The 42,296-nt window shown below is 57.8% G+C and carries 39 protein-coding genes and 1 tRNA gene; 18 read left to right on the top strand and 22 right to left on the bottom strand.

Annotated elements, in window-relative coordinates:
• The first annotated feature begins 314 nt into the window (after nt 1-314).
• Entirely contained in the window at nt 315-1,034 is a 720-nt protein-coding gene (locus tag LAP85_25895) for a hypothetical protein (GenBank protein ID MBZ5499847.1), read from the top strand.
• Between the two features lie 281 nt (nt 1,035-1,315).
• Here LAP85_25895 and LAP85_25890 read toward each other — a convergent pair whose 3' ends face one another.
• The 3 genes from LAP85_25890 to LAP85_25880 all read right to left on the bottom strand — a co-directional run bounded on the left by LAP85_25890 (nt 1,316) and on the right by LAP85_25880 (nt 2,668).
• Nucleotides 1,316-1,657, bottom strand: coding sequence for a DUF3467 domain-containing protein (locus LAP85_25890; GenBank protein MBZ5499846.1), 342 nt, complete (start codon nt 1,655-1,657; stop codon nt 1,316-1,318).
• Nucleotides 1,621-2,091 carry a hypothetical protein gene (locus LAP85_25885; protein ID MBZ5499845.1) on the bottom strand — a complete coding sequence of 157 codons (471 nt, stop codon included), beginning with the start codon at nt 2,089-2,091 and terminating at the stop codon, nt 1,621-1,623. The genes LAP85_25890 and LAP85_25885 overlap by 37 nt, the downstream gene beginning before the upstream one ends.
• Nucleotides 2,092-2,224: 133 nt before the next feature.
• Entirely contained in the window at nt 2,225-2,668 is a 444-nt protein-coding gene (locus LAP85_25880; protein ID MBZ5499844.1) for a hypothetical protein, read from the bottom strand.
• Nucleotides 2,669-2,774: 106 nt separating this feature from the next.
• Between LAP85_25880 and LAP85_25875 the strand changes: the two genes are divergently transcribed.
• Both LAP85_25875 and LAP85_25870 read left to right on the top strand, forming a co-directional pair.
• Nucleotides 2,775-2,864 (top strand) — tRNA-Tyr (locus tag LAP85_25875).
• 86 nt (nt 2,865-2,950) lie between these two features.
• Complete coding sequence (locus tag LAP85_25870; protein ID MBZ5499843.1) at nt 2,951-3,778, top strand: IS1 family transposase; 828 nt, start codon at nt 2,951-2,953, stop codon at nt 3,776-3,778.
• Nucleotides 3,779-4,063: 285 nt separating this feature from the next.
• Here the strand turns inward: LAP85_25870 and LAP85_25865 are convergent, their stop codons facing one another.
• Nucleotides 4,064-4,375 (bottom strand): hypothetical protein, encoded by a 312-nt coding sequence (locus LAP85_25865; GenBank protein ID MBZ5499842.1) that lies wholly within the window; start codon nt 4,373-4,375, stop codon nt 4,064-4,066.
• A 143-nt stretch (nt 4,376-4,518) separates the two neighbouring features.
• Here LAP85_25865 and LAP85_25860 point away from each other — a divergent pair, with 143 nt between their 5' ends.
• The gene (locus tag LAP85_25860) at nt 4,519-6,360 is read left to right on the top strand and encodes a prolyl oligopeptidase family serine peptidase (protein MBZ5499841.1); all 1,842 of its coding nucleotides are present in this window, start codon (nt 4,519-4,521) and stop codon (nt 6,358-6,360) included.
• Nucleotides 6,361-6,423: 63 nt separating this feature from the next.
• On the opposite strand, the gene LAP85_25855 is transcribed toward LAP85_25860, so the two are convergent.
• Together LAP85_25855 and LAP85_25850 are read right to left on the bottom strand one after the other, a co-directional pair.
• The gene (locus LAP85_25855; protein ID MBZ5499840.1) at nt 6,424-6,570 is read right to left on the bottom strand and encodes a hypothetical protein; all 147 of its coding nucleotides are present in this window, start codon (nt 6,568-6,570) and stop codon (nt 6,424-6,426) included.
• Nucleotides 6,567-6,872, bottom strand: coding sequence for a hypothetical protein (locus LAP85_25850; protein MBZ5499839.1), 306 nt, complete (start codon nt 6,870-6,872; stop codon nt 6,567-6,569). Before LAP85_25850 ends, LAP85_25855 begins: the two co-directional genes overlap by 4 nt.
• A gap of 826 nt (nt 6,873-7,698) precedes the next feature.
• Between LAP85_25850 and LAP85_25845 the strand changes: the two genes are divergently transcribed.
• Nucleotides 7,699-7,992, top strand: coding sequence for an ATP-binding protein (locus LAP85_25845; GenBank protein ID MBZ5499838.1), 294 nt, complete (start codon nt 7,699-7,701; stop codon nt 7,990-7,992).
• 84 nt (nt 7,993-8,076) lie between these two features.
• Here LAP85_25845 and LAP85_25840 read toward each other — a convergent pair whose 3' ends face one another.
• On the bottom strand, nt 8,077-8,748 hold the full coding sequence (locus tag LAP85_25840) for a hemerythrin domain-containing protein (protein MBZ5499837.1): 672 nt from the start codon (nt 8,746-8,748) through the stop codon (nt 8,077-8,079).
• Between the two features lie 438 nt (nt 8,749-9,186).
• Nucleotides 9,187-11,550, bottom strand: a complete 2,364-nt coding sequence (locus LAP85_25835; GenBank protein ID MBZ5499836.1) for an ABC transporter permease — start codon at nt 11,548-11,550, stop codon at nt 9,187-9,189.
• Nucleotides 11,551-12,516: 966 nt separating this feature from the next.
• On the opposite strand from LAP85_25835, the gene LAP85_25830 reads away from it, so the two are divergent.
• Nucleotides 12,517-13,218 (top strand): DUF4838 domain-containing protein, encoded by a 702-nt coding sequence (locus tag LAP85_25830; GenBank protein MBZ5499835.1) that lies wholly within the window; start codon nt 12,517-12,519, stop codon nt 13,216-13,218.
• An 89-nt stretch (nt 13,219-13,307) separates the two neighbouring features.
• Here the strand turns inward: LAP85_25830 and LAP85_25825 are convergent, their stop codons facing one another.
• The 4 genes from LAP85_25825 to LAP85_25810 form a co-directional block, all read right to left on the bottom strand.
• Nucleotides 13,308-13,817: a DUF6125 family protein gene (locus tag LAP85_25825; GenBank protein MBZ5499834.1), complete on the bottom strand. Its 510-nt coding sequence runs from the start codon at nt 13,815-13,817 to the stop codon at nt 13,308-13,310.
• A gap of 74 nt (nt 13,818-13,891) precedes the next feature.
• Nucleotides 13,892-14,260 (bottom strand): response regulator, encoded by a 369-nt coding sequence (locus LAP85_25820; protein ID MBZ5499833.1) that lies wholly within the window; start codon nt 14,258-14,260, stop codon nt 13,892-13,894.
• 10 nt (nt 14,261-14,270) lie between these two features.
• Complete coding sequence (locus LAP85_25815; protein ID MBZ5499832.1) at nt 14,271-14,696, bottom strand: hypothetical protein; 426 nt, start codon at nt 14,694-14,696, stop codon at nt 14,271-14,273.
• 280 nt (nt 14,697-14,976) lie between these two features.
• The gene (locus tag LAP85_25810; GenBank protein MBZ5499831.1) at nt 14,977-15,264 is read right to left on the bottom strand and encodes a hypothetical protein; all 288 of its coding nucleotides are present in this window, start codon (nt 15,262-15,264) and stop codon (nt 14,977-14,979) included.
• 267 nt (nt 15,265-15,531) lie between these two features.
• Between LAP85_25810 and msrA the strand changes: the two genes are divergently transcribed.
• Nucleotides 15,532-16,092 (top strand): peptide-methionine (S)-S-oxide reductase MsrA, encoded by a 561-nt coding sequence (gene msrA / locus LAP85_25805; GenBank protein ID MBZ5499830.1) that lies wholly within the window; start codon nt 15,532-15,534, stop codon nt 16,090-16,092.
• 19 nt (nt 16,093-16,111) lie between these two features.
• Here the strand turns inward: msrA and LAP85_25800 are convergent, their stop codons facing one another.
• From LAP85_25800 to LAP85_25785, 4 genes are all read right to left on the bottom strand, one after another.
• Complete coding sequence (locus tag LAP85_25800; protein MBZ5499829.1) at nt 16,112-16,861, bottom strand: DUF481 domain-containing protein; 750 nt, start codon at nt 16,859-16,861, stop codon at nt 16,112-16,114.
• A 123-nt stretch (nt 16,862-16,984) separates the two neighbouring features.
• On the bottom strand, nt 16,985-18,712 hold the full coding sequence (locus LAP85_25795; protein ID MBZ5499828.1) for an acyl--CoA ligase: 1,728 nt from the start codon (nt 18,710-18,712) through the stop codon (nt 16,985-16,987).
• Nucleotides 18,713-18,966: 254 nt separating this feature from the next.
• Entirely contained in the window at nt 18,967-19,539 is a 573-nt protein-coding gene (locus LAP85_25790) for a nitroreductase family protein (protein MBZ5499827.1), read from the bottom strand.
• A 186-nt stretch (nt 19,540-19,725) separates the two neighbouring features.
• On the bottom strand, nt 19,726-20,259 hold the full coding sequence (locus LAP85_25785; GenBank protein ID MBZ5499826.1) for a BON domain-containing protein: 534 nt from the start codon (nt 20,257-20,259) through the stop codon (nt 19,726-19,728).
• Between the two features lie 482 nt (nt 20,260-20,741).
• On the opposite strand from LAP85_25785, the gene LAP85_25780 reads away from it, so the two are divergent.
• The 5 genes from LAP85_25780 to LAP85_25760 all read left to right on the top strand — a co-directional run bounded on the left by LAP85_25780 (nt 20,742) and on the right by LAP85_25760 (nt 26,812).
• The gene (locus LAP85_25780) at nt 20,742-23,480 is read left to right on the top strand and encodes a TonB family protein (GenBank protein ID MBZ5499825.1); all 2,739 of its coding nucleotides are present in this window, start codon (nt 20,742-20,744) and stop codon (nt 23,478-23,480) included.
• A 211-nt stretch (nt 23,481-23,691) separates the two neighbouring features.
• A complete protein-coding gene (locus tag LAP85_25775) occupies nt 23,692-23,934 on the top strand; it encodes a DUF4926 domain-containing protein (protein MBZ5499824.1) in 243 nt (80 codons plus the stop codon).
• 36 nt (nt 23,935-23,970) lie between these two features.
• The gene (locus tag LAP85_25770; protein ID MBZ5499823.1) at nt 23,971-25,290 is read left to right on the top strand and encodes a 4Fe-4S binding protein; all 1,320 of its coding nucleotides are present in this window, start codon (nt 23,971-23,973) and stop codon (nt 25,288-25,290) included.
• Nucleotides 25,291-25,293: 3 nt separating this feature from the next.
• On the top strand, nt 25,294-26,172 hold the full coding sequence (locus LAP85_25765; GenBank protein MBZ5499822.1) for a hypothetical protein: 879 nt from the start codon (nt 25,294-25,296) through the stop codon (nt 26,170-26,172).
• Between the two features lie 10 nt (nt 26,173-26,182).
• Nucleotides 26,183-26,812, top strand: a complete 630-nt coding sequence (locus tag LAP85_25760) for a sulfite exporter TauE/SafE family protein (protein ID MBZ5499821.1) — start codon at nt 26,183-26,185, stop codon at nt 26,810-26,812.
• A 94-nt stretch (nt 26,813-26,906) separates the two neighbouring features.
• Here LAP85_25760 and LAP85_25755 read toward each other — a convergent pair whose 3' ends face one another.
• The 3 genes from LAP85_25755 to LAP85_25745 form a co-directional block, all read right to left on the bottom strand.
• Entirely contained in the window at nt 26,907-28,721 is a 1,815-nt protein-coding gene (locus tag LAP85_25755; GenBank protein ID MBZ5499820.1) for a peptidase M14, read from the bottom strand.
• 153 nt (nt 28,722-28,874) lie between these two features.
• Nucleotides 28,875-30,236 (bottom strand): aminopeptidase P N-terminal domain-containing protein, encoded by a 1,362-nt coding sequence (locus LAP85_25750; GenBank protein MBZ5499819.1) that lies wholly within the window; start codon nt 30,234-30,236, stop codon nt 28,875-28,877.
• A gap of 15 nt (nt 30,237-30,251) precedes the next feature.
• Nucleotides 30,252-30,716, bottom strand: coding sequence for a PH domain-containing protein (locus LAP85_25745; GenBank protein ID MBZ5499818.1), 465 nt, complete (start codon nt 30,714-30,716; stop codon nt 30,252-30,254).
• Nucleotides 30,717-31,254: 538 nt separating this feature from the next.
• On the opposite strand from LAP85_25745, the gene LAP85_25740 reads away from it, so the two are divergent.
• The 4 genes from LAP85_25740 (at nt 31,255) to LAP85_25725 (ending at nt 37,381) form a co-directional block, all read left to right on the top strand.
• Nucleotides 31,255-32,925 carry a M28 family peptidase gene (locus LAP85_25740; protein ID MBZ5499817.1) on the top strand — a complete coding sequence of 557 codons (1,671 nt, stop codon included), beginning with the start codon at nt 31,255-31,257 and terminating at the stop codon, nt 32,923-32,925.
• A 307-nt stretch (nt 32,926-33,232) separates the two neighbouring features.
• Nucleotides 33,233-34,084 carry an HDOD domain-containing protein gene (locus LAP85_25735; protein MBZ5499816.1) on the top strand — a complete coding sequence of 284 codons (852 nt, stop codon included), beginning with the start codon at nt 33,233-33,235 and terminating at the stop codon, nt 34,082-34,084.
• Nucleotides 34,085-34,272: 188 nt separating this feature from the next.
• Nucleotides 34,273-35,091: a methyltransferase domain-containing protein gene (locus tag LAP85_25730; protein ID MBZ5499815.1), complete on the top strand. Its 819-nt coding sequence runs from the start codon at nt 34,273-34,275 to the stop codon at nt 35,089-35,091.
• A gap of 4 nt (nt 35,092-35,095) precedes the next feature.
• Nucleotides 35,096-37,381: a prolyl oligopeptidase family serine peptidase gene (locus LAP85_25725; GenBank protein ID MBZ5499814.1), complete on the top strand. Its 2,286-nt coding sequence runs from the start codon at nt 35,096-35,098 to the stop codon at nt 37,379-37,381.
• 91 nt (nt 37,382-37,472) lie between these two features.
• On the opposite strand, the gene LAP85_25720 is transcribed toward LAP85_25725, so the two are convergent.
• Nucleotides 37,473-38,252 (bottom strand): enoyl-CoA hydratase/isomerase family protein, encoded by a 780-nt coding sequence (locus LAP85_25720; GenBank protein ID MBZ5499813.1) that lies wholly within the window; start codon nt 38,250-38,252, stop codon nt 37,473-37,475.
• A 77-nt stretch (nt 38,253-38,329) separates the two neighbouring features.
• On the opposite strand from LAP85_25720, the gene LAP85_25715 reads away from it, so the two are divergent.
• Entirely contained in the window at nt 38,330-38,758 is a 429-nt protein-coding gene (locus tag LAP85_25715) for a DnaJ domain-containing protein (protein ID MBZ5499812.1), read from the top strand.
• A 99-nt stretch (nt 38,759-38,857) separates the two neighbouring features.
• Nucleotides 38,858-39,829 (top strand): sigma-70 family RNA polymerase sigma factor, encoded by a 972-nt coding sequence (locus LAP85_25710; GenBank protein ID MBZ5499811.1) that lies wholly within the window; start codon nt 38,858-38,860, stop codon nt 39,827-39,829.
• A gap of 33 nt (nt 39,830-39,862) precedes the next feature.
• On the opposite strand, the gene LAP85_25705 is transcribed toward LAP85_25710, so the two are convergent.
• The gene (locus tag LAP85_25705) at nt 39,863-40,045 is read right to left on the bottom strand and encodes a YbdD/YjiX family protein (GenBank protein ID MBZ5499810.1); all 183 of its coding nucleotides are present in this window, start codon (nt 40,043-40,045) and stop codon (nt 39,863-39,865) included.
• On the bottom strand, nt 40,042-42,126 hold the full coding sequence (locus tag LAP85_25700; GenBank protein MBZ5499809.1) for a carbon starvation protein A: 2,085 nt from the start codon (nt 42,124-42,126) through the stop codon (nt 40,042-40,044). The genes LAP85_25705 and LAP85_25700 overlap by 4 nt, the downstream gene beginning before the upstream one ends.
• Nucleotides 42,127-42,296 lie beyond the last annotated feature (170 nt).

The following is a 42,296-nucleotide window of genomic DNA, read 5'->3' as shown; positions in this document are numbered from 1 at the left end:
TGACGAAGAGCGCCGTCAACTTCGTCTGCATCCACACGATACTCTGCCAAAATGGAACTACACAATTGCGCCAAATCCCCGAGCAACAGCAATCTACTCATAGCCAAAATGTGAACTTATTTTTGCGCGGGCCCTAAGGCCCCACTGCACCCAAGCCCTCCTGAGAGCCAGTATTCGCGGGGACTTGATTTATCCCGTCCTGAACTGGATTCAACGCAGCGGTGGCGTTTTTTGGTATAGAATGCGGGCCTTCGGAAGAGTAACCAGAGTAGGCATACCGTTACTTCCTCATTTTAGGAATCAGAGGAGATCTCATGACCGGCTTCGAGCGCCTTATCCGTTCTGTTCGCACTGTCCGCCGCATGTTTGCCTTGTGTGTGACCGCAGGTCTCGCGGTCGCAGGCCTTTTGGCGAGTTATTGGAGCCTGGCGCAAGAGACAGCGACATCCAAGCCGGAGGTCATCGAGCTTCGCGACTTTCTGTTGATCGGGCGGATTACTTCTCAAGGCCGCTCAGCGGTTCATGTCGATGCCGTCGAAGCTCAGATCGTCTCCGGGCGTTGGTCCGCGCCCAAGGCCGGCGACACGGTGACATTGGCGGACGGAACCACTCGGACCTGGCAGAAAGCCGCTGCCGGCCAGGATGGCTCGCTTGATTCACAAGCGTGGACCGGAGGCTATGCCTTCACACAAGTGGAAGTGCCGGCTGCGCGGGCGATGATCCTGGAAGCGTCCGGGCATGGCATGGTCTATGTCAATGGGGAGCCTCGAATGGGAGACCTTTACTCAACCGGATACGTGCGGCTTCCCGTCTTGCTCCATCCGGGCCCCAACGATTTCCTGTTCCTCTACGGCCGGGGAAAGATGAAAGCCAGATTGGTGGCCCCGAAATCGGTGGTCGCCCTCGATGCCGGCGACGCCACGTTGCCGGACTTGATCGCCGGTGAGAAGGTGCAGACCTGGGCCGCAGTCGTGGTCTTGAATGCCACATCCCAGCCGATGGTAGTGGGTCATTTTGAAAATGGGCGCTCTTGACTTTCGCTTCCTATCTGCGACAATGGGAGCATGATCCGCTCAAGCAAATTACCTAAAGACGCCAACCAGAGAGCCGCTGAGATTGTACGGCTCTCCACTGAAGAATCCGCACCAGAAAGCAAATCTGAACAGAACCCCGTCTCCGCCTATCTCTCGCAAATCGGACGCAAAGGGGGATTAAAGGGCGGGAAGGCTAGGGCTGCGAAGCTGTCGGCTGCGAAGAGGAAAGAGATCGCTAGGAAGGCAGCTAGCGCGCGATGGAAGACGCAATCTTAGAATTTTCACTCTTTGGGTACAGATGGTTCTGGAATAGTTAAGAGTTGCATACCCGACACTGGGGGTTGCCGTATTTTTGCCTGATTTGTTGTTTCGAAGTTTTCGATAACGCTGCCGATTGCGCTGTGGAGTGCTTTCAAATGCTCCCATGACATCATTATCGTAACGTGATCCCTGATTTTTGGCGCTTCTTCTGGGCTCCCGCCCATGATCGTGCCAAATGTAATAGAAACGTCATAAAAACTAGCACCCATGAATGCAGCGTTCGAATAAATAACTTTAAAATCTTCTGAGCGTTCATGTTCGACGTTTACAAGAGAGACTGGGGAAGACAGTTTGATTTCCATTGGCGATCCTCGCGTATTTGACCTGTTAATTCCACTCGCTGATGCACATCATTTGTTCTCTGTGGCAATTTCGGATCACAAGATTCCACGTTAACTTCTATAAATTGGGCAGTGCCAACAGCAATACAAATTTTATGCAACGCTCCCGGTGATTTTGAAAGAGGAAAGGCTTCCCAGTTGGGTATGGTCCTTCCTCCGGTCTGATTTAAAGCGTGAGTGCTTACTGGAGGAATCAAAAAGTCGGCATCATCATCTAGTCTCGTTACCGCAAAATCATCTTGCGAAAAGTCATTCTCCCAGTTCAACATCTCACTGAAAGAAACAAATTTAACTAGCAACCCGACCCTTAAAACAGATGCTAACCGGACAAGAGTTTCCAAGTTAAAATTAACGGCTCCGGGCATTTCCATCACTGAAATGCGGGATTGCTTCATTCCCGCCGCTTGTGCGAGATCCGACTGATGTGGCATGTCAGATTTAAGCCGTAGAGCTCGGATTTGTGCGGGAATTAGAGTACTTAGTTTTGCTTTTATGTAGGAGGCTCTAGATGCCTTGCTATCTCTAAGTCTAGATATTATTTTCGATCTTTCGCTCACGATAACCAGCCCTCTTTTCCTTGACTAATCTGGCCCTCTCATAAGCTAATTGTGTAGCATCTGGAGGCGTATAAACTCTGCCCTTATGATAACATCCGACTAAGAAAATCGCATGTTTGCGCAACTCGGCGAAGATTCCCATCAGGCGATATTGTTTCCTGTCGGCAACAAATCCTAATTCCCAAATTCTTTCTTTTCTTGGCTTTCCAGAAAGAAAACCCCTAGATCCTTGCCAATTCATTGGCAATTCGATTTTCTGGTTCATCTTCAACAAGGCATTAAGCTGAAACGTTGCGTCTTCAGATAGTTGCTGATACCAGTCATCGATCGGGTTGGATCCATTCTCATACTGAAAATCCCAAAACGTCCAATTACGATCCGATGGACAGCATATCATTTTTTTATTATATGTCAAGAGGATTCTGTTGACATTTCCATATCATTTATTTATTATATACATTCTGAAGGAAAAGGCCAGCAATCCAAAGGCGTTGAAACCTGAACTGCTGGCCTAAATGAACGGCGGGTTGGCTGAGTGGCCTATAGCTCCGGGCCGTAACCCCGGCAACGGCTTTCACCGTTCGTCCGTCCGAATCGGACACCCGCCGCCAATTAATATACGTCCGATGCGAAAAAAAGGCACGCATTGTGTCGATTTTTCTTGACAATGCTTGAGCCGTTCAAGCATAATAGCATTATGAATAAACTAAGCATAGACGAGAAAACAAGGATCATCGGGGCTCTGGTAGAAGGCAATTCCATCCGCGCCACTTGCCGCATGACCGGACACAGCAAGGGCGCAGTCCTAAAGCTCTTGGTTGAAGTTGGAAAGGCCTGCTTGAAGTTTCAGGATGAAAAGCTTCGGAATATCCGCTCCAGGCGCGTTCAATGCGATGAGATCTGGAGTTTCGTTTATGCGAAGCAAAAGAACGTTCCCCTTCCTCTCAAAGGTCATTTTGGAATTGGTGATGTTTGGACCTGGACTGCCTTGGATGCCGATTCGAAACTTATGATCAGTTGGGCTATTGGTCCCCGTGACGGCGATACCGCTTATGAGTTCATGAGGGATCTGGCCGACCGTTTGGCAAACCGAGTGCAACTCACTACGGACGGTCACAGGGTCTATTTGGATGCCGTAGAGGGTGCCTTTGGTTCTCAGATCGATTATGCCATGCTGGTGAAGATCTACGGGGCAGTTCAGGAAGAAACGCGCTACAGTCCGGCAGAATGCATCGGATGCAAAACCGAGCGGATCATGGGAGATCCTGATCGGAAGCACATTTCCACGAGCTTTGTGGAACGGCAGAACCTAACCATGAGGATGAACATGCGCCGGTTTACGCGGCTCACAAATGCGTTCTCCAAAAAGCTTGAAAACCACGTGGCGGCTATTTCGCTGCATTACATGTATTACAACTTCGTGCGGATTCACCAAACTCTGCGCGTGACTCCTGCGATGGAAGCGAGATTGATGGAAAGTCCGATGGAGATCCGAGAGATTGCGCTTTTGACGGAGAAGTATTAGAATCGCGGAGAAACTGTAAAACCCGACGGGCATCGGGTTTCAAAAACGTGGACGCAAATCTACGATAAAGGAGATTTGTGTCTATGTCAACCGTCCACTCTGTTACCTCCGATGTTCCCTCGTTAAAACACGAAGCCATTGAAGATAGGATCGACCCTCATCAATGGAGGGTTGAATGTTTGGATTTATCAACCGGAGATGTTTACGTAGCATTATTTTGCGGTCCAATCGCCAAGGAAAGGGCACTGGAATACGCAGACTTCAAAAACCGCTCCATCGACTAACCTACACCTGTATTATGATTTGATCGATACAGGTTTGTGGTTTGCGATGCCAACCGCCAGTGCTACCAGCATGCCATGTTCCCGCCTGCAGGGAAATATGCATGAGTTTGCCTACCTCCATACATTTCCAATCTCCACCCGGAGGAAGACCTTTTGAAGTGCTACCGCCGAATTGAAAAGAAAGAACGCGCATGACCCCGTTTTTCCATCCGAGGATGTGAGGACACATCTCTCTCGGGTAATTTTCATAGACCGCCTTTATTTGCAGTCGCTCTTTTATTGCTTTGGCGATCAGTTCTTGGTTTGTGGGCATGATTCGCTCCATCGCTTGTCATTGAGGTGCGGCCCACGATATTACTCCCAAACCCCAAAATCTCAAAATGACCCACTACCCAGCCGATGGAACAATTGACAATCACCGCTTCTTATGCTCAGGCCCCGCCAACGCAGACCCCCTTGCCCAGAATCCCGCCTTTCAGCGAGCGAAAAATCGGATTCCAATTGAGGGGGCCTGCCGTCGCGGCCGTCGACAAACTCCCGGTCGAACTCAGACTGATGGTGACGGAGGCAGGCCGGACGCGGACGATGGATACGGCCGGGCTCAACCTCCGTGTGCGTCAACCCTCTCAGACCTACAAGCAGACATTCATCAGCGGCATCGACGGCAGCGTGCAGTATTACGCCGTGAACCCGGCACAGCCGGCGGTGCCCTCCTCAACGGCATCCGGCGCGAGGGCCAAGGCGGATGGCACACCGGCGCTCTTTCTCACCCTGCATGGGGCCGGTGTTGAAGCCATCGGCCAGGCTGGTGCCTACAACGGCAAATCCTGGGGCTACATTGTTGCGCCTACCAATCGCAGACCCTACGGATTCGACTGGGAAGATTGGGGGAGGCTGGACGCCCTCGAGGTGCTCGACCTCGCTCGCAAACGGTTGCAAACCGACCCTCAGCGGACCTACCTGACAGGTCACTCCATGGGCGGGCACGGGGTCTGGATCCTTGGAGCAACGTTCCCCGATCGTTTCGCCGCCATCGGCCCCAGCGCCGGATGGATCAGCTGGGCGACTTATGGCAGGGCAACACGTGATGCCCAGACGGGTGCGGTCCAGGAGATGCTGCAGCGAGCCTCGGCGCCCAGTGACACAACATCTCTCATGCGCAACTACGCCCAGCTGGGCGTGTATATTCTGCACGGCGCCGCCGACGACAACGTCCCCGTGGCGCAAGCCAGGACCATGAACCAGAACCTGAGCAGTTTCCACCGGGATTTCGTTTTCCACGAGCAACCGGGAGCCGGCCACTGGTGGAATGTCTCCGACGAGCCGGGAGCTGCCTGTGTCGATTGGCCGCCGATGTTCGACTTCTTCGCCCGGCACACGCTTCCCGGCAATTCGAGCATCCGCAAAGTGGAGTTCGTCACTGCAAATCCGGGCGTATCTGCGTGGTCCCATTGGGTGGGCATCGAGGCCCAAATCCACCCGCTCAAGCCCAGCTCGGTCAGCATTCAATATGATCCGGGGCATCGGCGTTTTGCCGGTACCACCGAAAACGTCGCCCGATTGTCCTTCCGCCTCGACCATGTTCCGCCAGGGAAACCGATTCTGGTCGAACTGGACGGCCAGAAGATCGACGGCATCGCCTGGCCCACTGGCGCGCCGCAGATCTGGTTGAAGCGGGAAAGCGATAAGTGGGCTCCGATAACTCAGCCATCCATGGCGTTGAAAGGACCGCAGCGCTACGGCCCTTTTAAGGAAGCCTTTCGCAATCGGATCATCATGGTTTACGGCACTCACGGGTCGCCGGAGGAGAACGCCTGGGCGTTCGCCAAGGCACGCTACGACGCGGAACAATTCTGGTACCGTGGGAACGGTTCGCCGGATGTGATCCCTGATGTCCGGTTCCAGGCGGCGGCAGAGCCTGACCGCGACGTGATCCTGTACGGCAACGCCCAGACCAACTCTGCCTGGAGCCAGTTGCTGGCCGACAGCCCGGTACAGGCGGGAGGAGGATCCATCCGCATCGGCCGGCGCGAGGAGAAAGGGGAAGATCTGGCGTGCCTGTTTCTGCGTCCGAGGCCGGGAAGCAATCGCGCGTCCGTCGCCGTAGTAACAGGATCGGGCATCGCTGGGATGAGGCTCACCGATCGACTGACCTACTTCAGCTCCGGCGTCTCCTACCCTGACTGGATTATTCTCGGACCGGATATCCTGACCCGGGGCAGCGCCGGCATCAGAGCGGCAGGCTTCTTCGGAGCCGACTGGAACGTGGACTCGGGCGAGTTCGCCTGGCGCCAGTAAGCAACCCGCGACGCAAGAAGGAAACCGGGGGCCTTTTCGAAATGCGACTGCTGCCGGCCGTCTTTACTCGGGGTTCTGGATCGCCGACACGTTGTCGATGACTCCCAAGCCACGGCCGTCGGTCGCGATCCCCGGCATGTTGTCGCGCGGGTGAACCCGGAGATCCCAGAAGGCTGCGTTCGGAAGCCCTGAACCTGCAATGGCAATCACGAGTCTTTCTTGGTTTCCTCCGCCCGCTTGGTGGCTTCGAGGCCTTCGAACGGATCCAATCCCAGGAGTTCCCTGATCTCGGCTTCCATCGTCCTTTCGGCTCCGGGCCCATAGCCGATGTGGCGAAAAACCATCTTGCCGTCGGCATTCAGCAGCAGGTTGGTCGGCGTGCCCGAGACGCTGTAGTTGACGCGGGCATAATCAGAGGCATCTACCACTAGCACCGGAAAAGTGTACTTGCCCTTGGCACGCCACGCGGGTATTTCCCCGTTCTGGCCCGGAGTGACGTTGATGGAAACCATGGCAAAACCCTGATAGAGATGCTGCAGGCGTTGCCCGGGATTGAGTATCAGCCAGAAGGTGCGACCAGTTGCCGGATCTTTCTTCCAGCAACGCCAGCCGGCGATTGGTTTCTTCCGGTTGGCTCCAGCCTCCTAGTGCAACGAACAAACCTGTTAAGCCCGTCCGTCACTCGTCTGCCGATGTTCAAGGTCACGCTAACTACAGCGACCGATATGCAATTTGACAGAATGCCCGCAAGCCGTCAACAATATTTTTTCAAAGAAAGTTTTCCACAAGATATCTGTCCCGACACATGAGAGATACGGTTTTGCATTTTTTTACAATAGTTTCCGCTATTGGAAACCTTAATTTTTCCGCATGACATCATGGACTGTAAGCTATTCAGATTACAGCAGATGCATCCTTACAACAGCATGCGTGTTCTCCATGGCGGCCTTTGCATTTTCGAAGCAGTCCCTCATGCGCGGGGCGCGCACCCAAGCGCATGAAAACTTGCACATGATTTTTAGAGCTCCTTTGAGATCTTTGAGCCTTGGAGGTGAGCCCACCTCGAAGGCTCAAAGTACTCGAAGAATCCCCAAGCGCCACGGCTATTTTCGGAGCAGTTGTTCATGCGCCGGGACGCATGTTAGCAGGCTTTTTAAAGGGAGCCATTTTCAGCGGAATATTTTGGGACCAGTTCTGATTCTGACACACCACCGCGGCCCTTCCTACCAGATTCGGGTTTGGGGTCGCTACCTCCAGAATCTTAAAATGCGCATTCTGTCGACTTGCACCGTCGCTCCAGCCTATGAATGCAATCAGACTTGAAAACCATGCTACAGGATCGAGGATCTGGACACACTACTAGCAATCTCTGCAGGTGTTCATGTTCAGGACTCGGTCATCGGAATCACGCCGGAGGCCCAATCGAATCTATCCGTCCCGCTCTTGAGCACGAAGGCCAATGGCCGGGAAATCGGGCTCACTATGGTAAAAGAAATCCTGAATCGGTATGGTTTCGAGTTTTCGCTCGAGAGTCGCCCCGGCGATCCCACTCGATTCACGATCCGCTTTAACGAAGTGGCCGCCGAGGCTGGAGCTAATATGCGCACACCGTTTGGCGATTCCCTGGCATGATCGCAACCTGAACGAGGTTTCGCTTGCCGAATACGCCGACAGATCCCTGCTCTGCGCGGCGCGCACATGACGCCCTCGATCAAGTCATGGCTCAAGCAGGAATGGCTTCATGGTTGCCCACTGATCCTTCCAGGCAACCGGGATAAGATGCTGGGATACCTCAGGTGGAAAATCGGCTGCCATCAGCGCTCTCTTGTCCGGCTGCAAGTTGTAAAGCATGAAAGGAAGCACAAGATACGGCGGTCCGGTATGTTTTTGGCTATGCTCCACTATCTGATTCATCAATCTCGCGTGTTCCTCGTCCGGTATCCGGAGGCTTTCGAGCCACGCAAACGTGAAGTGCTCCTCCTCGATTTGAACGTGCGGGCGCCACAGGGCAATCATTCTCTCCAGCGCCCGGTCCAGTCGCCGGAATCCCTCCGACATGCTCCCTTCATCGCACATGGCCACTGCCGCATCGATCTCCTTGAGAACAGGAACGATCTGCTGGTGCTGCATCATCAACAGATCAAAAGGCGCCTCCCGCAGCTTGTTTCGAAAACATGGGAATGCAAGCTCGTCTTCCGTGAGATGGTGGCCGTGGATGATCGAGGAAAGCGCTCGAACATAATTCAGGAAGCCTTCCCGTGTCGAAGCGTCTGATGAAGCCTCGCAGAGCGGCTTTACGCTGGTGAGTGCCACTTCCAGGCCGCGAGTCACTGCCGCATGAATGCAGAGGAGACTCGCAACCACATTTGGTTTTGATTGTCCGGTCATGTGGAAACCTCCTGTGTACGCGAAAAGCGGGCCGAAATGCGGAACTGCTCCTAATTTGTTTTACCGCACACGGGTAGGTTGGACAAGATCTGATACAGTAACGCGACGGCGACCAGCACCAATGACTGCGCAATATTGCGCTGACAATGAGGACAAGCCGGATGCTGAGTCCCCGCATTCCCGTTTCCTCTCGAGGTGGTTGTGCTGTCTGTTCCTTCGGTCACCTGCACGTATTGTCGCGATACCGGAGAAGTGAACGCAAGCGGCCGGATCCCCTGGGATGCTCCGCCAGTTCTACGAGTAGCGCGTATTTCGGGCCGGTGGCTGGTTATCCCAATCCAAATTTCCACAAGCCCGTCGGGACAACGGGGCAGCCTGCAACTGCCCGCAATCCACATAACTGCTTCCGATAGGAAGTCGCAATTCTGGACACTTCGATCACTCGCGGCGCAATGCCGCCACGGGATCGCTACTCGCCACCCGCCGAGCCGGTATATAACTGGCTCCACTCGCCACAACGGCCAGCAGCATTGCGGCCGTCAGGATGGATGCCGGATCCGTGGTGCTCACTCCATAGAGCCGGCTGGCGGTCAGGCGCGCAAGCGCCAGGGCCGCTGCGGCACCAATGCCAATCCCGGCAAACGTCAAGGTCAGACCCATTCCCAGAACCAGCTTCAGGATGTCGCGCGATTCCGCTCCCAAGGCCATTCGGACGCCGATTTCACGCGTGCGCTGACCGACCGCTTGGGAAATGACACCGTAAAGCCCGATGGACGCCAGGAACATTGCGGCCGCCGCAAAGACGCTAACCAGCGTGGCTATGATGCGCTGGTCAAGGAGTTCGGCGTCCAGATGTTCGGCGAAAGTGCCGGCGGCGTAAACTGGCAGGTTTGCGTCAAGCGCGTTCACTTCGCGCCGCAGTGTCCCAATAAGGCTCTTGGGCTGTGAAGCGCGGACGTGCAGCACCATCTCCGGCCGATAGTGCTGGCCGATCGGCAGGTACAGCAAGGGAAGCGGCTTTTGGTCGAGGCCGCGGAACTTGCTGTCCCCGGCCACGCCGATGATCTGAAGCCAGGGCCCGATGCCCATGCCGGCAAGGCGCAGCCTTCTGCCCAATGCGATTTCCCCCGGCCAGAAGCTGCGTGCCATGGTCTCGTTGATGATGGCCACACCCGGAGCGCCCACGCCATCCAGGGAGGTAAACTCGCGACCCTGAAGAAAAGGAATTTGCATCGTTGCGAAATAGCTCGGGCCGACGATGTTTGAATCCACCTCAAGCGGAAACTTATCAGAATGCGATTCGTGGCCCTCGCGCTGGATACGTGTCGAGTTGTGTGCCCCGATGGGGATCGTTTGCGCCACGCTCGCGGACTCGACGCCGGGAACCGACGCTGCCCGGTCGAGCAGCTGGTGGTAGAACAACCGGCCTTGGTCCGGCGAATAGCCTCGAGTACCGAGATCTACCGACAACAGGAGCAGGCGATCACTCTGAAATCCAAGTTCGGTTCCCTGGTAATTGCGCAGGGTCTTTAGAAACAGCCCCGAGCCCACCAGGAGCACCATAGAAAGCGCCACCTGAAAAATGACCAGAGACCGGGATGCGGAACCATGGCGACGCGGAGCCGTCGAGGCCTCACCTTTCAGAATGGGGAGCAAGTCGAGCCGCGATGCCTGCAAGGCCGGCGCCAGCCCGAAAATCACGGCCGTCAGGATCGAGAGGATGAGCGTGAACAGGAGCACGCGGGAATCCGGAGCCACGTCAAGGGTCCAGCCAGTCGGTAGGAGCAGGAGTACGAGCCTGCTCGACCAGAAAGCCAGCAGCAGTCCGACCACGGCGCCCAGCAGCGAGAGAAGCACGCTTTCGGTCAGAAGCTGGCGGATGAGCCGGCTCCGATCCGCGCCCACCGCGAGGCGCACGGCGATTTCCCCACGCCGCGCCGAGGCGCGTGCCAGCAGCAGGTTGGCCACGTTCGCGCAGGCAATCAGCAAAACCAGACCCGCAACGACAAACAGCAATCCAAAAAAACTCATGTCGTTCCGGTCCAGTGTGGCCAGGCCCGTGGCCGGCTTAACGTCGACACGCCAGTTCTGGTCGTTGTGATAAGCCTGATCAAGGTGGACCGAAATGGTTCTGATCTCTGCCTGCGCCTGCTCAAGCGTGCGGCCGGATTTGAGCCGGCCGATGACAGCGAACCAGTCCGACCCGCGTTCGTCGAGCAGTTTCGGGCGGTCCGGCATCACCAGCGGCTGCATCGGGATAGGAACCCAGACATCGATCGGCACCGCCCAGTCCGTGAGATTGAAGTCCTTCGGCGTGACGCCCACCACCGAGTACGCTTGCCCGTTCAGCAGCAGCGGTCTTCCCAGGAGTTCAGGATTACTTCCGAAACGCCGCCTCCAGAAGCTGTAGCTCACGACAGCCACAGGTGTCTTCTCGCCAGGTAAGAAAGTGCGGCCCAAAACAGGCTTCACGCCCAGAATGGAGAAGAAGTTTTCCGAAACGATTGCCCCTGTGAGCCGTTCGGCGCCGTCGACGCCCCGCCAGTTGAGCGACGCGCTCCTGGAGATCACCAGGCCCGAAAAGACGGTGTTCTCCTGTTGATAATCGAGGTAATCCGGATAGGAAACAGAACCAAACAGTCGGTGGGTGCGCAGCCACACCAGGTGCTGCGGATCGCTGACACCGGGCCAATTTCGCCAGGCAACCGCATTGAGGACGCTGAAAATGCAGGTGTTGGCGCCGATGCCCAGCGCAAGAGTCACTAGGACGACGGCAGTGAAACCCGGACTCTTGGCAAGCATTCGGAATGCGTGACGTAGGTCTTGCCAGAAACCGTACACTGGATCTCGCCGCTCAGTTCATGTTCACGAAATTGCGTAACAGGACATTAATTTAATAAAAGGGCACGTCCTTTTAAATGCCATCCCATAGCTCTTGATCACGATCACTGAGACTCGAAGGCGCCTGGCGTATTTTCGGAGGGAATCTGTAATTTCACAACCCGGCGGGATCCGGCGCTCGTTGCCCGGGATTGAGTATCAGCCAGAAGGTGCGACCAGTTGCCGGATCTTTCTTCCAGCAACGCCAGCCGGCGATTGGTTTCTTCCGGTTGGCTCCAGCCTCCTAGTGCAACGAACAAACCTGTTAAGCCCGTCCGTTACTCGTCTGCCGGTGTTCAAGGTCACGCTAATTGCAGCGACCGATGTGTAATTTGACAGAATGCGCACAGGCCGTCAACAGTATTTTTCCATGAAAAGTTTTCCACAAGATATCTGTGCCGAGGGATAAGAGATACGGTTCTGAAATTTTTTTCCATAGTTTCCAATAGTGGAAACCCATCTTTTTCTGTTTTTTTCGATGGCCTTAATCATTGCGTATTCAAGCAGATACGACGTTTTAAAGAGAAAGCCGAGGGGCGGACAGGCTTGTGATTCCCGGCGTCGTGGGGGCAGGTTGCGAAAGTCTGACGCAAACGCCGAGACGCCGGTACGCCGGGGGAAAAGCGGGCATGATGCTGGCTTGTGTGACGGAAAATGCCGTGAGTCAAATGCTAATTTCCTATATCGGCGGCATCCGCTCTCGGCTTGCTATCCATCGTGAGCTGGAAGTAACATAAGCGCATCGAAAAAAATGGCGTTGGAGCGCGCATATGAAAGGTGAGTACGACCGTGTCGCCCGTAAAGCGAGTTCAAGAGATCTCCGGTCAGGCAGAGCCGCCAGGCCCATGATTCTTCTTTCGGGGCTTTTGTCGATCGTGGCGGCCGCTTTTGCCGTGCCGCGCGAAGCGCCCCGACAAGTTGTTACGGGACACGCTGACTCTTGGTTCACTGCTCGATAGCGAAAACCCGGCCAACGAATTCCGCGTCGTCCACGGCGAATTCGCCCGCGACCCCGACTATCGGGATTGGCAGCGGCTGGACCTCACCGACGACGTTTTCGCCCGAGGCTACTATGTCCACACTTTCAACCGGCTCCTCCCCTGGGAGACTTATTTTGGGGAACATCCCGAGTACTTCGCGTGGATGAACGGCAAGCGGATCAAGGACCAGCTCTGCCTGAGCCGCCTCGAGGTCCTGGAAATCGCGATCGCGCGGCTCAAGGCGGAAATGGCGGCTCAACCGGACAAGAAAATCTGGTCCGTGAGCCAGAATGACAATTTTTCCTACTGCCAGTGCGACGACTGCAGGAAGATCATCGCGGAGGAAGGCTCGGCTGCCGGGCCGATCATCCGGTTCGTCAACGCCGTGGCGGCGCGGTTTCCGGACAAGATCATCTCGACGCCGGCCTATCAGTACTCGCGCCAGGCCCCGCGGATCACCAGGCCGGCAGCCAACGTCCAGATCATGCTCTGCACGATCGAGCTCAATCGCAGCCTGCCCATTGCCGAGGGGACAAAGCAGTTGCCGGACTGGCATCCTTCCGCCGGCGGCGCCTCCTGGGTCTTCGTCGACGAGATCGTCGCCCGGTAACGATACCGCTTGCGCAGGAAGCTCGGCGGGTACGGGCTCCGGCCCGTGCAGTCATGAGAAAGTCAGGGCCCGCGACAGGCGGCTCGGACTCATTCTTTCAGGGTAAAACGCCAGCGACAGTAAGTGTCGCCGGTCGGGTCCGGTGGACAGGCCAGGCATTCCGTCTGGATGCGCGGATCGACGGCCCTGGCAAACTCCGTAAACTCGACGATACCCACAGACTTGCACGGGAAGTCAGGCAGCCCTTTGCGGCGGCGAGTCGACTGCACCCGGCACTCCACCATGCGGAATTCCAGCACGCCGTCCTCGGTCCAGGTCGATGCCTGCTTGTTGATCATGGCATAGAGACGGTAGTTCAGCGCTTTCTCGAGCGCTTGCAGGCCGCCACCCGCTGGAATGGCAAATGCCTCCATGATGCGACGGGCCTCGGCAACCGCAAAGCGCCGCCAGGATTCCCGGTCGAGATCGATGGCAGCATCCAAGCCGAGCTTTTCCTCCGCCGCCAGAAACCAGGAGCCGTCGTGTGCCAGCCAGTTCTTGGCAAAGACATCCAGCAGCCGGACCAGATCCTCGCGGGACATCCGCCCCACATCAACCATTCCTGCCTCCCGACCGCAATTTCGGATGCTCAGCAGCCCGGGATATGCGTCCGCAAGACTGCCCCGCCTCGATGCTATCCGGCCAGCAACTGCCGGATCGTACCCAGAAAGTCTTCCATATTGTAAGGCTTTTCAAACGTCGCGGCTGCTCCGAGGAGTTTGGCGACTTTAAGCACGTCCATCTTCAGACGAGCTCCGCCGCCTGAAACGGCGATGAGCTTAAGGTCCGGAAACCGCTGGCGCAGCTCCTTGAGAGCCTCGAGCCCGTCCATCTCCGGCATCAGAATATCGCTGATGACCAAGTCGGCCGGCGCATTGCAGTAGAGCCTCACCCCGGCCCTTCCGTTGGCGGCCGTGATCACTTCATAGCCGTTGCGCTCCAGAACCATGCGCAACATTTCAGTGATTCCCTCATCATCGTCTATGACCAGAATGCGTGCCATGCCACCCCACTCAGGATTTTTCTCTGTAAAGCCAGGCTCCCACGATGGCTGCAATCGGGAGTTCGAAGAATTCCCAAACGACAGCGTAGAGAAGCAAACGGCGCGGGAAGAGATGCATCGGAAGCGCTGACGCCGTCGGATACAGAACGGCCAGCACCCAAACGATCAAGCCCGCGCTGATCGCAGTCAGGGGGCCCGCCCCGAACCTGGGACGGATGGCCGCATACACATACACCGCGAGAATACCGAGTATAAAGCAAAGGATAACGAAGAACGTCGGGGGCTGATCGGTCAGGGGTGGACGGTTGAGAGCCTGCATTGCCTCCGTCCAGAGGTTCCCGAGAATCGGCATGTTGAGCACAAACTCGCCGATGTTGATGATCAACCCTGCAACCAGACCGCCGAGAATAACGCGTCCCATGTTGATCTTTCCCATACCAAGCCTCCTCAGCTCGGACGAAAAACCTGTCCTCACATAAAACGCATAATTATAAGATTCGCCTGTTGTCTGGAGAGCCAATCTAGCACAAAAGACGCTGCGGCGATCGAAAGTCAGTCAAAAAACTTGTTGCGGATTCTGTCCGGATTCCTGTTCGCGCCTTTCCAGTCGCTAAAATCGAGGTTGAGCGCTCGCTCGCCGTAAAGACCGGCATGAGCAGGTTGTTCTGGCAGATAATCGTGTAGCGGTTGCACTCACCCGCCCGCTTCGTCATCGCTCAAAACAGGGTTTTGAAAACAATGACAAATGGGGCGGCTATCAGGCTGAAAACAAGCAAGACCAACAACAGGACGGGGAGTCCCACCAGAACCAGCGGAATTGCGGCCGCTGCGAACGTAATCCCAATGATCAGTATGGGTATGCCGATCAACAGCGCCAGCAAAACCTTGAGGATTCCAAATCCGATCTTGATCGGAAGAAAGATCAGGGCGATCAGGGCTTTGATCGCGAGCACCGCGATCCCGACCACAAGCAGAACCAGAAATAATCCTCCAAGCGCGAGCATGTCATCACCTCCCGAATTTCATTCCATTAATACGCATACGATGAGAAATTGGTTCAAACCGCATAACTGGAAGAGCATTCAGCACTTTGCTAAAATCTTACTGCGCTCGGAGTGGCTCACGTTGAGAATAAAACGCCGCTTCACTTTCGGGGCTCTGTTCTGGTGACGCTGTCACCCCCTGGTTCGTTACGTGCAGGCGACAGGGGGACCGGGGGTGATCAGCGTGTCAATTCGCAGGAAGGAAGTAAGGAGGCTGTAAAATAAGCTATGGACGACGGCGGGGAAAAGGATGGACTCAAACTGGCCACATTCGGCGCCGGATGCTTCTGGTGTGTGGAGGCAATTTTCCAGGGGCTGAGTGGCGTCAAAAAAGTGATCTCCGGGTTTGCCGGAGGGCAGGCCGACCAGCCCACGTACGAGCAGGTTTGTACGGGAACCACCGGGCACGCGGAGGTATGCCAGATCACTTACGATCCGCAAAAGATCTCCTACGACGAGCTGCTGGAGGTCTTCTGGAAGACCCACGATCCTACCACCTGGAACCGCCAGGGGAACGACATCGGGACGCAGTACCGCTCGATGGTTCTCTACCACGATGAGGAGCAGAAGAGGCTGGCCGAGAGCTACAAGGCGAAGCTGGATCGTGAGCACATCTGGAATCGTCCCATCGTGACGGAAATCGTCCCGCTCAAGAGGTTCTGGCCTGCCGAAGACTATCACCAGAACTACTACCGCACCAATCCCCGCAGAAGTTATTGCGCTACGGTCATCACCCCCAAGGTGGAGAAGTTCAAAAAAGTGTTCAAGGACAGACTTATCCAGAAGTAACACCGTCCAGGAAATCGATTCAGAACTTAAAAAGGAAGCTGGTGATAAACGCCGTATCGTTCTTCTTTATGGTCGGATTAGGCGTCACGTTCTTGTAGTCGTCGAGAAACTCGACCTTCACCTGCACACGTCGGGTGATGGAGGTTGCCATAGCGATGCCGGCATGGTAGAGCGCATCACTGAAATCGCTTGTTTTCCAAAGCCCCGTGAGGACCTGGGTAATCGTTGTCGTATCCGACAACTTGAACGAATAGGATTGTCCGGCATTAATAGTGCCGCTGGCCTTGACGTCCAATCCCGTGTCTTTCTCCCAGACGCCGCCGGCTCCGCCGCTCACAGTGAATGTATTCCTGTCCGTTGCATACAGCTTGGCGCCAAGGCCGCCCTGGGGATTGATGAGATAGCTGATGTCCTTGAAAGGGTCCCTCATATATGCCAAGGCACCGTAAACAAAAAGCCTCCTGGACAGGCTGTAATCGTCCCTGAATCCGAGCGACAGGCGGTCTGTTGTGGTCACGCTGTTTGCGTTCGACCTCAGGTAAACAGCGTTAGCCTTGATGATGTTTTTGGTCTTGGGATCCCGCGTCAAATCGAAAGTGAGATTGAAATTTACGGTATCGGTATTCCCGCCTGTGACCGCAAGGCCTGCTCCAAAGGATCCCGTGTAAACCTTGGGTGGCACAGCCGGGGCTTGTGCCTGGGCAGCAGCGGGGATTGAGAAAGCCGTCAGATATAACACCAGAACAGCACACAACGCGTTTTGTTTCATGGATTTTCCCCCTCAATATCAGGTTGCTTTCCTGACCGAGCCGCATTTGCGGCGCAGCAGCCTTCCCGGTTCCTGCTGAGTAACGCAATTCTCGCAGGCGGAATCCGGGACCGCAACTGATTCTTACCCGCGGTCCCAACGGCCCTTGCTGCGCAGACTGTCGACTTCCTGCCGGGCCAGTTCGCTGAGGCGCACGTAGTCGATCTTCGCGGCACGATTGAGCGGCATCTGGCCGGGCTCGAGAAGCACATAGTGAAACGGCCGCATGTAGGAAGCCAGGGTGCGGGCATGATGCTTGAGCGTGCCGACAGAGAGGTCGGCCCCAGGCTTTTTCTCCACGAACACTACGATCGCCTCCGACAGGAGCCGGTGTTCGGCTCCTACGGCCCCGCAAGCCGCGACCATTTCGTGCAGGGCGCAGAAGTGACTCTCAACGTCACCCGGAAAGACCTGATAGCCGGCCGGCTTGATCACCCACTTGGCGCGGCCGGAGAAATGAAGACCTTCGTCATCTTTCCAGCCCAGGTCGCCGGTGTACAGATAGCCATCGGCGGACACCGTTTTCGCAGTGGATGCGGGATCGTTCACGTAACCTAGGAATGTCTGAGGGCCGCAAAAGCAGATATTGCCGACCTCGCCCTCGGGCAGCGGATCCCCGGCGGCTCCATCCTCCTTCATCTCCCGGCGGATGGACATGGCAAACACGGGCATGTCGTGCCCAAGTCCGGCCATGACCTCATCGACGGATGGGGTCATAGGCGTATAGGTGCAAAAGCCTGCGGTTTCCGTCAAGCCGAGTCCGGTGGCCATCATGGGCGCCATTTGCGCCATGCGCTCGAGAAACTGGCGCGATACCTGCTGGCCTCCATATACTACTTTGCGCAGGCTCGAGAGATCATACCCGCTGAATTCCGAAAGCCGCCATTCGAACTGGAACATGGAGGGGACTTGCCCAAGCATCGTCACACCGTATTTTTGAACGGCATCGAGCGATTTGGCGGGATCGTAAGCCTGGAGTGTGACCACGGTCCCGCCCCAGTACAGCGCAGTCATGAGCACTTCGGCCTGTCCCCCGACATGCGAGGGGGGCAGGTTGAGAAGTATGCGTTCCTCCGCAAATCCGAAGCCGGAACCCAGGCACATGTTCTGGCAGGTGATATTCCGATGGGAAAGCAGAGCAGCCTTCGGCGAACCGGTGGATCCAGTGGTGAAAATGACCTGAGCCCCGTCATTCTCCCCCACGGCAGCCATAGCCTCGGCAAATGCGGACTGCAGACTTGAAGAAGGCGGGCTCGGGCCTTTCGCGATCATCTCTGCCAGATCGGCTTGCGCAAACCAATGCTCAATCCACGGGCAGTTGGCTTTTGCCGCTGATGCCAGGTCGGGGACGAGGTACGCAAAACCCTTCGGCTTGAGCATTTCGAGGCATCGAACCACTTCCGGGGCGCGCAGGCGGAGATCCAGCGGAACGTGGATTACGCCCGTCTTGAAACAGGCATACTCGAGAAAAATGTGCTCGAGCGACATGGGCAGCGCTGCGGCAAGGAAATCGCCTTTGCGGAAGCCCAGCCGGAACAGAGCGAGGGCGAGGTCCGTAGAAACCCGATCCAGGGTGAGCCAGTCGACGGCCTGCCCGCGATCATAGCTGATGATCGCCGGATCATGTGGCTTGCGGCCGGCCCACCATGCAATGACCTGATGCAGGAGATGCCGCCCGGCAAAATCCCGCTCGAAATTCTCCCGCGTGCATTGCGGCACACCTCGATGGGCAGGAATCATGCCAGCAAAATAGCACAATCGCACCTCAAAAATCTCAACGCAGGGTGCGGAGATCGCATGGGAAAGATCCATGAGAGCCCCAAGCTGAATTATTCATGAAGCAGAAGCGCGCACCCGTGAAAAGCAACAAAATTGGACGCGGATAAACACCGACCAAGACCGGACGGTCGGCGTCGGTCGGCGTTTTTCCGCGTCCCCAACCGCATTTTGGACGCACATTCATGAGTAATCCGGGCTAAATCTCTCTCTGCGATTTCCACGCGCTCTTCGCTGAGATTTTTGCGATGAGGCCAGGCCTCCGGAGTACTCAATGGCGCACTGGTCTTCTAGATCCACTTGATCACAGGATCCTTTTTCACCGGAGATTTTGGCGATTCCTTGGCATAGCCGAGAAGGATGGGGCCGTAGATCTTCTCGTCTGCTTTGAGTTCAAGTCCCTTCACGATCTCCGGATTGTCGGTGACCAGGGAACCGAACTTGACCCAGCAACTTCCGAGGCCCAGCGACTTCGCCACGAGCATCATGTTCTGGCAGGCCATGGGGCATGCATCCGCGGCATTCGGACCGGCGCCGATCACAAAAACCATCGCCGGAGCACCGTAATAGATGGGATCCGCCAGCTCGGCATATCGTCTGAGGATCAGCTCATAACGCTGGGGGTTGACCGGCTTGACGTTGTCCTCGAGATACTTCTTGGAATTGGGAATTGCAGTCTCGAGCAGCTTCTTCTTGAAACCCGGATCCTCCACCACCACAAAGCGCCACGGCTGAGTGTTCATCCCGGAAGGTGCCCGGTTGGCGGCGTCGATGATTGTGCCCAGAATATCCTTGGGTATTGCTTTGGTCTCGTACGATCTGATGGACCTGCGGCTCTTGATGACTTCTATCACTGGATTCATGACGTCCTCACATGCTGTATGGTTTTCGTCCCTAAGACCGCACAGTGCGGGAACAGATTGTACACCGGGCCGGAGAAGATTTGCATGATGCGATCGCACGTAAACAAAAACCACGAAACACACGGAAAGAGTTTTCCAGGGACTCGTGCATTTCGTGGTTGTAAGGTTTCGGTCCCGAATCTGCGGCTACGACGTCCCTCCTCTCTTTTCAACGGTCAAATCGTTGGTGACGCTGAAAATGCCGGGCATCCGATTGGCGATTATCCCGGCGACATCCTTGTCCGCCTCTGTCGCCACGATCCCGACCAGAGTGACCCGGCCATTTTTCACGATAATATGGATCGGCGGCACCGCCCGAAGCGCGTATCGATCCAGCTGATCGTTGGAGAAAATGGCACGATACAAGGCAACGCGGATCCTGTCATCCATTGGGGAGGGAGGCAGAACCTCGATGTGGTCCACGACCCTTTCCACACCGGCCAGCTTGCGCACAGTGTTTACGGCGTCGCTCCTCAAAGTCGGACGCGTCACCTCGCCGGACAGAACAACCGTATTGTCGTCCCTGATTTCAAACTCCAGATCATCGAATACGCTGAAATAGGGGAGCATCACCAGTTGATGCCTCACCTCCCGCTCCAAGCCAACGCTCGTCGCTTTCGGATGATTCCGGTCGGAACCGCGCGCCGGCAGAGCAACAGTGAGTCCAATGACCACCAGCATTGCCAGCACGGCGGCAGGAATCGCCGACACCAGGTTACTTTTTCGCACTCGCATTTGATCTCCTCCTTATCCTTCGCCTTCGCGCGCCAGTGCGTGATTTGAAGGCTATTGGATTAGATATAAATGATGCAACAAAGTTTCATTTATCCCATAAAGGGCCGCGACTACATCACTTGTGGGAACAGTCCCTTATGCACCGGAGAGGCCCCCCTGCGTATGAAAAACACCTCGGGCCTCCAAAGTGGCTCGTGATCAGAATCGGGATCGCAATCGCTATCGCGATCGCTATCGGCTTTTGCCGGTTGAGGATTCCGATTGCGATCCCGATTCCGATTTGTCCCGGTTCGAAGCAAATCACGCGGCCGTGGTCTCCAAGGAACTTCCTTTGAGGCAGGGAGTCTAATCAGCCGGCGCTGAATTGCCGCGCACACGGTGCGCCGGCCCTGCATCAGACAAATCGCAAACTCTGAGGGGAGGAGTATATGCAGTGGAAGTGTGTCTACTCGCAGATGACTTTGATCGGCCTCGTCGCCTCAGTTTTTGGAATCGTGTTCAGCTGCGCGCCTCCGCTGCAGGCGGCCGGGACCGCCGACACGCAGGGATGCCTGCAGGCGCGCGCGGCAACAGGTCAATTCCTGGGGCTGTGCCCTCTCGTTCACACCGATGTCAAGGGAGAAATCAGCGGCATCCTGTCACGGGTCACCGTCCGCCAGAGTTTCCTGAACTCATTCAAAGATCCTATTGAAGCGATATACACTTTTCCCCTTCCCCACGAGGCAGCCGTCGATGACATGGTGATTCATGTCGGCGCACGGACGATCCGAGGGATCATCAAGCGCAGGGAGGAAGCCAAGGCGGTGTATGAACAGGCACGCGCGCAAGGGAAACTGGCGGCGCTGCTGGATCAGGAGCGTCCGAACATTTTCAACCAGCAAGTGGCCAACATCCTGCCGGGACAAAATGTCGAAGTCACCATCAGCTATGTCGAGATGCTGAAGTATGAGAACGGCGGCTACAGTTTTGTCTTTCCCATGGTCGTGGGCCCTCGCTATATACCCGGCATTCCGATAGGAAGGGAGGGCGGAGGCTGGTCCGCGGACACCGACAAGGTTCGCGACGCATCGCGCATCACGCCGCCCGTTGCGCCCAAGGGGATCCGCGCCGGCCACGACATCTCGATCGAGGTCAGCATCGAGTCGGGCGTCCCCTTCACCAACTTGCGCTCAACGCAACACGAGATTGCCGTGCTCCGGCATGACAGTCACAGCGCCCTGGTGCAGTTGGCCGACCGGGCGGTGATCCCGAACAAAGACTTCATCCTCTCCTATGACGTTGCGGGCCAGTCGATGCAGGACGGGCTGGTGACGTACAGGACGGGCGCGGATGGCTACTTCATGCTCATTCTGCAACCTCCGCGGAGCGTGGCCCCTGAACAAGTCGTGCCCAAAGAGCTGGTCTTCGTCCTCGACACCTCCGGCTCGATGCAGGGCTTCCCCATCGAGAAGGCGAAGGAGACCATGAAGATGGCGCTGGATGGGCTCTATCCCCAGGACACCTTCAACCTGATCACTTTTTCGGGTGACACGCGCATTCTCTTTCCCCAGCCCGTACCGGCGACACCGGCCAACCTGGCCCGGGCCCGGGCGCTGCTGGACTCGAGCAGCGGCAGCGGAGGCACCGAGATGATGCGAGCCATCCATGCGGCGCTGGAGCCATCGGATGAGCAAGGCCACGTGCGCATCGTTTGCTTCATGACAGATGGGCTGGTGGGCAACGACATGCAGATCATCTCGGAGGTGCAGAAACATCCGAATGCGCGCGTATTTGCTTTCGGGATCGGCACCTCGCCGAACCGGTTCCTGCTCGACAAGATGGCGGAGGAAGGCAGGGGCGCGGTCGAGTACGTCACGCTGGCAGGCGATGCCACGGCAGCCGCGCGGCGCTTTCATGAGCGCGTCCGCAATCCTTTGCTGACCGATATCACGATCGCGTGGAGCGGCCTGCCCGTGACGGACGTCTATCCGCAGCGGATTCCGGACCTCTTCAGTGCTGAGCCGGTGGTCCTTTGCGGACGTTACGCGCACGGCGGGAATGTCTTCGTGCGACTGCGCGGCAAGGACGGCAGCGGAGATGTCATCCGGGATCTCCGGGTGCCGCTGCCGGACATTGAGGCGCAGCACGATGTGCTGGCCAAGTTGTGGGCGCGCAGGCGCATCAATGCCCTCTTGGCGCAGGATTTCGCCGGCATGCAGAGTGGCAGCCCGCACCCGGATGTCCGTGAGGCGATCATCGAACTCGGATTGCAGCACCACCTGATGACTCAGTTCACCTCATTCGTGGCGGTCGAAGACCGTGTCATCTCGGAAGGAGGCAAGACGAAAAAAGTCGTGGTGCCCGTCGAGATGCCGGAAGGGGTCAGTTACCAGGGAGTATTCGGTACCGACACTCCCGGGAGTGGCTTCAGCCCCAGGGCATATCCGGCGGTTGCCGGCGTTTCGGGAATCGCAGGTGGAGTGGCAGGTGGAGTTGTGGGAGGAATAGTGGGTGGGGTGTCCGGCAGCGCTGCCGGAGGAATCCTGCCAGCGGCCGCCCCGCCTCCGACCTTTCCAAAGCCGCTCAAGGTTCAGCCGCTGCGGGTCGGAGGAAATGTCCAGGAAACAAATGTCATTCGCAGAGTGGAACCGGTCTACCCCGAGGCTGCCAAGAGGGCTCACGTGTCCGGCATGGTGGTGTTGGAGGCCAAAGTGGATGAACAAGGGAATGTCTCCGAGGCACGCGTAATCCAGGGGCACCCGCTTCTGAACGAAGCAGCCATCCAGGCAGTAAAGCAATGGAAGTATTCTCTCACGCTCTTGAACGGACAAGCCGTCCCGGTTATCGCGACTGCCACGGTGGTATTCCAGTTGGGAGACAAGTCAAAGCTGGATACACCGGTCGCGATGCTGGTCGCGCGCCTCAAGGCCGGAGGACTTCCCGAAGCCGGGGAGAGACAATTCGTCCGTGACGGAAAGGCAGAAGTCGATCTGACCGTCGCTGCCGGGTCCGATCAGCTGAAGGCTCGGCTGCGCGCCCTCAGCTTCGAGGTGATCTCCTGGCCGGAGGCAGGCAACCTCGTCACCGGACGGATTGCCGTCGAAAGGCTGGAATCGCTGGCGAATATTGAATCTGTCCTTTTCATTGCGCCTCATTACCGCCGGGACGCAAAGACGCCGGGACTCTAAGATTACAGATACTGTTTCGAAAATGGAGGTTGCGTGAGCGCGCCGCCGGCATCACCAAGGGGTCTCGTGCCCCTGCCCTCCGGATCGCGGCCGGGGAGCGCAGGATATTCCTTTCCTATTCCGGGCTCTTCGATGTAAGCTGGAGGCATAAACAGCATAGAAGTTGAGCTGGTAATGATCCTGCCTGCACCCTCGAACATGGAGGACACAGGTGGAAGAACTTCAGTTACTCGAAACGGTAGTGGCCACGGTGGACATCCCCGAGGATGGAATTCGCGCCGGCGACGTGGGCACGGTTGTTGACGTGTACACGCAGCTCTCTCTGGCTTACGAGGTCGAGTTCGTCACCGCGGACGGATCGCCGCGCGCACAAGTCACACTCGCGCCCGACCAGATCCGGCGTCTGACACCGTTGGATGTGCTCACTACGAGGCAGCTTCCTGCAGTCGGCTGATCGCCGCACTCCTGAAGCGCCCGGTGCTTTGGCTCCATGGAGCGGCGGCAGGCCGCCGTGCTCCATAGCGCGCCGAACATTGTTGCAGGTTTAGTCACCGCAATAGGCTATAATCCCCTCCGCATTGAAGGGCATTTCAGCATGGCTTCGTCCGGCACCCCGATGGACCTGTATTATCGCAAGGGCCTCCCGGCCGCATCGGTAGTCACTTTGCTGTTCCTCCTGTTCGCTTCCTTTTTCGCTTTTGCACGAGGCAGCTTCACGGATCTCAGGAGCTCGATTCTCAACGGCGGCACGCTGGCCTTCTTCTGTGTCATCCTGTTCCTGATCCTTTACACGGGACATATCCATCGCTGGCGCCGCATATTTTTCGCCGCCTACGCCGTTGCCTTCGCCATTTCATTCGTGTGGATGACTGCCGGCGACCGCGGGCACATGTGGCTGCTCGATCGCGAGGCCCTCTATTCGCAGGCCCCCATGTGCCACATTGTGGTTCCCATGCTCATCCTTCCTCTCCTGTTCAAGAAGGAAATCATCTTTCCGACCTCCTTTGCGGGCGCAGGGACCATGATACTGCTGGTCGCCGCCATCGGCCTCGTTTTCGGCCGCGCTTTCTGCTCCTGGGGCTGCTTTTTCGGAGGGCAGGATGAGCTGTTTGCCTGGCTGGCGCGCACGAGAAGGTGGAAGATCAGGGCGCTCAAACCGACGGTGCGATACTTCTCCTTCGGCCTGCTGGCCTTCATCATATTGCACTCCTTCGCGACCATGAGCCCGACCTACTGCTTCTGGCTTTGCCCCTTCAAAACCAGCAGCGAGTTCATCGAAGTGAATTCTTTTATCCGGGTGATTCAGACTTTCATGTTCGTGAGCCTGTGGGTTCTGCTAGCCGTGTTTCTGCCCCTGATCTCCAAAAAGAGAATTCAATGCGGCCTGTTCTGTCCGATGGGCGCCTTCCTGAGCTGCACCAGCAAGATCAATCTCTTCGCGCTCAAGATCGATACCGGCATCTGCAAGGAGTGCAATCGTTGCATCGAGGCGTGTCCCACGTTCTCGCTGACGAGAGATTCGCTCACCAAGGGAGAGCCCTCAATCGGCTGCAGCAAATGCGGCGCCTGCATCGAGAGTTGTCCAGAGGGCGCGATCGGTTACAGCACGCGCGGCGTTCCTTTTGTCTCTAAGGGGCAGTTAGCGGCGCAATCGGCTGCCCGGCCGGGCTTCTGGAGGAGACTGGGGAGAGAGTTATGGGATCCAGACATTGTATTCATTTTCGGGATCTTCGCAGTGGGGACGGTCATGGCATCCAATTACTTTGTCGATTCCGTGTCGCGGTTGCTTAAGTTTTCCCTGGGGATCTGAGGCATGAAACAAGGATCTGCGCCTCGCAAATCGTGGCCTGGCAACCTGATGATGATCCTATCCATTCTCGTGGTTTGCATCGGGGTTCCCATGGCCTTTGTCTTCAGCGGATCATTTTCAACGTGGCTGCGATCCGCAGGGGTACATCCGACTCCCAATCTCGCCGGCGGCTATGCGATTGCAGAGTTCGACGCCTTCTCGAGCCAGGTTATCGAGCCGCTGCCCCAGGTGGATGTCGGTATCCTCCAAAGAGCGCTGGCGATCCATAGATTCAGCGTGAAGAAAGTGGCCTTCCGTCCGTTGTCCGGGATGGGAATCGAGCCCCGCTTGAACCTCAGCTTTGATTTTGAGGGGCAATTGCCCGATCCGCAGAATTCGGCCTGGAAGTTCAGCCTGACGGCCATCCACGTCTACATCAAGGTGCCGGGCAAGACATCGGGTCCGATTGCCTCGGATAAAGTTGCGCAGGTCGATTTCGGGGGTCATGGATGGGACTACCAGGTGATCATCGACGGCTTCCACGATCAAGCTCGCATCTTCGACGTCGACGGGAATCTGGTCGCGCGGGGATTGGGTCTCTATGTTGACTACTCTTATGCGCCGGAGAGCGGAAAAAGCGGAGGCACGAAACGCCGCGCCAGCGAAACCAGCCTCACCGCCGCCCTGCCCATGGAGCAGCTCGGGGATCCGGCAAAGGGCGACTGGCAATATTATGTTCTGGCCGGACTGGCCGATTCGCGCCACCCTTCCATGATGCTGCATTCTGGCCCAGACGGCGGTTTGACCCTCTACAGCCGTGCCGTGCCCGAGGATCAGAGAGAGCAACCTGCGCCAGGCGGGAGGCCGTTCCTGATGCCCCTGCTCGTGTCAAACCCTAACTGAAGCTCCGCAAATGCTGGCCCGACTCTCCGAAGCGTTTCTCTTGGGATTATCCATGGGGCCGGCTTGCCTGGGATACTGCTCACCGGTTTTTCTTCCGTTGGTCGCCTCTGAAAAACACTCCGGCTGGCGTGGTAGTGCTCGGACCGTGGGATTGTTTTTGCTGGGCCGGCTTGCGGGGTACAGCCTCATCGGTATTGCCGTCGGAATCCTGGGAACCTTGCTGCTTCACAGCATCAGCGCCACGATTTATGGCGCCATACGGATTTTCATGGGTGTGGTGCTGATCCTTTTCGGATTCATGACGGATGCCGCCGGCCTGAAGTGGTGCCCGGTGCAGGGAAGAATCAGCAACTCGCGTCTTTTTTCCCTGACGCTGGGATTGCTTACCGGGCTGAATCTGTGCCCTCCCTTTGGCGCTGCGATTGCCGGGGCGGCCACAAGCCCATCCATACCGAGCGCCCTCTTTTACTTCTGGGCGTTCTTCGCAGGCACGGCGGTTTATTTTGCCCCTCTTGCGCTTATCAGCCCGCTTACCAGGATGGAGGCCTTCCGCCAGATCGCGCGCATCTGTCTTTTCCTGGCCGGCATCTGGCTGGTTCTGGAAGGCATCCTCATGAGTCTCGGTACAAACCGGCCATAATCCAGAGCTGACCGGCGTGATATGACCGCCAAGGCCCCAAGACGCCAGAATGACCAGGCTTTTCCGGCGGCTTGGCGCTTTTCTGTCCGGTTATTTATTTTCCGCTGATGGCCTCCGAAGTTCGCAGTACCGGGTACACCTGCGGATTCTGTCTGAGCAGATCCTCCATCAGGCCCCAATACGCCAGGCTGTCTTCGGAGCGGGGCTCCAGCAGCATCAAAGCGAGGCGTCCCAGCGGCTGGTCGACGGGAACTACAAGCGTCCCGGCCGGCACGTTGAGATCCGCCGGCTCCCACTTCCCTGTGATCGTGCGCCTTGTGTGTCCTTCATAAGCACCGGAATCCAGGGTCGAGGACTCAAGGCGGAACTGCTCTCCCCTGATGGTGATCGGCTGCTCAAGCGTTGAAAAAGTTATCCCATGGGCTTCCAGGCGATCCTGGGCAGAGCGCGTCGCCGGCACCAGGTAAGCGCGCGGCGCGACCGTGGTCTCACTCGCCACAAAGGAGATGTACTGGTCCACCTTCGCCGGATTGCGCACGCCGGTGCTGCGCCGCATGTCCTGGCCGCTGTACGGATTCTTCTCGATGGTGAGCTCGGACAGAAGGAGGTCGAATTTTTCGGGAGCTTTCGCGAGTGTGCCCCGCAATGCGATCTCCTGGCCGACAATGGACTGTTTATCGGCATCGGCAGTTGCCTTGCGGATTTCCAAGCCGTGCTGTTGCGTGTAATTTATGATCTCCTCGACAAACCGGCGCGCCGCCTTGATGCGATCCTGGAACGGCAGGTAGCTGTAGGTTTCACTCAAAATGCCGAGGCGGTTGCGCAGGCCGACCATGTTTACGCCGTAACGTGCCGTGCAATCCGTAGTGGTGAACAAAGGTTCCGTAGAGACGGGCCCGCCCCGCCCTCCCGGCATTTCTCCCCTGCCGCCGCCCGCGGCACCAGCTCTGCCACCCGCAGCGGCGCCTTGCCCGCCGGCCGCATTGGCGCGGCCTCCGGCGGCACCCTGGCCGCCCGCCGCGCCCGGTCCTCCCGGCATACCACGCCCGCTTGACATCCCAGGGACGTTCCGGATGCCGTTAATGTAGTAGTAGAAGTCCATGTCGTCCTTGGCCTTGATCACCCTGGTCACTGCCGGGAGCAACCCGTTGCGCAGCACATCGACCACGCCGGCAGGCGTCGCAGGATGCAAAGGCGGCGCATAGGTTATTTGGTAGGCATGTGCAAGACCGTCCGTGGTATGCAGATCTACCATGATATGCGGGTCATAACGCGACATCATCAGCTCAAACGAGCGCGTTTCCGGTGCGTCGAGTTTCATAAAGTCCCGGTTGAGGTCATAGTTCTGCCCATTGGCCCGCTGCCCCATGCCGCCGATCGGACCGTTCTGTCTACCGCGGTTGGTCAGATTGATTTTTTCGTTGCCGTCGGGATTGAAGATGGGACAGATAAGCAGCACCACCGAATCGAACCAGGCGGCATGCTGTCCCTGGGCGATCGCCCTCAGGATCTCGAGACATGCCTCCTTGCCTTCGACTTCGCCGGCATGGATGTTCCCTTCCACGTATATCCTGGTCTTGCCGGTCGCCTTGACAGCCTCCGGGCTGGCATCCTTGGCGCCGATCACCGCCAGCGGCAGGGCGCGGCCCTCAAACGAATAGCCGAACGTAATGATGTGAATCTGGGGCGACGCGGCGGCGACCGCATCCATAAAGTCCATCACGTCCTGGTAGCGGCTGGTTTCGGCGTAGTTGGTTCGTTCGGGCCGCGTCTTGAGAGCGCGCAATGACGCCGATCCCGCCGGCGCAGCAGCCTTGCCTGCAATCTGCGGCGCTGCCTGGACGCAGCAAAGCGCCAGCAGCGCTGAAGCCATGACGAGGCGTATAAAGGTTTGTCGTATCCGTACCATGAAACCCCCTTGAGTTCTTGTTTATGCACCGCGGAGATTCGAAGACTCAAACATACTCATCAGCAATGATCATCGATGTCCGCTGAATCCCGGAGTCTCTTTGGTTGACTTTGCTTTTCCCGGCGCTCTGTGATGAGAGCTGAATACCATTTCCTATTTCCCTGTTCCTTTGATCAGGTACCGCTGGAAATTGAGGCTGCTGCCTTGTTTCATCAGGGCCTCGACCTCCTGTGCACCCTTGGGAACCCCGCTCGTGATTACGTCGTGCCCGTTTTCGGTCACGACGACGTCGTCCTCGATCCGGATGCCGAAGTCCTCCTCAGGCAAGTAGAGACCGGGCTCGATGGTGATGACCATCCCCGTCGCGAGCTTCCCGAGTCCGCCCACGTCATGCACCTGCAAACCGATGGGGTGGCTGAGACCGTGGGGATAGTATTTCGGCAGGCCGCGCTGATCCTTGATCAGCCCAAGCTTGATCAGCCCATCCGACATGATGGTGTTCACGCGGTTATTGATGTCGCGCATGTCCGCACCGGGCGCCACCATCTCGATGGCGGCCTGGTTGGCTTGCAGAACGATATCGTAAATATCACGCTGGCGCTTCGTGAAGGTGCCGCTGATCGGAATTGTCCTGGTGATGTCGGCGGTGTACATCCAGTACTCAGCCCCGACATCAAGCACTGCGACATCTCCGGCCATTGTCTGGCGTGTGTTTTCACTCCAGTGAAGGATGCACGAGTTGGGACCGGAGCCGACAATGGTGGAAAAGCCCGGACGGGGGGCTCCGTTGAACGAAAAGACATACTCGATGATCGACTGGAGTTGGTATTCGTAGAGGCCCGGGCCGGCGGAGCGCATTGCTTCTTTAAGCGCTTCAGCGGTAATCGCGGCGGCGGTCTTGAGAATCTCGATCTCCGCCGGAGACTTGATGCTCCGCAGGGGATTGATAAGCATGCCGGTCGGCCTGACTGCGAAAGAGGCACCGCGATCGCGCGCCCGCTTGAGCAACTCCTCGTCGGCGGTCAGCATCCCGCTGAGGTTCCGCGACCGCTGATAATCCAGATATACGACCGGCGCATTGCCGAGAAGGACGCGGTCGAGATATACCTGGAACTCAGCTGATCGGCGCACCGTTTCAAAGCCCGGCTTGTCCGGAGGCTTCTGCGTCTCTGCCGCGCCGACGCCGGGCGGAGTCCAGAATAGGATTTCCTTTGGTCGCGCCGACGCTCCCGGAGCCCGTTGCTGTTCATTCGCGGACGCTTCCGCATACAGGATCAGAGATGTGCCCGGTTCTTTGGTGCCGGTCAAATAAAAGAGGTTGCTTTCCTGTCGAAACGGACCCTCTCCCGTTCTTTCACTACCCCTCAGGATCAGAACGCTGTTAGGCTCCATCCTGGATCGGACCGCCTGTCGCCGCTTCTGATATTCCTCGGGCGATTGTGCCGCCGCCAGTGCCGCCAACATGAACAGCACCAGGGCAAAGGCTGCCAGGGACCTCCGATTGGCGACGATCATAATTCACCTCCCGCATCAGGAGAGCTGGGATTGCACCTGCTCGCGAAAGTCGAGGGGACGCGCGATGTCTTTGAACGGCTCCTTCGTACCACCCGTACCTGTGACGACAATCGTGCCGTAGTTAAAGATCCGGCCCATGATGGTTTGTTCGACGCCGATGGTCTCGACCTTGGCAAGCACGAGTTCGAGCGTCTTCCGATAGATCAGTCCGACCTTGACGATCACGCGCTTGTTGGTCACGGCAAACTCCGACGTGGCATACCGGATGTAGCGGGGAAAAGCTACCAGGATCGCGACGATGAGCAACGCCCCGCCTGCGATTCCAGCTGCTTCCCGGCTCTTGAAATAGCTGTCGGCAAAAACAGCCACAACGAGGCCGAGCACCGCAAGAACGATGGGAGGCACGAAGATAATTCGGTGCAGCCTGGCACGGTAGACCACGCGTTCGCCTTCGAGCAGATGCTTGTCTACGTAACCCATGATCACTCCCTTCTGACGGAGTTCCTCTCTGATATGAAGGCACGAAGTTGTCATGATAACCTGATTCATGGAGCCCGGCTACCGGAATCAGATTTCCAGCATTGGTTCGCACGCAACTGTCCCTGTGGATGATCATGAGAGATAGTGACAACAATGGAAAATCCAAGCCCCAAAGGGGCGCCAGAGAGTAGCCCCGGGCGTGAGCCCGGGATTGAGAGCAGGAGAAAAATGAGCCCTGAAAGGGCGGCACTCCTTCCATGGTATGCAGTCACTATTTTATTCGAGATTCAATGGGCAGGCGTTGCCCGAATCCCGGCCGCTTTGACATGCGGAGGCATGACACGGCTTTGAAACAGAACCGGCAGGCCACACCGCGTATCACCCATGGCGCACCATATCAATAAATTCGATGTATTGCCGGTATGCTTCGGATTATAGTTGGCGCCATGGCCCGGGCGGGTGAGCCCGATGCAACCCCTGATCTTGCCTGTCCACTGTACCATGCCCGGAACCGAACCTGAGATGAAAGGAGAGCAGTATGGCAGCCAGGAGATCCAACTTCCTACTTCTGCCGGCGGGCCTGTTGCTGTGCACCGCACTCGGCGCGCAGGCGCAGCAGAAGGGAATGAACTCAATCACTGTGGATGGACTGCGCGTTCATCTGAGCTTGATTGCCGGCGACGAAACCGAAGGGCGGGATGCGCCGTCCACGGCTGTGAACATCGTATCACGCTACCTCGCCACGACGGCCGAACACTATGGGTTCAAGCCCCTCATGCCTGACGGCTCGTTCTTTCAGAATATCCCGCTCGAGGTCACTGCCGTATCCGAGTCCAAGTCGCGGCTGCGCGTGATATCGGCCACGGGGGAGGAGATTTATTACTGCCCGCAGAGCTTCGGCGGAGCCTTACGAAGTTCAGGAGCCTGGGGCGGCGAAGTCGTTTTTGTCGGCTACGGCCTGAGCGCGCCCGAAAAAGGCTGGGACGACTACGGCAGTGTAGACCTGTCGGGCAAAGTAATCATCATGCTGGAAGGCCAGCTGCCGGAAGGTCATGCGCTGCGCGCAGACAGTCAAACATTGAACTCGAGATCCGCCGTGCCGCGCGCAAAAGGCGCTTCCCTGGTCCTTACCGTGATCAGCCCGGAGCGCGAAAAGGATATGCTGGCCCGTGGTGCCGGATTTCAACTCACGCCGCGCCCGGCCATGCTCAGCACCTACGCAACCCAGAACCAGGCCCGCATAAGTGCCAGTCCGGCCCAGCCGCGTATTCCACCGCAGCCGGCGCCGAACCCGCAGCAGGCGGCAGCCCGGCCGGCACCCCCGCCCGGACTGGCCGATATCCGGCATGAAGTGGCGGCGAGCATTCTGGGAATCAGCCGGAGCGAGCTGGAAGGAATGTTCGCCTCGATCGCTCGCGGGCAGCAGGTTCCGCAGAGAGTGTTGAACAAAAGGATCGAGCTGTCGGTCGTCACCGAGAAACACGCCGACCGCTCACCCAACGTGCTCGCGGTTCTGGAGGGCTCGGATCCGAATCTGAAGAGCGAGTATGTCGTCATCAGCGCCCACCATGACCACCTCGGCATGCGCAATGGGCGGCCTATGGATGGGGCGGACGACAATGGCTCCGGCACGGTCGCCATGCTCGAGATCGCCAAGGCTCTGGCGTTGGAGCGGCCGAAGCGTTCGGTCATTCTTGCCTGGTTCACGGGCGAGGAGAAGGGCCTCTGGGGTTCTCACTACTTCGTGAACAACTGCCCCGTCCCGCTCGAGAAGATCAGCGCCGATCTCAACCTCGACATGATCAGCCGCAACGATCCGGACAGCCTTTTCCTGATCGCGTCGAACAATCTGAGCAAGGAGCTGGATGCATCGATCCTCAGCATGAACGACAAGTACTCCAGGCTGAAGTTCGATTACGTGTACAATGACCGCACTCATCGCGATCGTTTCTACTATCGCAGCGACCAATACCCCTTTATCCGGGTCGGCATTCCCGGGGTGTGGCTGTTCTGCGGAACCACACCGGATTACCATACGCCGAACGACACGATCGCGCGCCTTGACTTCAGGAAGATGGAGAAAGTGACGCGACTCGCGTATCTGGTCGCGTACGACATCGGCAATAAGCCCGCACTGCTTAAACTCGACGCCAATCCCGAAGTAACCACACGCGGACAGCACAACACTTCGGTCGAAAGCATCCGATAGGCAGTCGATAGGGGACGGCCGGCAGCAGACAGAGGAATGTGACCGCTGCCGACTGCCTGCTGAGATCAGAGGGATTCGAGAAGGTAGCACGAAGCATCACCGCATGAGCTTGAGCCAGCTTGCCGGGACGTGGCGCTGCATGCGGGCCGGCAGGTGAAACGCACGAAAATGGGCCTTCCGGTGTGTTTCGTTTGTTTCGCGGTTTCAGGTGTTTTTTCTTCGGGATCTGCCTCTTCTTTTACTTAATAGACAGGCGGAGACGGCCGATAGAGCGGCTGGAAAGGGATTTCTCTGGGGGGACGACTACATGAGCATTCCGGAGAAGGTACTTGATGGGATCGACCGGCTCGAACCCTTGCCGATCACCGTCCAGAAGCTGTTGGTGGCGCTGCAAGACCAGAGCGCGGACTTCAACGAGATTGCACAGACCATCGAATTTGACGGCGCCATCACCGCCAACATTCTGCGAACCGCAAATTCCGCTGCCTTCGGCGGCCGCGTTCGGATTGAGAATACCCGGGATGCGGTGGTGCGCCTGGGAACCATCACCCTGCTCGACATCATGCTGCTCGGACATCTCAGGACCCTGAAGGTCGCCTCTCCTCTCTACAATCTGTCAGAGGATGACCTCTGGCTTCACGGCGCCACGGCTTCGCTCGCCGTCAAGGCGATCGCGAAAGAGACACGCAACCGCAAGATCCCCGAAGCGGCGACGATCGCAGCGCTGATCCACGACATCGGCAAGCTGATCATGGTGCGCTATCTCAACACCGAGCCATCTGTACTGGGCAAACAACACGAAAAGAGAGATCTTACCAGCGTGGAGGCGGAAACCGAGCTTTTCGGCTGCAATCATGCCGAGGTTGGAGGCGCCGTGGCCCGCAAGTGGTCATTCCCGGAACCAATCACCCAGGCGATCGAACACCATCACGAGACACTGCCGGCGGAACCGAACCTGATGCTCGATGTGGTGGTGCTGGCAAACCTGACCGCCAAGATCGTCGCGGGTGGCTCGGGCACTGCCGGTATGAATCACCTCGCCGATACCGCCGGATTAATCGACCGGGTTGGACTGACAGCCGACGGCTGCGATCGGGTCTGCGCCGAGACGGCAGTATGGATGGAAGAGCTCAAACAAAACTACGGCCTGGCCAAGTGACGAGCTGAAACACTACAGGCTGCCATATTGGGGTCTTGGCTTGCGGATCTGGGATTCTCGAGCCTGGAGTATGGCACCTCGCAATCGCCCCTCCAAAATCCCAAATCCAATATCCAAGACGGATCAATTCCCATTCGATTGACTCTGCCGCGGTGCTCTGGTATCAATGCGCCATCGCCGGAGCACGTATGCATAGCACCACGGAGCGGGCCGATGCCGAGGAAGCGGCCGGCTACGAGCATCTCCAGATAATTGCGCACGAAAAGACGCACCGGAAGGTGTTGGAGATTTTTTCCCGCTTCCCTTCCCGCGGGCCGCTATTGGAGATTCCTGCGGGCGAAGGAGCCCTGGCATGGCAACTGCACAAGATGGGATATGACGTCACAGGCGGCGATATCGATCCGGGCTTCTTCAAAGTTGCATCGATCCCGTGCATCCATCTCGACATGAACCGGCCGTTTCCCGTCGCGGCCGAGCGTTTCGATTTCATCAGCTGCATCGAAGGGATCGAGCATCTGGAGGACCAGTTTCAGTTCGTGCGGGAGTGCCATCGCGTGCTCCGGCCGAACGGCTGTCTGGTTCTGTCGACGCCCAACGTCCTGAATCTTGCTTCGAGATTGAAGTTTCTGTTCTCGGGCTTCTACTCCCTGGTGCCGCGGCCGATCAATGAGTTCAGCCAGGTGCCTGTCTTCGATCACATCAATCCCGTCACCTACTACCAGCTGAGGTACATGCTGCACACGCGCGGTTTCGACATCATCGAGGTCGCCACCGATCTTTTCCGGCGTGGCGCAGCGGCACTCTACTGGCTCAGGCCGCTGATTCAGCTTTACAGCATCCGCACCATGCGCAAGGAGAAGGACCTGCAGCAGCGCGCCGCGAACCGCGAGATCCGCCGCACGCTCGCCTCCCGCAAACTCTTGCTCGGCCGCACCCTGATTGTCGTCGCCCGCAAGAAGACCCGTCACGCAATCCCCACGATTCAAGCTTCTGAAATAAAGGAGTAAGACTATGGCTCGATCACGCACCAAGCGCTGTGCCGCCGTCTTGTTTCTGCTCATGCTCCCTGTGTGGTCCGCTGCTCCCGCGCGCATCTCACCTGCTGAGGATCAGGCGCCTGCAACATCGCTCTTTACCGTTGATGACATGCTCGATGTGGTGACCCTGCGCGCGGCCGACCTGAGTGAGGATGGCCGCTGGCTTGCTGCGACCGCATCGACGTCCAGGGACCGCATCGGCATTGACAATTCGCGTTTTGGCGATCCCACCTATGTCGCGCCCTCTCTTGCCGATGTCCTGATCATCGACATCCAGACCGGCAAGAGTCAGAAGCTGTTCCCGGAAAAAAGGCAGATCCGCGGCTTGAAATGGTCTCCGGATGGCAGCAGGCTGGTGCTGGCCGTCCTCAAGGGCGACCGCTACCAGCCGGTGATCTGGGAGAGAGCCACCGGCAAGCTCATTGCGGTTCCCGTGCCGGGCGGGAAGATACTCGCGGATAACTCCGAATGGAACTGGACTCCCGCGGGAGATCAGCTCATTTATTCTCTTCGCAGCGAGGAATGGCGCAAGCAGGCGGCCGAGCGTTTTCGGTATGAAACCAGAGGGCCTGTCGTCGTTCATTCCAGCAAGGAACCGTTTCTCGCATGGGATGATTTGCGCCGCATGACCCAACTCCGCTCGATCGCCGCCTATGACATTGCCGCCGGCCAGACTCGCGAGATCATGCCGGAAAAAAGAGTGAACTCAACCGATCTGGCACAGGACGGAACATTTCTCACCTATCTCGAGGACATCACGAAGAAGACCGATTACGACGTCATCAACGGGAACGAGAGCCAGGTCCAGCTTTTGCCGCTGGGGGCAGGGCCGGCGCGCACGATCATCAAGTCGACCAAGGACCTCAGAATCGTGTGGTCGCGCGCGCGCCGCCATTACGCCTATGCGAAGAAGGGCGACATCTTCTTCGCCTCGATCGACGACAAGGAGCCCCGCCAGCTGACGGGCAAGGAGGAAAAGCCGGAGAAAGAGCAGCCGCCTGCTGAGCCGCCGGTCACGGACGTCGACAAGGCTAAAGAGAAGGAGTCGTTCAGCGCAGTCCAGTTGAGCCCGAAGGGGGAACACCTCGTCATCTCGGGGAAGAAGGGGCTCTGGATGCTTGATACCGCAACGGGCTCGAAGGAGATGTTCTTGACCATGGATGCGGAGGACCCTCTATCCCCGCGCTACCAGGTAATCGATTGGGATCCGGCGGGCGAAAGTGTGTATCTCTCCTACGCTTCGCGGACGAAATGGGAGCGTGGCCTGGTCCGCTACGACCTGAAGGCAAAGAAACTAGAGGATCTGATCAAGGACGGGCGGCTCTACTCCGATTTCCGGCTTTCAGAAGGCGGCGGCACTTTCGTTTTCGCCGGCGCCGAAGGCAACCGCCCCGCGGATCTCTATGCGGCCGACGCCGGCTTCAAGAATGTCCGCAGGCTCACCGACGGCAACCCCCAGTTGAAGGCGAAACGTCTCGGCAAGACCGAGCTCATCTCCTATATGGATGCCGACGGGAAGAAGCTATACGGAGTGCTTTATTATCCGGTGGATTCTGTTGCAGGTCAGAAATACCCGGTCGTCTTTCTCATTTACGAGCAGTTTTTCGACGACACCTTCAACGGCACCATCAGCATCCTGAACTCCAACGGATATGCCGTGATGCAGCCTTCCGTGAACCTGGAGATCGGCTTTCCCGGTGAGGCATGGGCCAAGGGCGTTACCAGCGCGGCAAACAAGCTGATCGAGTCGGGAATCGCCGACCCGGATCGCCTCGGGGTCCAGGGAACCAGCTACGGAGGTTATGCCACAAATCTGCTGATCACGCAGACCAATCGATTCAAGGCTGCCATCAACATTTCCGGCAAGGTCAACATGGTCAGTTTCTACACGGACAGCCCGCGCCTGGGCGTGCGCAATATTCATGCGCCGGAAAAGAGTCAGGATCGCATCGGAGCCACTCTATGGCAGCAGCCGCAGAAGTACATCCAGCACTCCGCGATCATGTTTGCCGACCGCATCAAAACGCCGCTCCTGCTCATGTCCGGCGAGCTGGACACCAATGTCCCGGCGCGGCAGGCCATGGAGATGTATTACGCTCTGCGGCGCCTCGGCAAGGACGTGGAGTGGGTACAATATATGGACGGCGGCCACGGCATGCCGACCGTAACTGTCGACGAAGTGAAGGATTACCACAAACGCATCCTGGACTGGTACGACTCGCACCTGAAAGGCGACCTGAAGAAAAAGGACAACAACTAACACGCAAAGCAGTCACTCAACGCAGAGGACGCAAATAGAGGGGAACCGGTCCTTCCCGGCGGCCTCTGCGTTGAGCTTAAGCCTTTCGCGCTTACCGCCCTTTAAACGCCGGCTTGCGCTTTTCGAGGAACGCGCGCACGCCTTCTTCCTTATCCTCGCTGGTGAAGCAAAGGGTGAAGAGATCGGTTTCCGCTTCCAGCCCGGCGACGAGACCCAGCCGGGCCGCATTCTTGACCGACTTTTTGGCCATCTGCAGTGCGACAGGGCTCATTTCCGCAATCTTGTTTGCCAGCTCCATGGTCTTAGCTTCGAGTTGCTCGGGCGCGACCACATGATTGATCAGTCCGAGGCGCAGTGCCTCTTCCGCGTCAATCATGTCGCCGGTGAGGATGAGCTCCAGCGCCTTCCCTTCCCCGATGAGACGAGGCAGGCGTTGCGTGCCGCCACCGCCGGGCATAATGCCGAGCTTGATCTCGGGTTGCCCGAGCTTTGCCTTGGCCGATGCTATGCGGATGTCGCAGGCCATGGCAAGCTCACATCCTCCGCCCAGGGCATAGCCGTTGATCATCGCGATGACCGGCTTCGGAAAGTCCTCCATCGCATCGAATGCCCTGCTCTTCTGCATGATCTCCCTCTCCTCAAGGGGGGTCTTGCCGGTAAACTCGCTGATATCGGCCCCCGCGATAAAGGCCTTCTCTCCGGCTCCGGTTATGACTACGACTCTTATGCCCCGATCCTCGGCAAGTTCCCGGAAAGCCGCCAGGATCTCCTCACGCGTCCGGACATTGAGGGCATTCAACTTGTCCGGCCTGTTCACCGTAACCAAGGCCACCGGGCCTCGCTTCTCGACGATGAGGTTTTCGTAACTCATAAAGCCTCCTTGCTAGGTATGAACCGACCAGCCGGCAACAAATGACCGGCAATCTGGTAAAATATATTAGTCGAGATATGAGCAAAGATCTCTATAAGATCCTCGGTATACCCCGGAAAGCGGAAGAAAAGGAAATTCGCGCCGCCTATCGGACTCTGGCAAAAAAGTATCACCCTGATACCGGCGCGGGCTCCTCGGAGGAGAAATTCCGCGAAATTCAGATTGCGTACGAGATCCTGAGCGATCCGGCCAGGCGCGCTGCTTACGACTCCGAACGCAGCCGGCAAACACCCGTGCCGGCACCGGCCGAGCGCATATGGTACACGGGCCGGCAGCAACGCGCGCGAGGCATGGACCCTTCGCATCTCGATCTGAGCGACATTTTCTCCCGCTCGGGGCCCGGATCAGCCGGCCCACGCCGCGCACCGACTCAGCAGTTCAATCCGTGGGCCGATTGGGAGGAGATTCTCCGCGTTTTCAGGCGCTTCGACGACTTCGACTGGTAACCAACGGGAACCTCAAGACACACAAAACAACGGAAGGGCAAGCGTGGGTTCCGGGCGTTTCGTAGTTTCTGCTTCATCCCGTATAATGAAAATTCATCTTTGAGAGCGAGAGAAGAGTCAGTGGACGAGACCGACGAGGAGCCGACGAGAGAGATCAAGGGATTGCTGGAGCTCAAAGTCGAGGGCCCCGAGGCAGATGCCAACAAGCTGGCCCCCTACGATCCGCTCAAACGCTATCTCTACGAAATCGGCAAGTTCAGCCCCTTGAGCCGCGAGGAGGAGCATGAACTGGCCGTGCTCTATCACAAGACCGGAGACCACCAGGCCGCCTATCGCCTGATCACGTCGAACCTGAAACTCGTCGTGAAGATCGCCATGATCTATAAAAAGGTCTACCGGAATCTCCTGGATCTCATCCAGGAAGGAAACATCGGCCTGCTGCAAGCCTTGAAACGTTACGATCCCTTTCGCGGCACGCGCCTGCCGACCTACGCCGCCTGGTGGATCAAGGCTTATATCATCAAGTTCCTTCTCGACAATACGAGGCTCGTCAAGATCGGGACGACCAACGAGCGGCGCAGAATCCTCATGAACCTCAACCGCGAGAAGCGCGAACTGGAAGCCAGGGGAATCACCCCTACAACCAAACTCCTGGCTCAGAATCTGGGCGTGGAGGAATCCGAAATCCTCGATGTCGAACAAGGCATGTCAGGCCCTGAGGTGTCGCTGGACGCTCCCATCGGTGGGGAGGGCAACAATCTGCGCTACATCGACAGCCTCCGCGCCATGGAGGAGAGCGTCGATGACAAGATCGCGCAGGGAGAGTTTCGCGAGATGCTGCAGAGCAAATTTGCGGAGTTCGAGGAGACTCTTAGCGAACGGGAACGGCTGATCTTGAAGCGGCGCCTCATTGCGGAAGAGCCCGAGACGCTGCAGCAGATTGCGGACCGTTACGGCATCTCACGCGAGGCGGTGCGAGTGGCGGAAAAAAAGCTGGTCGCCAAGCTGAAGAAGTACATGACCGAGTCCTTCCAGGACGTCCTCCAGGTCGAATTCAATCTCAGTCGCTAGAAAATCCGGCGACAGGCATGTCACCGAGTTTTCTCAGCAGCAGCGGGTGGGGCGGGTGTATTTTTCCTCCAGACGCATCAGGAAGAACTCGCGCTTCGAGGGCACCCTCTGCCCGGGGTGGCGCGCGCGCAGGTGCGCGCAATACCGTGGGTAGTCCGCTTCACCGGTAAGTTCGGCCAGTATCTTCCAGACGGCGTGCAGAAATCTCATCTTCATTCCCCCACCAGAACCGACGCCACATACTCCGACTCGCGCAGCACGGGGACTTTGCGCCGCCCCAGAATCGCCAGCCATTCACGGGCAGAATCCAGCACGATGACCAGCACCAGCAGCGCAAACAACGCAGTAACCGCCGCATCGAGCCGGTTGTTGAAGATCAGCCGTTCGGTGGAGGCAACCTGGGCGGCAGGGATCATGCCGCCGGCGAGCAGGCCGCTCAGGCGTTCCGCTTCGGCCAGAAAGCCGACCCGTGGATCGGGATAAAACATCTTCTGATAGCCCGCCGTCTGCGTGGCGAGCACCAGCCAGACCATGGGAATCAGCGTCACCCAGGCAAAACGCGCTTTGTTCATCTTGATGAGGATCGTCGTGCCCACGCTGAGCGCCACGACGGCCAGCAACTGGTTGGCGATGCCGAAAAGCGGCCACAAGCTGTTGATCCCGCCCAGCGGATCGGTCACGCCCTGATACAGAAAATAGCCCCACGCGCCGACGATCAGCCCGCTCGACAAAAAGACGCTCGGATACCAGCTCGTCCGTCCAAGCGGCCGCCAAAAATGCCCGAGGAGGTCCTGAAGCAGGAACCTGCCGACGCGGCTGCCGGCGTCAAGGACCGTGAGTATGAAGAGCGCCTCGAACATGATTGCGAAGTGATACCAGATGGCCATCAGCGCCTTCCCGCCCAGGGTTCCGGAGAAGATGTGTGCGATGCCTACCGCCAGCGACGGTGCTCCGCCGGTGCGTGCGAACAGGCTGCCTTCTCCCACCATGCCCGCGATCTCCGCCATTTGCGGAGCGCTGACAGGATAGCCCCAGGAGGAAATAGTGGCCGTTGCCGCTGCGGGATTGGCTCCCACGATGCCCGCCGGGCTGTTGATGGCAAAGTAGACTCCGGGCTGGAGGACGCAGGCGGCTATCATGGCCATGATCGCGACGAAGGATTCCATCGCCATCGAGCCGTAACCGATCAGGCGCGCCTGGCTTTCCTTGGTGATGAGCTTGGGTGTGGTCCCCGATGAGATCAGCGAGTGGAAGCCCGACACCGCGCCGCAGGCAATTGTAATGAAGGCAAAGGGGAAGATTTTTCCGGCGAAGACCGGGCCGGTCCCGTCAATGAACCGTGTCAGCGCGGGCATCTGCAAGGTGGGCCGCACCCACAGGATGCCCAGCGCCAGGAGAAAAATGGTGCCCAGTTTGACGAAGGTGCTGAGGTAGTCGCGCGGCGCCAGGAGCAGCCAGACAGGCAGGACGGAGGCGGCAAATCCGTACGCGATGATGAGCAGCGCCAGATGGCGTGCGTCGAATGTAAACAGCGACGCCAGTGCCGGAACGTGTGCGACATATTGGCCGCCCACGACGGCCGACATGACCAGCACAAAACCCAGCAGGGAAGTTTCCAGGACCTTCCCCGGGCGCAGGAAGCGCATATAGATCCCCATCAGCATTGCAATCGGAATCGTCATTGCCAGGGTGAACGTGCCCCACGGGCTGGATTTCAGAGCGTTGGTCACGACCAGGGCAATGACCGCCAGAAGAATGGTCAAGATGGAAATGATGGCAAAAAGAGCGGTGAAACCGGACAGCGGTCCCACCTCTTCCTTGGCGATCTGGCCCAGCGACTTGCCGTTGCGCCGCATCGAGGCAAAAAGAATCACGAAGTCCTGGACACAGCCCCCCAGAACCGCGCCAATCACGATCCAGAGAGTGCCCGGCAGGTAGCCGAGCTGTGCCGCAAGCGTGGGTCCGACGAGGGGCCCGGGCCCGGCAATGGCGGCGAAGTGGTGGCCCAACAGCACCCATTTGTTGGTGGGGACGAAGTCGCGGCCGTCATCGAGCCGCTCCGCCGGTGTGGCCCGCCGGTCATCCAATTCCATCACCTTGAGGGCAATAAAGCGGCTGTAAAAACGATAACCGATCAGATAGACGCACACGGAAGCAACGATCAGCCACATCGCGTTTATGGGTTCCTGCCGGTAGAGCGCAATGGCGCCCAGTGATCCCGCGCCCGCAATACTGATGATGAGCCAGAGAGCACCGCCCGACAGCCGTCGCCAACTTCCCTTGCCTGCAACGTTCATATCGATTCCCCTGTTCCCCTCCTTATGGGTTTGCTAAACCACTACCGGCTGAAGCCGGTAGGTTCCTTTTCGACTGAAAGTCGAGGTTGCGGCTGAAGCCGCCCGAGGAATCCCCGGCTCACAGCCGGCTCAAGGCTTGGTCGGTGCGGTGATCTTGAATCCCTGGTCGT

Source organism: Terriglobia bacterium, from assembly GCA_020072565.1.
Taxonomy (GTDB): domain Bacteria; phylum Acidobacteriota; class UBA6911; order UBA6911; family UBA6911; genus JAFNAG01.
The sequence above is the reverse complement of the archived record's forward strand: the minus strand, read 5'-3'. Positions and strand labels throughout refer to the sequence as shown.

Excerpts from the sequence above, each read along its gene's own strand:
- LAP85_25895 (MBZ5499847.1), top strand. The coding sequence starts at position 315 with ATGACCGGCTTCGAGCGCCTTATCCGTTCTGTTCGCACTGTCCGCCGC.
- LAP85_25890 (MBZ5499846.1), bottom strand. The coding sequence starts at position 1,657 with ATGGAAATCAAACTGTCTTCCCCAGTCTCTCTTGTAAACGTCGAACAT.
- LAP85_25885 (MBZ5499845.1), bottom strand. The coding sequence starts at position 2,091 with ATGAAGCAATCCCGCATTTCAGTGATGGAAATGCCCGGAGCCGTTAAT.
- LAP85_25870 (MBZ5499843.1), top strand. The coding sequence starts at position 2,951 with ATGAATAAACTAAGCATAGACGAGAAAACAAGGATCATCGGGGCTCTG.
- LAP85_25865 (MBZ5499842.1), bottom strand. The coding sequence starts at position 4,375 with ATGCCCACAAACCAAGAACTGATCGCCAAAGCAATAAAAGAGCGACTG.
- LAP85_25850 (MBZ5499839.1), bottom strand. The coding sequence starts at position 6,872 with ATGGTTTCCATCAACGTCACTCCGGGCCAGAACGGGGAAATACCCGCG.
- LAP85_25840 (MBZ5499837.1), bottom strand. The coding sequence starts at position 8,748 with ATGACCGGACAATCAAAACCAAATGTGGTTGCGAGTCTCCTCTGCATT.
- LAP85_25835 (MBZ5499836.1), bottom strand. The coding sequence starts at position 11,550 with ATGCTTGCCAAGAGTCCGGGTTTCACTGCCGTCGTCCTAGTGACTCTT.
- LAP85_25825 (MBZ5499834.1), bottom strand. The coding sequence starts at position 13,817 with ATGGTTGATGTGGGGCGGATGTCCCGCGAGGATCTGGTCCGGCTGCTG.
- LAP85_25820 (MBZ5499833.1), bottom strand. The coding sequence starts at position 14,260 with ATGGCACGCATTCTGGTCATAGACGATGATGAGGGAATCACTGAAATG.
- LAP85_25815 (MBZ5499832.1), bottom strand. The coding sequence starts at position 14,696 with ATGGGAAAGATCAACATGGGACGCGTTATTCTCGGCGGTCTGGTTGCA.
- LAP85_25810 (MBZ5499831.1), bottom strand. The coding sequence starts at position 15,264 with ATGCTCGCGCTTGGAGGATTATTTCTGGTTCTGCTTGTGGTCGGGATC.
- msrA (MBZ5499830.1), top strand. The coding sequence starts at position 15,532 with ATGGACGACGGCGGGGAAAAGGATGGACTCAAACTGGCCACATTCGGC.
- LAP85_25800 (MBZ5499829.1), bottom strand. The coding sequence starts at position 16,861 with ATGAAACAAAACGCGTTGTGTGCTGTTCTGGTGTTATATCTGACGGCT.
- LAP85_25795 (MBZ5499828.1), bottom strand. The coding sequence starts at position 18,712 with ATGGATCTTTCCCATGCGATCTCCGCACCCTGCGTTGAGATTTTTGAG.
- LAP85_25790 (MBZ5499827.1), bottom strand. The coding sequence starts at position 19,539 with ATGAATCCAGTGATAGAAGTCATCAAGAGCCGCAGGTCCATCAGATCG.
- LAP85_25785 (MBZ5499826.1), bottom strand. The coding sequence starts at position 20,259 with ATGCTGGTGGTCATTGGACTCACTGTTGCTCTGCCGGCGCGCGGTTCC.
- LAP85_25780 (MBZ5499825.1), top strand. The coding sequence starts at position 20,742 with ATGCAGTGGAAGTGTGTCTACTCGCAGATGACTTTGATCGGCCTCGTC.
- LAP85_25770 (MBZ5499823.1), top strand. The coding sequence starts at position 23,971 with ATGGAGCGGCGGCAGGCCGCCGTGCTCCATAGCGCGCCGAACATTGTT.
- LAP85_25765 (MBZ5499822.1), top strand. The coding sequence starts at position 25,294 with ATGAAACAAGGATCTGCGCCTCGCAAATCGTGGCCTGGCAACCTGATG.
- LAP85_25760 (MBZ5499821.1), top strand. The coding sequence starts at position 26,183 with ATGCTGGCCCGACTCTCCGAAGCGTTTCTCTTGGGATTATCCATGGGG.
- LAP85_25755 (MBZ5499820.1), bottom strand. The coding sequence starts at position 28,721 with ATGGTACGGATACGACAAACCTTTATACGCCTCGTCATGGCTTCAGCG.
- LAP85_25750 (MBZ5499819.1), bottom strand. The coding sequence starts at position 30,236 with ATGATCGTCGCCAATCGGAGGTCCCTGGCAGCCTTTGCCCTGGTGCTG.
- LAP85_25745 (MBZ5499818.1), bottom strand. The coding sequence starts at position 30,716 with ATGGGTTACGTAGACAAGCATCTGCTCGAAGGCGAACGCGTGGTCTAC.
- LAP85_25740 (MBZ5499817.1), top strand. The coding sequence starts at position 31,255 with ATGGCAGCCAGGAGATCCAACTTCCTACTTCTGCCGGCGGGCCTGTTG.
- LAP85_25735 (MBZ5499816.1), top strand. The coding sequence starts at position 33,233 with ATGAGCATTCCGGAGAAGGTACTTGATGGGATCGACCGGCTCGAACCC.
- LAP85_25730 (MBZ5499815.1), top strand. The coding sequence starts at position 34,273 with ATGCATAGCACCACGGAGCGGGCCGATGCCGAGGAAGCGGCCGGCTAC.
- LAP85_25725 (MBZ5499814.1), top strand. The coding sequence starts at position 35,096 with ATGGCTCGATCACGCACCAAGCGCTGTGCCGCCGTCTTGTTTCTGCTC.
- LAP85_25720 (MBZ5499813.1), bottom strand. The coding sequence starts at position 38,252 with ATGAGTTACGAAAACCTCATCGTCGAGAAGCGAGGCCCGGTGGCCTTG.
- LAP85_25715 (MBZ5499812.1), top strand. The coding sequence starts at position 38,330 with ATGAGCAAAGATCTCTATAAGATCCTCGGTATACCCCGGAAAGCGGAA.
- LAP85_25705 (MBZ5499810.1), bottom strand. The coding sequence starts at position 40,045 with ATGAAGATGAGATTTCTGCACGCCGTCTGGAAGATACTGGCCGAACTT.
- LAP85_25700 (MBZ5499809.1), bottom strand. The coding sequence starts at position 42,126 with ATGAACGTTGCAGGCAAGGGAAGTTGGCGACGGCTGTCGGGCGGTGCT.